49 protein-coding genes, 3 tRNA genes and 1 pseudogene (1 of these 53 running past the window's edge) are annotated in these 57,671 nt (G+C 39.4%); 31 read left to right on the top strand and 22 right to left on the bottom strand.

Annotation, left to right across the window (positions count from 1 at the left end):
• The 4 genes from EWU23_RS07675 to tgt all read left to right on the top strand — a co-directional run.
• Positions 1-523, top strand: partial view of a DMT family transporter gene (locus tag EWU23_RS07675; RefSeq protein ID WP_166230459.1) — the 3' portion only. The gene continues 362 nt to the left of window position 1, outside the view; only the last 523 of its 885 coding nucleotides appear in the window; its start codon lies off the left edge, out of view; its stop codon occupies positions 521-523.
• 77 nt (positions 524-600) lie between these two features.
• Positions 601-1,713 (top strand): Gfo/Idh/MocA family protein, encoded by a 1,113-nt coding sequence (locus EWU23_RS07670; RefSeq protein ID WP_166230457.1) that lies wholly within the window; start codon positions 601-603, stop codon positions 1,711-1,713.
• A 25-nt stretch (positions 1,714-1,738) separates the two neighbouring features.
• Positions 1,739-5,389 carry a PVC-type heme-binding CxxCH protein gene (locus EWU23_RS07665; RefSeq protein ID WP_166230455.1) on the top strand — a complete coding sequence of 1,217 codons (3,651 nt, stop codon included), beginning with the start codon at positions 1,739-1,741 and terminating at the stop codon, positions 5,387-5,389.
• 71 nt (positions 5,390-5,460) lie between these two features.
• Positions 5,461-6,594, top strand: a complete 1,134-nt coding sequence (gene tgt, locus EWU23_RS07660) for a tRNA guanosine(34) transglycosylase Tgt (protein ID WP_166230453.1) — start codon at positions 5,461-5,463, stop codon at positions 6,592-6,594.
• Here the strand turns inward: tgt and EWU23_RS07655 are convergent, their stop codons facing one another.
• Entirely contained in the window at positions 6,595-7,065 is a 471-nt protein-coding gene (locus EWU23_RS07655) for an Lrp/AsnC family transcriptional regulator (RefSeq protein ID WP_166230451.1), read from the bottom strand.
• Between the two features lie 98 nt (positions 7,066-7,163).
• Here EWU23_RS07655 and EWU23_RS07650 point away from each other — a divergent pair.
• From EWU23_RS07650 to EWU23_RS07630, 5 genes are all read left to right on the top strand, one after another.
• Positions 7,164-7,239 (top strand) — tRNA-Gly (locus tag EWU23_RS07650).
• Positions 7,240-7,279: 40 nt separating this feature from the next.
• A tRNA-Leu gene (locus EWU23_RS07645) sits at positions 7,280-7,365 on the top strand.
• Positions 7,366-7,566: 201 nt separating this feature from the next.
• Positions 7,567-8,832, top strand: coding sequence for a serine hydrolase domain-containing protein (locus EWU23_RS07640; RefSeq protein WP_166230449.1), 1,266 nt, complete (start codon positions 7,567-7,569; stop codon positions 8,830-8,832).
• A gap of 91 nt (positions 8,833-8,923) precedes the next feature.
• Positions 8,924-9,925, top strand: coding sequence for a glycosyltransferase family protein (locus EWU23_RS07635; protein ID WP_166230447.1), 1,002 nt, complete (start codon positions 8,924-8,926; stop codon positions 9,923-9,925).
• A gap of 99 nt (positions 9,926-10,024) precedes the next feature.
• On the top strand, positions 10,025-10,318 hold the full coding sequence (locus EWU23_RS07630) for a carboxypeptidase-like regulatory domain-containing protein (RefSeq protein WP_166230445.1): 294 nt from the start codon (positions 10,025-10,027) through the stop codon (positions 10,316-10,318).
• On the opposite strand, the gene EWU23_RS07625 is transcribed toward EWU23_RS07630, so the two are convergent.
• The 4 genes from EWU23_RS07625 to EWU23_RS07610 are packed head-to-tail and all read right to left on the bottom strand — an operon-like array spanning position 10,319 to position 16,588.
• Positions 10,319-12,016, bottom strand: a complete 1,698-nt coding sequence (locus EWU23_RS07625) for an OmpA family protein (protein WP_166230443.1) — start codon at positions 12,014-12,016, stop codon at positions 10,319-10,321.
• Positions 11,973-12,554: an LOG family protein gene (locus EWU23_RS07620; protein ID WP_166230441.1), complete on the bottom strand. Its 582-nt coding sequence runs from the start codon at positions 12,552-12,554 to the stop codon at positions 11,973-11,975. Before EWU23_RS07620 ends, EWU23_RS07625 begins: the two co-directional genes overlap by 44 nt.
• Before the next feature lies 1 nt (position 12,555).
• Positions 12,556-13,443, bottom strand: a complete 888-nt coding sequence (locus tag EWU23_RS07615) for a TIGR01777 family oxidoreductase (protein ID WP_166230439.1) — start codon at positions 13,441-13,443, stop codon at positions 12,556-12,558.
• A gap of 4 nt (positions 13,444-13,447) precedes the next feature.
• The gene (locus tag EWU23_RS07610; RefSeq protein WP_166230437.1) at positions 13,448-16,588 is read right to left on the bottom strand and encodes a glycoside hydrolase family 3 N-terminal domain-containing protein; all 3,141 of its coding nucleotides are present in this window, start codon (positions 16,586-16,588) and stop codon (positions 13,448-13,450) included.
• 141 nt (positions 16,589-16,729) lie between these two features.
• Between EWU23_RS07610 and tpiA the strand changes: the two genes are divergently transcribed.
• From tpiA to EWU23_RS14045, 3 genes are all read left to right on the top strand, one after another.
• Positions 16,730-17,491 (top strand): triose-phosphate isomerase, encoded by a 762-nt coding sequence (gene tpiA / locus EWU23_RS07605; RefSeq protein WP_166230435.1) that lies wholly within the window; start codon positions 16,730-16,732, stop codon positions 17,489-17,491.
• A 95-nt stretch (positions 17,492-17,586) separates the two neighbouring features.
• The gene (locus EWU23_RS14050; protein ID WP_235942174.1) at positions 17,587-18,003 is read left to right on the top strand and encodes an HAD family hydrolase; all 417 of its coding nucleotides are present in this window, start codon (positions 17,587-17,589) and stop codon (positions 18,001-18,003) included.
• 4 nt (positions 18,004-18,007) lie between these two features.
• A complete protein-coding gene (locus tag EWU23_RS14045; RefSeq protein WP_235942173.1) occupies positions 18,008-18,250 on the top strand; it encodes an HAD family hydrolase in 243 nt (80 codons plus the stop codon).
• Between the two features lie 69 nt (positions 18,251-18,319).
• Here EWU23_RS14045 and EWU23_RS07595 read toward each other — a convergent pair whose 3' ends face one another.
• From EWU23_RS07595 to EWU23_RS07550, 10 genes and pseudogenes are all read right to left on the bottom strand, one after another.
• On the bottom strand, positions 18,320-18,910 hold the full coding sequence (locus EWU23_RS07595) for a NifU family protein (protein WP_166230433.1): 591 nt from the start codon (positions 18,908-18,910) through the stop codon (positions 18,320-18,322).
• A gap of 262 nt (positions 18,911-19,172) precedes the next feature.
• Positions 19,173-19,427: pseudogene (gene rpmA, locus EWU23_RS14040) on the bottom strand (50S ribosomal protein L27); the annotation flags it as partial.
• Between the two features lie 39 nt (positions 19,428-19,466).
• Positions 19,467-19,781: a 50S ribosomal protein L21 gene (gene rplU, locus EWU23_RS07585; protein ID WP_129027216.1), complete on the bottom strand. Its 315-nt coding sequence runs from the start codon at positions 19,779-19,781 to the stop codon at positions 19,467-19,469.
• A 126-nt stretch (positions 19,782-19,907) separates the two neighbouring features.
• On the bottom strand, positions 19,908-21,074 hold the full coding sequence (locus EWU23_RS07580) for an AIR synthase related protein (RefSeq protein WP_166230429.1): 1,167 nt from the start codon (positions 21,072-21,074) through the stop codon (positions 19,908-19,910).
• Positions 21,075-21,077: 3 nt separating this feature from the next.
• Positions 21,078-22,049, bottom strand: a complete 972-nt coding sequence (gene hemB, locus EWU23_RS07575) for a porphobilinogen synthase (RefSeq protein ID WP_166230427.1) — start codon at positions 22,047-22,049, stop codon at positions 21,078-21,080.
• Positions 22,050-22,087: 38 nt separating this feature from the next.
• On the bottom strand, positions 22,088-22,438 hold the full coding sequence (locus EWU23_RS07570) for a helix-turn-helix domain-containing protein (RefSeq protein ID WP_166230425.1): 351 nt from the start codon (positions 22,436-22,438) through the stop codon (positions 22,088-22,090).
• A gap of 109 nt (positions 22,439-22,547) precedes the next feature.
• Positions 22,548-24,020, bottom strand: coding sequence for a M61 family metallopeptidase (locus EWU23_RS07565; RefSeq protein WP_205753119.1), 1,473 nt, complete (start codon positions 24,018-24,020; stop codon positions 22,548-22,550).
• Positions 23,987-24,676, bottom strand: a complete 690-nt coding sequence (recO, locus tag EWU23_RS07560) for a DNA repair protein RecO (protein ID WP_166230421.1) — start codon at positions 24,674-24,676, stop codon at positions 23,987-23,989. The genes EWU23_RS07565 and recO overlap by 34 nt, the downstream gene beginning before the upstream one ends.
• A 3-nt stretch (positions 24,677-24,679) precedes the next feature.
• Positions 24,680-25,471 carry a lysophospholipid acyltransferase family protein gene (locus EWU23_RS07555; protein ID WP_166230419.1) on the bottom strand — a complete coding sequence of 264 codons (792 nt, stop codon included), beginning with the start codon at positions 25,469-25,471 and terminating at the stop codon, positions 24,680-24,682.
• A 1-nt stretch (position 25,472) separates the two neighbouring features.
• On the bottom strand, positions 25,473-30,134 hold the full coding sequence (locus EWU23_RS07550) for a hypothetical protein (RefSeq protein WP_166230417.1): 4,662 nt from the start codon (positions 30,132-30,134) through the stop codon (positions 25,473-25,475).
• 72 nt (positions 30,135-30,206) lie between these two features.
• On the opposite strand from EWU23_RS07550, the gene EWU23_RS07545 reads away from it, so the two are divergent.
• Positions 30,207-30,719, top strand: a complete 513-nt coding sequence (locus EWU23_RS07545; protein WP_166230415.1) for a KdsC family phosphatase — start codon at positions 30,207-30,209, stop codon at positions 30,717-30,719.
• Between the two features lie 6 nt (positions 30,720-30,725).
• Positions 30,726-31,235, top strand: coding sequence for a gamma carbonic anhydrase family protein (locus EWU23_RS07540; RefSeq protein ID WP_166230413.1), 510 nt, complete (start codon positions 30,726-30,728; stop codon positions 31,233-31,235).
• A 42-nt stretch (positions 31,236-31,277) separates the two neighbouring features.
• Here the strand turns inward: EWU23_RS07540 and EWU23_RS07535 are convergent, their stop codons facing one another.
• The 3 genes from EWU23_RS07535 to EWU23_RS07525 all read right to left on the bottom strand — a co-directional run bounded on the left by EWU23_RS07535 (position 31,278) and on the right by EWU23_RS07525 (position 34,881).
• Complete coding sequence (locus EWU23_RS07535; RefSeq protein WP_166230411.1) at positions 31,278-32,780, bottom strand: GH3 auxin-responsive promoter family protein; 1,503 nt, start codon at positions 32,778-32,780, stop codon at positions 31,278-31,280.
• A 16-nt stretch (positions 32,781-32,796) separates the two neighbouring features.
• Complete coding sequence (locus EWU23_RS07530) at positions 32,797-33,441, bottom strand: tetratricopeptide repeat protein (protein ID WP_166230409.1); 645 nt, start codon at positions 33,439-33,441, stop codon at positions 32,797-32,799.
• 66 nt (positions 33,442-33,507) lie between these two features.
• Positions 33,508-34,881: a DEAD/DEAH box helicase gene (locus EWU23_RS07525; RefSeq protein ID WP_166230407.1), complete on the bottom strand. Its 1,374-nt coding sequence runs from the start codon at positions 34,879-34,881 to the stop codon at positions 33,508-33,510.
• A gap of 176 nt (positions 34,882-35,057) precedes the next feature.
• On the opposite strand from EWU23_RS07525, the gene EWU23_RS07520 reads away from it, so the two are divergent.
• From EWU23_RS07520 to EWU23_RS07510, 3 genes are read left to right on the top strand one after another with little or no spacing between them, the layout of a single operon-like run.
• Complete coding sequence (locus EWU23_RS07520) at positions 35,058-36,236, top strand: chloride channel protein (RefSeq protein WP_166230405.1); 1,179 nt, start codon at positions 35,058-35,060, stop codon at positions 36,234-36,236.
• Positions 36,233-37,432: a M14 family zinc carboxypeptidase gene (locus EWU23_RS07515; RefSeq protein WP_166230403.1), complete on the top strand. Its 1,200-nt coding sequence runs from the start codon at positions 36,233-36,235 to the stop codon at positions 37,430-37,432. The genes EWU23_RS07520 and EWU23_RS07515 overlap by 4 nt, the downstream gene beginning before the upstream one ends.
• A gap of 1 nt (position 37,433) precedes the next feature.
• Positions 37,434-38,069, top strand: coding sequence for a NeuD/PglB/VioB family sugar acetyltransferase (locus tag EWU23_RS07510; protein ID WP_166230401.1), 636 nt, complete (start codon positions 37,434-37,436; stop codon positions 38,067-38,069).
• Here the strand turns inward: EWU23_RS07510 and EWU23_RS07505 are convergent.
• Both EWU23_RS07505 and lipB read right to left on the bottom strand, forming a co-directional pair.
• A complete protein-coding gene (locus tag EWU23_RS07505) occupies positions 38,056-38,790 on the bottom strand; it encodes a ribonuclease H-like domain-containing protein (protein WP_166230398.1) in 735 nt (244 codons plus the stop codon). The genes EWU23_RS07510 and EWU23_RS07505 overlap by 14 nt on opposite strands.
• Positions 38,791-38,793: 3 nt before the next feature.
• On the bottom strand, positions 38,794-39,531 hold the full coding sequence (gene lipB / locus EWU23_RS07500; RefSeq protein WP_205753118.1) for a lipoyl(octanoyl) transferase LipB: 738 nt from the start codon (positions 39,529-39,531) through the stop codon (positions 38,794-38,796).
• Positions 39,532-39,600: 69 nt separating this feature from the next.
• Here lipB and EWU23_RS07495 point away from each other — a divergent pair, with 69 nt between their 5' ends.
• The 10 genes from EWU23_RS07495 to EWU23_RS07450 all read left to right on the top strand — a co-directional run bounded on the left by EWU23_RS07495 (position 39,601) and on the right by EWU23_RS07450 (position 51,753).
• Positions 39,601-39,954: a YraN family protein gene (locus EWU23_RS07495; RefSeq protein WP_166230396.1), complete on the top strand. Its 354-nt coding sequence runs from the start codon at positions 39,601-39,603 to the stop codon at positions 39,952-39,954.
• 23 nt (positions 39,955-39,977) lie between these two features.
• Positions 39,978-40,400, top strand: coding sequence for an rRNA maturation RNase YbeY (gene ybeY / locus EWU23_RS07490; RefSeq protein ID WP_166230394.1), 423 nt, complete (start codon positions 39,978-39,980; stop codon positions 40,398-40,400).
• A gap of 26 nt (positions 40,401-40,426) precedes the next feature.
• Entirely contained in the window at positions 40,427-42,289 is a 1,863-nt protein-coding gene (mnmG, locus tag EWU23_RS07485) for a tRNA uridine-5-carboxymethylaminomethyl(34) synthesis enzyme MnmG (RefSeq protein ID WP_166230392.1), read from the top strand.
• A 2-nt stretch (positions 42,290-42,291) separates the two neighbouring features.
• Positions 42,292-43,179 carry a class I SAM-dependent methyltransferase gene (locus EWU23_RS07480; protein ID WP_166230390.1) on the top strand — a complete coding sequence of 296 codons (888 nt, stop codon included), beginning with the start codon at positions 42,292-42,294 and terminating at the stop codon, positions 43,177-43,179.
• A complete protein-coding gene (locus EWU23_RS07475; RefSeq protein WP_166230388.1) occupies positions 43,169-44,812 on the top strand; it encodes an Ig-like domain-containing protein in 1,644 nt (547 codons plus the stop codon). The genes EWU23_RS07480 and EWU23_RS07475 overlap by 11 nt, the downstream gene beginning before the upstream one ends.
• A 273-nt stretch (positions 44,813-45,085) precedes the next feature.
• On the top strand, positions 45,086-46,600 hold the full coding sequence (locus tag EWU23_RS07470; protein ID WP_166230387.1) for a tetratricopeptide repeat protein: 1,515 nt from the start codon (positions 45,086-45,088) through the stop codon (positions 46,598-46,600).
• A 92-nt stretch (positions 46,601-46,692) separates the two neighbouring features.
• Positions 46,693-48,465 (top strand): AMP-dependent synthetase/ligase, encoded by a 1,773-nt coding sequence (locus EWU23_RS07465; protein ID WP_166230386.1) that lies wholly within the window; start codon positions 46,693-46,695, stop codon positions 48,463-48,465.
• A 130-nt stretch (positions 48,466-48,595) separates the two neighbouring features.
• A complete protein-coding gene (gene gmd / locus EWU23_RS07460; protein WP_166230385.1) occupies positions 48,596-49,675 on the top strand; it encodes a GDP-mannose 4,6-dehydratase in 1,080 nt (359 codons plus the stop codon).
• 85 nt (positions 49,676-49,760) lie between these two features.
• Positions 49,761-50,240 (top strand): UpxY family transcription antiterminator, encoded by a 480-nt coding sequence (locus EWU23_RS07455; RefSeq protein WP_166230384.1) that lies wholly within the window; start codon positions 49,761-49,763, stop codon positions 50,238-50,240.
• 64 nt (positions 50,241-50,304) lie between these two features.
• Positions 50,305-51,753, top strand: a complete 1,449-nt coding sequence (locus tag EWU23_RS07450; RefSeq protein ID WP_205753117.1) for a capsule assembly Wzi family protein — start codon at positions 50,305-50,307, stop codon at positions 51,751-51,753.
• 2 nt (positions 51,754-51,755) lie between these two features.
• Here the strand turns inward: EWU23_RS07450 and EWU23_RS07445 are convergent, their stop codons facing one another.
• The gene (locus tag EWU23_RS07445) at positions 51,756-52,991 is read right to left on the bottom strand and encodes a nucleoside recognition domain-containing protein (RefSeq protein ID WP_166230382.1); all 1,236 of its coding nucleotides are present in this window, start codon (positions 52,989-52,991) and stop codon (positions 51,756-51,758) included.
• 117 nt (positions 52,992-53,108) lie between these two features.
• On the opposite strand from EWU23_RS07445, the gene EWU23_RS07440 reads away from it, so the two are divergent.
• From EWU23_RS07440 to EWU23_RS07425, 4 genes are all read left to right on the top strand, one after another.
• Complete coding sequence (locus EWU23_RS07440; protein WP_235942171.1) at positions 53,109-53,753, top strand: M15 family metallopeptidase; 645 nt, start codon at positions 53,109-53,111, stop codon at positions 53,751-53,753.
• Positions 53,754-53,847: 94 nt separating this feature from the next.
• Positions 53,848-55,314, top strand: a complete 1,467-nt coding sequence (locus tag EWU23_RS07435; RefSeq protein ID WP_166230381.1) for a TolC family protein — start codon at positions 53,848-53,850, stop codon at positions 55,312-55,314.
• Between the two features lie 20 nt (positions 55,315-55,334).
• Positions 55,335-56,726, top strand: a complete 1,392-nt coding sequence (locus tag EWU23_RS07430; RefSeq protein ID WP_166230380.1) for an efflux RND transporter periplasmic adaptor subunit — start codon at positions 55,335-55,337, stop codon at positions 56,724-56,726.
• Positions 56,727-56,811: 85 nt separating this feature from the next.
• Positions 56,812-56,885 (top strand) — tRNA-Asn (locus tag EWU23_RS07425).
• On the opposite strand, the gene EWU23_RS07420 is transcribed toward EWU23_RS07425, so the two are convergent.
• Positions 56,851-57,671, bottom strand: an 821-nt coding sequence (locus EWU23_RS07420; protein WP_166230379.1) for a hypothetical protein, incomplete at its 5' end; no start/stop codon positions are given. The two genes, EWU23_RS07425 and EWU23_RS07420, sit on opposite strands and share 35 nt — an antisense overlap.

Raw genomic sequence — 57,671 nt, 5'->3', positions numbered from 1 at the left:
GGCCGAAGTCTTTTTGGGCGTTCTAGTCATCATAGCGCTCATCATCATTTTTTCGGTGGAACAAGCCCAAGCTCTAGGACTCATCATGGGCATCGCTTCAGGCTTCTTTGGCGCCCTTTTTTCCGTCATTAATGGGAAATATACTCACCAATATGACCCTCGACTTATTACTGTTTATGAAATGATTACAGCAGGAATCATCACTGGACTAGTCTGGATCTATGGATTTTCAAGTAATATGGAGCATTATATGCCTCTGGGTCTAGATTGGCTTTGGATCAGTATATTGGCCATTGTCTGTACGGTTTATGCTTATACAGAAACCATCCGCCTTTACCGCGTATTCTCTGTTTTCTCCATCAACCTCGTCATCACTCTAGAACCAGTATATGGAATTTTATTGGCCGTTTTTATCTTTGGAAGCAAAGAAATTATGCATTCCGGTTTTTATTGGGGAACAGCTCTTTTGGTCATGACCGTCATGATTCACCCCTTCTTAATAAAATCAGGTAAAAAAGAGTAAAAAAATTCGGATATTGCCTTTTAATCAAACGTGTGAAGCTGGAGACTTCATCCTATTTATTCATTTTACTATCTACTATGAAAAAGTTTAACATTGCCATTGTTGGCCTTGGTTTTGGCGCCGAATTTATTCCCATTTATTTAAAGCATCCTTTGGCGAATATGTATGCCATCTGCCAAAGAAACGAAGAAAAACTGAATTCGATTGGCGATGCATATGGTATTGAAACGCGATATACCGACTTCGAAAAACTACTTCAAGATCCCCAAGTAGATGTAGTGCATATCAATTCCCCAATCCATTTACATGCACAGCAAACGCTTCAAGCCCTATTAGCAGGTAAACATGTAGCTTGTACCGTACCTATGGCTACTACCGTAGAAGAATGTAAAGCGATTGTAGAGGCTAGTCGTAAAATGGGCAAAAAATACATGATGATGGAAACGGTGGTTTACTCCCGTGAGTTTCTTTACATCAAAGAATTATACGAAAAAGGCGAATTAGGAAAGATTCAATTCTTGAAAGGCTCACACCAACAAGACATGGACGGCTGGCCAGATTATTGGCCAGGTTTACCTCCTATGCACTATGCAACGCACTGCGTAGGACCTGTAGCTGGCTTACTTCGTTTAGAAGCAGAATATGTCTCTTGTTTCGGTTCAGGTACAATCCGTGAAGAGTTAATCCAACATTATAACTCTCCATTTGCTGTAGAATCAGCGCATATCAAATTCCGTAATTCAGACCTTAGTGCCGTAGTTTACCGCTCATTGTTTGATGTAGCGCGTCAGTACCGCGAAAGTTTTGAAGTATACGGTTCTAAAAAAAGCGTGGAATGGCCTCTGATTGAAGGGGAAGAATTAGTCGTACATACGGCCAAAAAACCAGAGCCTGAAATTCCTGAAAAAGTAGCTACACCCGATTTCGCACATTATTTACCTGAAGAAATTCAACGATTTACCACCAAAGGGGTTTACGACGAAAACGAAAATACCCACCTTTCCTTTACTCAAGGAGGGGGCCATGGAGGTTCTCACCCGCATTTAGTCAATGAATTTTTACAAGCACTAGCACAAGATCGTGATCCATTCCCTAATGCCCCTCAGTCAGCCAACTGGACTTCTGTAGGCATTTTAGCCCATGAATCTGCTCTTCAAGGTGGTAAAATCATCGAAATTCCTGAATTTTAATCCTTTTCCGTAGGCAAAACAACACATGAAAAAATTTACTTGTTTCCTCTTATTATTGGCTGCTTCCTTTCAGCTATTGGCGCAAAACCAAAAGCCCAGAAGATTAGAAATGCTTTTTTTAGGAGATCGTGGTCATCATAAACCACTTGACCGTTTTCCTTCTTTACAATCGGCTCTGGGGGTTAAAGGCATTAATTTGACCTATACCGAGTCCCTGAAAGACCTAAATCCAAGCTATCTAAACAAGTTTGATGGTTTGATCATTTTTGCCAATCACGATTCCATTCCAAAACCACAAGAAAAAGCATTGTTGGATTACATCGGTTCAGGTCATGGACTTGTAGCCCTACACTGTGCTTCTTTCTGTTTTCGAAACTCTCCAGAATATGTGAAAATGGTCGGTGGACAATTCTGGCGTCACAAAATGGATTCCATCCGTATTCAGAATGTTCAACCTCAACATCCCGTTTTAAAAGGTTTTCCTGGTATCAAAACCGTGGATGAAACCTATTTACACAGCCAATTGCAAGCTGATAATTACGTGATTCAATCACGGATCATTGGGCCAGAACAGGCCAAAGACAAACCTGGACAAGCCACAGAGCCTTATACTTGGGTACGTAGCTATGGAAAAGGAAATGTTTTCTATACCGCTTATGGCCATGATGAAAGAACTTGGGAAACAACGGGCTTTCAAACCTTGGTAGAACAAGGGATTTTGTATGCGGTGGGTAAAGACAAAGCCACGTTGTTAGAAAACTTGAAATTGGCCCCATTGTCTTATCGCGAAGCCAATTTACCCAATTACGAAAAAAGACAAGGACCACAGTTGCAGCAATTGCCTTTGAGCCCCGAAGAATCCGTTAAATACATTCAAATTCCGGTTGATTTTAACTTAACCGTTTTTGCCGCAGAACCAGATGTCATGCACCCCATTGCCATGGCCTGGGATGAGAAAGGTCGTTTATATGTTTTGATTACAAAAGACTATCCGAATGAACGTAAAGCTTCAGGTGGTAGTGATTATATTTTAATGTGTGAAGACACCAACAAAGACGGCAAGGCAGATAAATTTACCCGATTTGCCGAAGGTCTAAGCATCCCTACCGGCATGGTATTTGCCAATGGTGGTCTAATCGTTTCACAAGCACCCCATATCTTGTTTTTAAAAGATACGGACGGTGATGATAAAGCGGATGTGAAGCAAGAATTAATCACAGGTTTTGGAACAGGTGATACACATGCGGGACCTTCTAACCTACATTATGGTTTTGATAACTGGATTTGGGGCTCAGTGGGTTACTCTGGCTTTAAAGGAAAAGTAGGCAGCGATTCCCTGAATTTTGGAAATGCCTTTTTCCGCTTTAAACCAGATGGTTCTAAAATGGAACATGTGACTAATACCTCCAACAATACTTGGGGATTTGATTTCAACGAAGCGGGAGACGCCTTTGGATCTACTGCCAATAACTCACATGGTTGGTACATCCCTATCCCTCACAAAAATATCTGGCAAGCACCATATTCATTTAATGGAAGTAAAAGCACGGATACGCACAAAGACATGAAACCAATCACCCAAAAAGTACGTCAAGTAGACGTTTTTGGTGGGTTTACTGCTGCAGCAGGTCACAATTTCTATTCAGCAAGATCCTTTCCAAAAAAATATTGGAATAAAATCGCTTTCGTTTCGGAACCGACAGGACACGTGGTTCACCAAAACAACATGGTGAAATCAGGTAGTGATTTTAATGATGAAGAAGCATTTAATTTATTGGCAGGAGCCGATGAATGGGTTTCTCCTGTTTTTGCTCAAGTAGGACCCGATGGTGCCGTTTGGATTGCTGACTGGTATAGTTTCATCATTCAACATAATCCTGTTCCCAAAGGCTTTGCGAATGGAACTGGAAATGCCTATCAAACAGATTTACGCGATTATACCCACGGACGGATCTACCGTGTAGGTTGGAATCAAGCCCCTTCATACCAGCCTATTAGCTTGTCAACCAACGATCCATCCGCTTGCATAAAAGCCTTATCTAATTCCAATTTATTCTGGCGTTTACATGCTCAAAGATTGTTAGTAGAACGAGGTAAAAAAGACATCGTTCCTGCTTTACTTACCTTAATTGCCAACAAAAAAGTAGACGAACTGGGATTAAATGTAGGTGCCATTCATGCCCTAAGAACATTGGAAGGTTTACAGGCATTGGAACTACCTAGCGTAAAAGCAGCGCTAAGCCAAGCACTTATTCACCCAAGTGCCGCTGTTCGTAAAAATGCGGTTCAGGTTTTACCAAGAACACAAGCTTGGTCTAAAGTATTAGTTCAAAAAAATGTACTGAACGACAAGGATACTTTGGTGGCCTTACATGCGGTATTAGCCAGCATAGAAATGCCAGAAAGCGCAGAATTGAATAAAGCCATGGATGCGAAAATTGCGAAAGAACAAAACAATCGTGACCGTTGGTTACCGGAAGCCTATTCAGCTTGGACGATGGCTAAAGGAGGACAAAGAATGAAGGATTTTATTGTGACAGAAGGTAAAAGAAAACCCGTAGCAACCGCAGAGAAGGTTGGGAAGGAGTTGAATAATCCGAATATAGATGGAACAAGCAAAGGACTAGATTTAGTGGTTGCTGAGGTCCAAATCAAAGGAGGCCAATTCAAGTTAAGAGAGAACAGTTCTTTTGTTATCCGTATCAAAAACAAGGGAGATCTGGCTTTAGAAAAAGGAAAGGTTTTACCTGTATTTTTGAAGATTGAAGGGATGGGGCGCCGGATCGATATGGAATCATTCACCTTTACGGATGGAGTAGCTCCTGGAGAAACGGTTTCTGTTACTAAAAACACCAATGGTCCTTGGACAGGTAATTTTGGTTGGAGTGCCGATATGGCAGGCTCTTACAGCATGGAAATTCAAATTGACAAAACGGGAGCATTGCCAGAAAGCGTTCGTAACAACAATACCTACCGCAAGGCACTGGAAGTCAGTGGACCAAGCTCATTGAATGTCTACATGATGGAAAAAGTTTTCCGTGGAGGCGCATCTACTTGGTCAGGAGATGAATTAGTGAATGCGTTAAAGAGTATCGAGATTATTGAATCACCTGCTTTTGGTGCAGCTTTGAAAGGCGCTTCTGCTACATGGAATGCCCGTAAAGAGCCGAAATTATCTGCCGACAATTTGGCTTATTTCAAAAAAATAGGAGCTTCTATTCGTCCAAGCGATTTTGATTACTACGAACGTTTAGCTACTACTTGGAAAATAGAAGTGGCTACCAACACCGGCTCAGCCAATGTGGTTAGAAAAGTCATCAAAACGGTGAAAGAAGCGATGCAATTTGACATTCGTGAATTTAGTGTGCCAGCAGGTGCCAATGTGGAAATCATCTTTGAAAACATTGACGCCATGCAGCACAATTTTGTGATTGGCCAAATGGGAAGTCAAGAGAAAATAGGTTTAGCGGCCGACAAGATGATTACCGCAGCCGATGGAGCTCAAAAGAATTATATTCCGAATATTCCTGAAATTATTGCTTATACCGCTTTAGTAGATCCAGATGGAAGAGCTAAATTGGTTTTCAAAGCACCAAATACCAAAGGCAATTACCCTTATTTATGTACATTCCCAGGTCACTGGAGAATCATGAATGGGGTCATGAAAGTAGAATAATACAAAATCAAATAAAAGAAGCGGTGCATGTGAACTCATGTACCGCTTTATTTTTTCCCTACCTTTGTGGCATGAAATTTGAGATTCAATCCACAGATGCCCATTCCAAGGCTAGAGCCGGTAGTTTAAGTACCGACCACGGTACTATTCAAACCCCCATTTTCATGCCTGTTGGCACAGCGGGTACCGTAAAAGGTGTTCATATTTCCGAATTAACAGACCCAATAAAAGCACAAATAATCTTAGGCAATACCTATCATCTTTACCTAAGACCGGGCTTAGACGTGATAGAAGCCGCAGGAGGATTACACAAATTTAATTCTTGGAATGGCCCTATCTTAACAGATTCAGGGGGATATCAAGTTTATTCTTTGGCAGGTACAGGAAGAAAAATCGTAGAGGAAGGAGTCAAATTTAAGTCGCACATCGACGGCAGTACGCATTTTTTTAGTCCGGAATCCGTCATGGACATTCAAAGAACCATTGGAGCCGACATCATGATGGCCTTTGACGAATGTACTCCATATCCATGTACCTACGAATATGCCCGCAAATCCATGGAAATGACCCACCGCTGGCTAGATCGCTGTATCAACAGATTCGAGGCCACAGAACCAAAATATGGGCACAATCAGGCCTTGTTTCCTATCGTTCAGGGCAGTGTATATAAAGATTTACGTAAAATTTCTGCTGAATACATTGCGGAGAAGGGTGCATTTGGAAACGCCATTGGTGGCCTATCCGTAGGTGAACCAGTGGAAGATATGTATGAAATGGCGGATGAGGTAACCGATATTCTACCCAAAGACAAGCCCCGCTATTTGATGGGAGTGGGGACGCCAGCTAATATTTTAGAAGGAATCGCCTTAGGAATTGATATGTTTGACTGTGTAATGCCTACTCGTAATGCCAGAAACGGTATGATTTTTACGACACAAGGCATCATCAACATCAAAAATGAAAAGTGGAAGTCCGACTTTTCTGTGATAGATCCAGCTTTTGCTGACACGGTCCATGGCCAATACAGCAAAGCCTACGTTCGGCATTTGATTCGCTGTGAAGAGATGCTAGGTGCCATGATCGCCAGCGTTTGTAATCTGCGCTTTTACCTCTGGTTAGTAGGTGAAGCTCGCAAAGAAATCGTTCAAGGAAGTTTCACTTCTTGGAAGAATCGCATGATTCCGCAGCTGATGCAGCGGCTATAATCAAGGAATTGGTAAAACTTTTGATTCTTTGAAAGTCGATAAAATCACCATGGTAGAAGTGGCTGATACCTCTTCGATTTCGTTGATTTTTTCCAACATCAATTTCTGATAGGTGGAGATATCTTTGGAGATAATCTTCAACATAAAATCGCCTGCACCCGTCACGTGATGGCATTCAATCACCTCAGGTATTTGATTGATTTGATGAACAAATGACTCCGTCACTTGCTTCTTATGCCCCGTTAAAGTCACTGTAACAAAAGTAGTTACACCTAAACCTACTTTATCACGGTCTACTTGAGCATGGTAACTTTGGATGATTCCAAGACTCTCTAATTTCTTGACACGTTCCAAGGTGGGAGCAGGAGAAAGGCCTATTTCCTTCGACAATTGGGCGTTGGTAATTTTGGCATTTTGTTGCAAAATTTCCAGCAGTTTGTGATCGGTTTGATCTAGTTTTGTGATGTTCATGGAATGTTAGAAAAAACAAAATTATAGAATATTTAAGGGAAATTTACGTTTCCTCTTGCATAAATAAGCAAAGGTTCTTAATTTTGCCCCACGAAAATGCGAAAGTAGCTCAGCTGGTAGAGCGCGACCTTGCCAAGGTCGAGGTCGCGGGTTCGAACCCCGTCTTTCGCTCCACTTGGAAGCACCCCACGGTGCTTTTGAGTTTTACAGGGCCGCCTGGGTGGTGGAACTGGTAGACACGCAGGACTTAAAATCCTGTGAGCCGTAACGCTCGTGTGGGTTCGATTCCCATCCCAGGTACTAGCCGTAACTTGCTGAAACAATGCGAGTTACGGCTTTTTAATGAGTCGAAATTAGAGGTAATGACAAGGTTTTTAGCAGAAATGACAAAATCCACCCTCTTCTAATGACAAAACACTCATTTCCCTCACAAATTCAATCCATTATTTTTCTTCCAGAATTCCTTTTATCTTGGGTTAAATTCAAAGAACCAATTACCCCATGAAAAAAAGTTTCCTCTTCCTGCTGCTATTTTGTATCAGTTTTAGCCACTACGGCCAAGTTCTTTCTCCCATCAGTAAGCCTCATCCAAGTATTGACAATCAACGATTGGCCTATGTGGACACCGTATTGAAACAGTATGTAGATAAAAATTGGTTAACAGGTGCTGTTACCATCGTGATCAAAGATAACCAAGTCATTCATTATAAAGGTCACGGTTATGCCGACTTGGCCTCTAAAAAGCCCATGCCCGCCGATGCCATTTTCCGCATCATGAGTCAAACCAAAGGCATCACTAGCGCAGGCATCATGCAACTGTACGAAAAAGGGAAATTCAGCCTAGACCAATCCATCGGAGATTTTATCCCAGAATTCAAGAAACCAAAAGTCATCCAAGATTATAATCCTGCCGATACTAGCTTCACCTTCATAAATGCCAAAAGAGAAATTACCTTTCGTGATTTACTAACTCACAGCTCAGGTCTCGGTTATGCTGATATCGGTTCTGATCGCATGAAAGCTATTTATGCCAAAGCAGGTGTTCCATCAGGCCTTGGAACCTTTCAAGCCAATTTGCTCGAAAAAATGAAAATCTTAGGCAAATTGCCTTTGGAACATCAGCCTGGGGAAAAATTTACCTATGGCCTAAATACCGATTTATTAGGTTGCCTGATTGAAGTAATCAGTGGACAAAATCTAGAAGAATACCTTCAAAAAAACATCTTCGATCCGCTGGGAATGAAGGATACCTATTTCAATGTCCCGGCTGAAAAAGCCAGTAGACTTCCTGGTGTTTATACTGAAGATGCACAGAAAAACATCATTGCCTGGGCTCCTACTTTTCGGAATATCAACCCCAATTATCCCCTAGATAAAAAATCTTATTTCTCTGGGGGGGCAGGGCTTTCCTCTACGGCATTCGACTATGCCATATTCTTACAAATGCTACTCAATGGAGGGAAATACAATGGAAAACAGATTTTAGGAAGGAGAACTGTGGAACTCATGACTAGTCCACAATTAGACTTTATCAAAGAAGGAGCCGATAATTTTGGTCTGGGCTTTTCCATTACATCAGAAAGATCCAGTCATTTACATGGCAGAAATAAAGGCTCATTTAACTGGGGTGGTTATTATGGAACCACTTATTGGGCTGATCCCAAAGAAAATATGATCTGTTTAATTATGACCCAGCATAGCCCTAACTCACATGGGGATTATAGCAGAAAAGTAGAAAACATCATTTATAGCAGTTTGCTGCGTTAAGATTTGTCAAGCTCGAATTGTCGCCGTAGATTTGATTTGTCAACTTAGATTTGTCAACTTTTAAAAAGTTGACAAATCTTGGATTTATACCATGCAAAAAATTGTCCTTACCATTTGCTCCATTAATTATTTAGCGCAAGCTAAATCATTGGGAGACTCTCTTTTACAGCATAATCCGGACTATACCTTTTTAATAGGTTTGGTGGACCGTTTGGATCAATCCAGCATTGATAAATCCCAATTGCCTAACTATCCTTTGATTGAATTACATAGCATTGGAATCGAGGATCTGGATGAGCTTTGTGATAAATACAATATCACCGAATTAAACACGGCCGTGAAGCCATTTTTCATGGAATATGTGTACAATACCTATCCGGAAGCTGAAATGGTACATTACTTTGATCCGGATATTTTGGTTTTTCAAGCACTTAGTGACATTGAAACACCTTTAAAAAACCATAGTTTAGTTCTAACTCCACACATTCTAAGCCCATACCCAGATACCTCTCGTCCGCAAGAAACGGATTTGTTAAACACCGGTATTTTTAACTTAGGGTTCCTGGGAACCAAACGTAGTCCTAACACTCTTGAATTCCTTGGTTGGTGGAAAGAGCGCCTCCGCGATCAATGCTACATTGATTTAGCCAATGGAATGTTTGTGGATCAATTGTGGGTAAATTTTGCCCCGGTTTACTTTGACGATGTATACATTAGTCGACATTTGGGCCTAAATATGGCCTACTGGAACCTGCATGAAAGAACCTTGACTGGGGAAAATATTCCATACACTGTCAATGACGCGGTGCTCCTCATCTTTTTCCATTTCTCGGGTTATCATCCTGAAAACCCAACAGAAATTTCCAAGTACCAGAATCGGTATACTTTCCAGGAAAAGCCCGATGTAGCCACTATTTTTGACCAGTACGCCCAAATTTTAATTAAAAACGGTCATGAGATGTACAAAAAATTTCCCTGTTTTTACATCAAAACCCCTGAACTGAAACCTAGAAAACGTTTTTTACGCGTTAGAAAATACCTAAGTCTACCTTTTCAGAAGGTGGTGAACTTCATCGATAAAGTTCAAATCTAAGTAGCAAATGCTAATTAATCATTTCATAGCAATTCCCTAACAATTAGGTAATATGATTGTCTGTCCTTTGTGCATGTAACATGCCCAAAGACCCGATAAATGTTAGCCTTTTTATACTTGATTTTACTTCCATTCACGGCACCCCAAACTATTCATGGGCAAATCATGGATCAGAGAGGGAATCCTCTTCATGGAGTTAGGATTAAAATGAATCACAGCAAGGCCTTCAGCGATACCGAAGGTCACTTTACCATCAACAACGCTTCTGTATTGAGTACAATAAGCTTCTCGGCTATAGGATATACAACTACCGTCCAAGCTGTAAAAGCCCATCAAAATGAGATGAAAGTTATCATGAAAGAGCAAATCCCCGAAATCCGCCAGCAACCTTAATTACAAGATGGCAAATTCCACTCGGCGATTCAATTGTCGGCCTTCTTCTGTTGAATTATCCGCCTTAGGCTTCGTTTTACCATAGCCCTTGGTTCTTATTCGGTCCGACTTAACGCCTTGGTTCATTAGATAATTTTTAACCGCGTCAGCACGATCTTGGGATAACTTATTATTTAACTCATCGGAACCCGTATTATCTGTATGTCCCGATATTTCAATTTGCAGGGTGGCATTTTCTTGCATCACTTGAACAATGCGCTTCAACTCTGGGTCTGATTCAGCAGTTAAAGTCGCTTTACCCGTTTCAAAGAATACGTTATTAATGGTCATACTAGATCCTTTGGCAATAGGGGCCATCACTAAATCGCGCTCATCCAATTCCAAATACCGTCCTCTTAATTTACTTAAATCGATGTTGATTGAACTTGGCAAAAAGCCTTTGGCCTTCGCAGTAATTCCGTAATTAACACCATAAGGTAAAACTAGCTTATACAAACCTGTTTTGGGATCAGGTTTAGCGATACCTATGGTTTTGCCTGTTTTTAAGTCCTCATAGCTGATATTTGTCTCATCAGGCACCTTACCCGTTTGTGGGTCCAAAACTCGGCCAGAAACCAATACTACAGCTTCCGACTGCTCACTAGAAACCGACCTCGGGCTACCTTTCACATCTTGTTGAGCTAATACGGGTTTTTCTTCCACCTTAGGCTCAGCAGGCTTGGCAGGAGTGGGCATCTCTGGTTCAGCTTCTATCACAATTCGAAATATATCCTTCTTTCCCAAAGAACTTTTGGACGACAAAAAATAGGCATAATCGCCTTTGGCCGATAAGCTATAATAGGCATCGTATTCTTCCGTATTAATTGGGCCACCTAAATTGATAGGTGTCCGCCAATTAGTCCAGCTATTATCCAAGCGCTTGGACATGTATATATCCTGACTTCCTTGCCCCCCCTGTCTATCGGAAGAAAAGTAAAGTGTCCTACCATCAGCTGCCAAAAATGGGGTTGTTTCAGAATAATCCGTATTGATGGTTTTCCCTAAATTCTTGGGTTCGGTCCATTTGCCGTCATTCAAAAAGCTGACATATAAATCATCTCGATCAGAATTCTTTTTCTCTGAAAAAGCTAGCAACAGCGCCTTGCCATCCATAGTCAAGTAAGCATATTCATTCTTTCCTCGACTCAATTTTTCGTAATCCGGAATATCTAATTTCTCCGGAATGGACCATGAATTCATCGTCTTTTTCGACATAGAAAAACCCCGTGTTTCATAGACTCCTTGGACATAGGCTCCTTTCAATAAGATGGTTTGTCCATCAGGGGAAATCGATAAAATCGTATTGTATTGATCCCGATTTAAAACATCTGGCATTCTTTTGGCAGTACTCCATACATCCCCAATTCGCTCACTATACCAAATATCCTGTGAACCCGCTACCGTCTCTGAGCCTGTAGTTCCATACTTATTTGATGGGTGATTTTTCCTTCCAAAATATAAGGTCTTTCCATCTGGTGCCATGACAGGATTCAATTCAGAATAGTCGGAATTAATCGCTGAACCCAAGTTTTCAGGTAATTTTTGAGCCTGAATGTCCAGCAATCCCAATAGCAGCAAGAAAAAAATCACATATTTCATCATTCTTAAATGGGCATTAAGCTCGGTAGATCCATTTCTTTTCCATCTTCTCTGGCACATAATCCATCATCCAATCAGCCAGTTTTCCCGCATCAGATTCCACATGAAGAGCTGTTAAATTACGCTCTTTCAAAAAGCCTTCATGAATCATGTGTTGTAGCTGTTGCAACAATAGATCATAATACCCCGCGGTATTAAATATAGCGATGGGCATTTGGTGTAGATCTAACTGCTTCCAAGTTAACATTTCAAATAATTCATCAAAAGTCCCAAAACCTCCTGGCATAGCAATAACCCCATCGGCCAGTTCGGCCATCAACTGCTTTCTTTCGTGCATGGATTCTGTTACATGGCAAGTCTGAATGCCCAAGTGCTTCACTTCCCATGGTTCCATAAAAGAGGGAATAACACCGATTACTTCTCCTCCTAAACGCAGATATTCGTCGGCCATGACGCCCATTAAACCTACACTTCCCGCTCCGAAAATGATCGAACAATCATGCTTCTTCAGTTCTTGTGCTAACTTCTTAACTTCCTTTTCATACACAGGATTATTCCCCTTCGATGAACCGCAGTAAATCAATATTTTTTTTGACATATTAAGGGATTAAATCCTTTAGAGCTTCTGAAAATCGTACAAATCTAAACGAAAAACCGGCTTCTTTCTGTATGTGATGTGAAGAAACTAAATTTCCCCCCGTAACTAAAACCGCCATTTCACCCAATACCAAATGTAAGGCAAAAGCTGGAACAGCAGGTAAAAATAAAGGTCTATGCATCGCACGGGCTAATTGCTTGTTCAATTCGGATTGACGAAGCGGTTCAGGTGCTACAGCATTATAAACTCCTTTCATCGATTGTTCTTGTAATGCCCATTCGAACATGCCAATTAAATCTTTCAAATGAATCCACGACTGCCACTGTTTACCTGTTCCGATATTGGCCCCTACAAACCAACGAATCGGTTTTTGTAAAACGGGGAAAATCCCCCCTCCGTTTCCCATGACCAAACCTATTCGAAACTTGACTACGCGTATTCCTAAGTCCTCAATACTTTTCAGGCTACCTTCCCAAGCTTGCGTACAGGAAGCAATAAAATCCTGACCAAGCGCTGTGTTTTCTTCACATAATTTCTCTCCCGTGTCTGCTCCATAATAACCTATACCAGAAGCTGAAATAAGGGTATGAACCTGATGGGGATGCTGTTTTAGTGTTTGAAACAAAGTTTGTGAACTTTGCACGCGGGATTGAATTAACTCTTCCTTTCTAGCTTTTGTCCAGCGTTTTTCTGCTATACCTGCTCCTGCCAAGTGAATGATGGTATCGACACCCTCCAGCGCTTGTCTATCCATTTCTCCTTTAAAGGGATCCCAATGAAAATCCCCTCCACTTCTGGATAAAATAATAACTTCATGACCACTTGCTCTTAATTGCTTTTGCAACGCTTTCCCTATAAAACCTGTACCTCCCGTGATCAGTATTTTCATCGAATTAGTTTCCTTTCTTGATAGCTTGGTAGATCACTTCATTGATTCCAGTTCGAATATTCAAATCACTTATTTTACTATTATTTCGGGTAGGATAAACACGATTGGATAAAAAGACATAGACTAAATCATGTGCAGGATCTATCCAGGTGTAGGTCCCCGTAAACCCTGAATGTCCAAAACTTTCAGCACTAGCTGATGCCGCTGCAGAAATTCCAGGCTTCTTACGATCGGGTTTATCAAATCCAATTCCCCTCCTTGAGTTTTCATCGATAGAAAATGGATAGGAAGTCCAGGTGCGCATGGTTTCCTCCTTAATAAATTGTTGACCTCCATAATAGCCTCTTTGCAAATACATTTGCATCAATTTAGCTAGGTCATTCGCATTCCCAAATAGGCCGGCATGTCCACTTATTCCATCCAAAAGCGCTGCTCCCTCATCATGTACTTTTCCATGAATTAAGGTCTTTCTAAATAAAGAATCATATTCCGTTGGTACAATTCTGTCCATAGGGAAATGTTTATCTGCTTGATATACCAAAGTGCTCGCTCCCAAGGGTTTATAAAAATTATCAGATAAAAATTCGGTCCATTCTTTACCTGACATTTGTGGAGAAACTCGTGGTAAATAATAGTAAGAAAGATCGGAATACACATATTCTTTCTTCTCTCTCAAAGGTGAGTTTTTAATTGCAGCAAACAATTGGGTAGATAAGCTGCTATGTCCCCACAAATTATCCGTAATCTTGATCGGATATTCTTCCGAATATTGATAGGAGATGGTTTTAGGTTTCCAACGAGTTACTTCAGATTTTATATCAACGCAACTATCCCAAAGCATTTTGTATTGTTGTTTAATCAATGCTTTCACACGGTCCTCGCCTTGCGTTTTGGTTATAAACTTCTCTACAACTGTGGTTTTCAAATCTTTCTTAGCAAATCGCTCATTGAATTTCTTGCTATGAAAAATCATGTCAGTACTATCAACATATTCTTGCCAAAACGGAATCCAAGCTCTTAATCTTGCCTGATGAGTTAGTACATCGATATATTTCAAATTTGCTTTATTAGAGGCTTTTAAATCAGGAATTAAGGCTCCCATTCCCTCTCGAAGTGAAAATTTACCCTCGTCTTCCCATTTCATCAATGCAGGAATGGAGGTGGATATTTTGGTAATAGACGCTAAATCGAAAATATCTGATTTGCGTAATGGAATACTAGATTCATAGGTTTGATTTCCAAAGGCTTTATGGTAAATCACTTTGCCTTCTTTGGCAATTAAAACCACGACTCCTGGGGCTCCTTTGACTTGAATGGCTAATTTGGCTAATGAATCAACTTGTTTGTTTAGGTAAGTACCTTGTAGCCCCACTGCCTCCGGTAAAACATTGTACTGCAAACGAGCCAAAGTAGGAGTAGAAATACCCATACCACGAGCATATTTATTATTTAAAGTGACAGGAAACTTTCCTGAAGCGGCCAAACCGCCAAAAATCAACTGAGCAGCCACTTCTTGTTGGGCTATCCCATCCTGATACATCGTAATCAAGGCAGCGGCCTTTTGCAAAGAATCAAATTTAGTCAATGTAAAGGCGTTTCCTAAATGCACGACCACCGTCTTTGGGCTAACAAAACGATCCACCAAGGTTTTGATAGGAGGCTTGATACTGTAATTATTCGCTGGACGAATGGAGGTTCCATGAATTCCCAAAAGCACGACATCATATGCATTTAATTTCGCTTGGGTATTTGTAATGGTCGTATCTGCACTGGTTTCATCTACATAAAAATGATCCATTTCCATGTAGTTTTGGGCCATTTTTTGAAATTCTGTAGGGAAAGTACTTCCATAATTGGCCTTACCAATGGCCAAAGTGGCCACCTTTAATTGCTGTAGATTTCGAAGTGGAATCAGGTTGTCAGTATTCTTCATAACAGTAGCCGTTTTCTCGGCTAACTGCTTATTAAGCACTTCTGAATGGATAGGGTTTAACTCCTCAATCAGGTTTTCAATGGCTATCGGTTGGTATTGATCTAAACCAGCCCAAGCTTTGGCATTCAATATTTTTTTAACCCGAAAGTTCAAATCTTCTTCAGATAGTTCTCCCGTACTAAGGGCTTTCTTGATGGCATTGAAGGCAGAAGGAACATCCACAAAAGTCTCTAAAATATCATTCCCTGCTAAAATAGCCTTGACATTGGCTGTTCCTTCTGGAAACATTTTAGTGGCCCCTTTCATGTCCATGGCATCGGTAAATACCAAACCCTCAAATTTCAATTCATCGCGCAATAAGCCTTTCACAATGGGCTTAGAAAGCGTTGAAGCCAAACTGGCTGTCGTGTCTAAAGATGGAATATTTAAATGCCCCACCATGATTCCTTGCAAACCCTTTTGAATTAACTCACGATAAGGGAATAATTCCAAACTGTCTAATCGACTGCGACTATGGCTTAATATAGGAAGGTCATAATGGGAGTCCGTTCCTGTGTCACCATGTCCAGGAAAGTGTTTCGCAGAAGTAATAACTCCTCCTTTTTGAAGTCCTCGCATGTAAGCGAGAGCTTTTTGGGTAACTAAATCTCGGTCCTCCCCAAAGGAGCGAAAATTAATGACAGGATTATTGGGATTATTATTCACATCCACCACAGGTGCATAGTTGATATGTACGCCCATGCGCTTGCATTGCTGGGCTATTTGAAAACCCATCTTCTCGATCAAAGCATCATTCCCTTGCATAGCTCCAAGCGTCATTTGATAGGGATAGCGAACAGTTGAATCCAAACGCATATTTAAGCCCCATTCCAAGTCCATACCAATGAAAAGAGGGACTTTGGACATGGATTGTAATTTATTGACTAGTCTAGCTTGGTTAGTAGGATAGCCTGCAAAGAACACAAAGCCCCCTACATGATAATCCCTCACGATGGAATTCAGTCGGGCTGTATCATAAATGGGTCCAGTATTACCACGTGGCATTAATACTTGACCAATTTTTTGGTCTAGGCTAAGCGTTGCATATACCGAATCCACCCATTTCTGTTTGGCGTGGGGAAATAGACTAGATTGCGCCAGGGTAAGATTAGCGATACTAACTAAAAATAAGAGAAGCAGACTTGCACTAAAGGCTTTGATTTGAAGTTTCATGGAACGGTCGAATTTGAAAATACCAAGTTGTGAAAATACGGCAAAAGCCTGAATCTTTGGGGCTTTGGGATTGATTTTTCGTAGTAATTTTTCTTAAGCCAGAAAGGAATTGTAATTTTGCACACCAAAAAAGATGAACGTATGAGAAAAAAGATTGTTGCAGGAAACTGGAAAATGAATAAAACAGCTGCAGAAGCTGTGGCATTAGCTGCTGAAGTAGCAGCATTAGTAAAATCGGATGTCCCATCCAACGTACAGGTAATTATGGCACCTCCATCGCTATTTATTTCTGAAGTAAATAAAGCGACTGAAGGAATTGCTAATTTATCCGTATCAGCCCAAAATTGCCATGAAAAGGCCTCAGGTGCCTATACAGGTGAAATTTCTGCACCTATGTTGGCTTCTGCTGGTGTTCCTTATGTTATTTTAGGTCACTCGGAACGTAGACAATATTTCCAAGAAAGTAATGCTCAATTGGCAGCTAAAGTAGATGCTGCTTTAGAAAATAAATTAACTCCTATTTTTTGTTGTGGAGAGAGCCTAGAGTTGCGTGAAGGTGGTGAATTTTTAGCCCTTGTTGCCCAACAAGTAACGGAAAGTTTATTCCATTTAAGTGCTGAGGCATTTGGTCAAGTGGTGATTGCCTATGAGCCTATCTGGGCAATTGGTACTGGCTTAACAGCTTCTTCAGCTCAAGCTCAAGAAATGCATGCTTATTTACGTCAACATATTGCTGGTAAATATGGTCAAGCGGTAGCTGATGCTTGTTCAATCCTTTATGGAGGTAGTTGCAATGCACAGAATGCCGCTGAATTATTTGCTTGTTCAGATGTAGATGGTGGCCTTATCGGTGGTGCTTCTTTGAAAGCGGGTGATTTCATTACAATTGCGAAATCATTCTAAAAAAAATCTGTCTAAATTTCTTAACCTTGCCAGCGTTTGGAACGCTGGCAAGGTTAACAATAATCCTCTTATTTTCTTGTCCAACAAACTGATATATGAAAGTTATCGCCTTTGATGCGGATGATACATTGTGGGTAAATGAGCCCTATTTCAGTGAGGCAGAACAACACTTCTGCCAAATGATGGAGGATTTTCTACCCATTCACAGTACTTCTCAGGAACTTTTCAAAACAGAAATGGACAATTTGGAGACCTATGGATATGGGGTAAAAGGATTTATGTTGTCCATGATTGAAACCGCCACTCGAATTTCTAAAGGGACCATTGGCCTGGATGGAATTGAACGCATTCTGGATATTGGAAAGGATTTAATCCATAAACCCATTGAAATTTTACCGGGAGTTGAAGAGGTATTAGGAGCTTTATCTCTAAAGTATCGCTTAGTCGTGGCAACTGGATCAAGAAAGGAAATTAGCCAAATCTGGCTTAGAAAAATACTTCCACCATATTGAAATCATGTCCAACAAAAAAGAACATGATTATTTAAAATTAATCCATCATCTAGATATTCAAACGAACGAATTCCTCATGATTGGTAATTCCTTAAAATCGGATATTTTGCCCGTTTTGGCTATTGGTGGACATGGTATTCATGTCCCTTTTCATACCACCTGGGCACATGAACAAATTTCTCACCAAATCATTCATGAGAACTTCCGAGAAGTGAATGAAATGCTTGAAATTTTGGATTTTCTCTAAACGTTGCCAGCGTTTGAAACGCTGTCAACGTTAACGACAGCTTTACTTATTTCTTGTCCAAAAAACTGATTAAACTCCTTCGGCGACTACTTCCTTCACCTGAGGCACCATGCGTGTCATTAAGGCCTCAATACCGGCCTTTAAGGTCATGGTAGATGATGGACAACCCGAGCAAGATCCTTGCAATAATACTTTCACTTGGCCCGACTCCTCATCAAAGGAATAAAATGAAATCGCTCCTCCGTCAGATTCAACGGCTGGCTTCACATATTGCTCCAATACTTCTTTGATTTTGGCAATCACTTCAGACTCTTCTGCATCCGATTCAGAAATAGCACTTTCAGGTAAACTGAAAATAGGCCTTTTCTCTTCAAAATACTTTTTCAAATATTGCTTGATTCCAAAAAGTTCATCCTCCCAAAGCACATGTTCTGCTTTCGTTAAGGTGACAAAATTACTCGTGATAAACACGCGCTTCACAAAATCAAAGCCAAATAAGGCCACGGCCAAAGGTGAGTTTTTCTCCTTGGTTAATCCATCAGCAGGTTGAGTATAGTCAAACGACATGCCATCGGGCAATAATTCCACATTGAAAACAAATTTCATGGACTGTGGATTGGGCGTTGACTCGGTGTATATATGTATCTGAGATTGCAGCATAGAATTTTTATTTAACCCAACAAAGGTAGGTGCTTTTTGGTTTCAAACGCACAAAAAAACCTGATGTAAAAACACCAGGTTCTTTTGATATCAATCAGACAAATTACTCAGCTGCTGGAGCTGCTTTCTTTGCTGGTGCTTTCTTTGCTTTTGGAGCTGCCTCTACAGCGGCTTCCACTGCTACCTCAGCTTTCGGAGCTGGGGCTGCTTTCTTCGCTGGTGCTTTTGCAACCGCTGGTTTATCAGCAGCTACTGCACTAGCAGCGATAGGCAAAACGTGAACGAAAGAACGACCTTTAAATCCTTTTTTGAAGGTTACAACACCATCAGATAAAGCGAATAAAGTATGATCTTTTCCTAAGCCTACATTCAATCCTGGATTGTGAGCTGTTCCTCTTTGACGAACAATAATGTTACCTGCGATAACTGCTTGGCCTCCAAATAACTTAACGCCAAGTCGTTTACTATGCGATTCGCGACCGTTTTTGGATGATCCGGCCCCTTTTTTATGTGCCATGTTTTATTATGTTAAACGTATAAAACGTTGATTAAACAATTATTTTAAAGAAATTGACTCGATCAAAACCTTCGTCAAATCTTGACGGTGACCATTCATTTTTTGGTAACTCTTTCTGCGCTTCTTCTTGAAAACCAAGACTTTCTCGCCACGAACGTGAGCTACAATTTTTCCTGTGATTTTAGCTCCCTCTACAGTAGGGGCTCCAACGGTCACATCTCCGTCTTTGTCAACAAGTAAAACCTTGTCGAAAACCAGTGCAGCGCCTTCCTCGCCCGCCAAACGGTGGGTATAAACGGAACGGTCTTTTTCTACTTTAAATTGCTGCCCGGCAATTTCTACGATTGCGTACATTCTTTTATGTATTTAAGTGAAACAATCCCACGAGGCTAGGAATACCTTTCAAAAGCCTTTTAAATGGGGGTGCAAATATAAAAAGTTATTAGCAAACTTACAAGTAAGCCCTTGATTTAATTGTGATTAATACACAAACTCCCCAAATTCACTTCGAATACTCAGCTTCTTGCTTGGGGAAGGTTCTACTCGACCTATCACCTGAGCAGGTATACCAAAGCTTTGCGAAATCTGTATAATCTGATCAGCGTATTTTGGATTAACATAGATTTCCATCCGATGACCCATATTAAAGACCTGATACATTTCTTGATAACTCGTACCGCTCTCTTGTTGAATCATCTCAAACAAAGCAGGCACAGGAAACAACTGATCCTTAATGATATGCACTTGATCCACAAAATGCATCACTTTGGTTTGTGCACCACCCGAACAATGAACCATGCCATGTAAATGCGGGCGCAACTCTTCTAAAATCGCCTTGATTACTGGAGCATAGGTTCTAGTAGGAGATAAAATCAATTGGCCCACATTCATGGGTGTACCAGCAACCGGTTCTTCTAACCTTCTTGAACCAGAATAGACCAGATCACGGGGAACTTGAGGATCAAAACTTTCTGGATATTGACCCGCTAAATAGTGTCCCAACACATCATGGCGGGCGGAAGTCAAACCATTGCTTCCCATTCCTCCATTATACGTTTTTTCATAATGGGCCTGACCATCCGATGCTAAACCTATAATGACATCCCCTGCTTGAATATGCTCATTAGAAACCACATCCGAACGCTTTAAACGGGCAACAACCGTGCTATCGACAATAATGGTGCGTACCAAATCTCCCACATCTGCCGTTTCTCCCCCAGTACTATAAATGCCAATTCCATTATCTCGAAGCATCTGTAGCACCTCTTCCGTTCCTTGAATAATCTCAGCAATAACTTCCCCTGGAATCAAATTTTTATTTCGACCAATCGTGCTAGATAACAACATATGATCCGTTGCTCCCACACAAATTAAGTCGTCCGTATTCATGACAACCGCATCTTGCGCAATGCCTCTCCAAACAGAAATATCACCTGTTTCCTTCCAATAGAGGTATGCCAAAGAGGATTTTGTACCAGCACCATCCGCATGCATGATGTTGCAATATGCCTCGTCTCCTCCCAACATATCGGGAGAAATTTTGCAAAATGCTCTTGGGAATAATCCTTTATCTAAGGTCGATATCGCCTTGTGTACATCATCTTTTGATGCAGAAACCCCTCTTTGTAAATAACGATCTGAGGACATATATTACGCTAATTTTAATTGTGCAAACTCTTTGGCAAAATAGGTCAAAATTACCTGCGCTCCTGCGCGCTTAATGGACAACAAACTCTCCAACATGGCCTTTTCTCCATCTATCCAGCCATTTTGGGCCGCTGCTTTTACCATGGCATATTCCCCTGAAACATTGTAGGCTGCAATGGGTAAATGACTGTTTTCTTTCAACAAGGCTATAATATCCAAATAGGCTAAAGCGGGCTTCACCATTAAAAAATCAGCCCCCTCCATTTCATCCAATTCTGCTTCTATCAATGCCTCCCGACGATTCGCTGGATTCATTTGATAGGTTTTCTTATCTCCAAACTTAGGAGCAGATTCCAATGCATCACGGAATGGCCCGTAAAATGCCGAGGCATATTTAGCCGTATATGCCATGATGCCCACTTGAGAATATCCCGCCTCATCCAAAGCTTGACGCAAATAACCTACTCGTCCGTCCATCATATCCGATGGGCCAATCAACTTGCTTCCAGCCTGCGCTTGTGCAATCGCCATCTTGGCCAAAACCGGTAAGGTTTCATCATTTAAAATCTGACCGTCTTTAACGATTCCATCATGTCCATCTGAACTATATGGATCCATCGCCACATCCGTCAATAAGCTGATTTCTGGGAATCGCTTACTGATTTCATAAATGGATTCGATGTAAATATTCCCCTTTTTATAACTCTCCGTTGCCATGGAATCCTTTTTAGATTCTGGGATTTGAGGAAATAAAGCAAAGGACTGAATACCCAGTTTGACACAGGATTCAATCTCCGCTAACAATAAGTCTAAGGTAAACCGGTAAATTCCCGGCATGGAAGAGATCTCCGTTTGAGTATTTTGACCCTCCATGACAAATAGCGGAAATATCATATCCTTAACAGATAATCTATTTTCTTCCACCATGGAACGGATAACAGCACTTTGACGATTTCTACGAGGTCTTTGCAACATGATTGATCCAATTAAGTTGCAAAGTTACAGAATAAATATTAACCCCGTTGCTCCAATTTAGCACTCAACTCGGCTATTTTTCTTTGTAATTCCAGAATCAGTCGCAAGGATTCATCAAATTCCTTACGCATGACAAAACTATATCCCTCACTCGGGTTTAAATCATTCGTATTACCTATGGTTAAAGCAAGTTTTTCCAATAAAATTTCTCCTAAATCAAACTCCAATACCTCCGCAATTTGCTTCATTCGAGATAAAGAGGGATCTGTTTGCCCTCGCTCAATTTTAGAATAAGAGGACGTTGAAATATTTAATTTCATCGCCACATAGTCTTGGCTATATCCTTTATCTGATCTAATTTTTCGAATGCTTTTTGCGAAGTCTTTCATCGCAGTAAAATTCCAAAAGAATTAGAGGATTGCTGTGTGCGTCAAATGACATAAAATAAACCTATGCGACATTTGCAATCGTTTTGCGACAAATTTTGTCTTTTATCAATTACTTGATAAGCCATTGCTGACAATCTGTGTTCAATTCTTCCCCAAACTGATTCAACAACAATCCTCGATCAGAACTCTCCAATTTCAATCCCACAAAATCAAATAGCTCATTCAAAGGTCCTTCCAATGGTTCATTTCCTTCCACCCAAACCTTCCAAAAATCCGGCAATATCTCCTCATATACTTCTTCCACAACCCGATACACATCGGCTAATTCATAACCTTGCTGCTTCATTCCGTACCTTTCATTCATCAGAACCATGACGTCCCGTATCGATTTACGATGCACAAATTTCTTTCGAATCAATAAATCCAATGCTAAAGCGACAATCGCCCCTTTGTAATAAATAGAAACCCTTTTCCCAGGAGTAGCCTTTCCATAGCCATCCAACCATAAATCTATGGAGCTCTCAATCAGCGATTGTTTGGAAGCTCCATCTCGTTCAAAATGCAATTTCAAATTGCCCAAAAGAGAGGCTAGATATTCTTCCGTTTGATATACCCCAGATGCCACTAAAAACCAATCTCCCAAATAGGTTGTCACCCCCTCCACAAACCAAGCCGTAGGGAAATACACTTCCTCCACATAATTATAGGGCCATAATTCCTTGGGACGAATCGTTGCTATATTCCACACATGAAACAATTCATGTGAAGCCAATCCTATCAAATCATCATATAAATCTCGATCTGGCGGACCCAACACCATCATGGTTGAACTACGGTGTTCCACTCCATGATAAAAGGCCTCCTCTTTAATCCAATGTAAAAAACGATATTCCTTCACAGGAAAATGCCCCATCCATTCCAATTGATAGGCCGCGATTTGTCGATAGGACTCTAACAACTTGCCTTGAAAAATACTAGCTGGTCCAATTCCCTCTACCCAAAAATGACAATTCCCCTGTTTCCAATGGTGTTGGATTAGTTCTCGACTAGCCAAGAAAGTCGAATCCACCAAATCCCGATAACTCGCTGCTGCCCAAAGCCCCTTTTTACTCTCTTTCAAAGAAGTCGCCACCTTCCAGGCTTCCGGTATATCTACCTTAACTTCACACGCACACTCTTCTTGACCTTGGATAAACAATAAACAGGTAATGAAATTCACATAAAGCATCTCCTGATTCGATACGCTTCCCCCAGCATCTGCTTGCTGGGCATAGTAGGTATATCGCACTTCCACGCTTTGATTTTTCTCTCCGTGAAATTCCCACGCAGAAGTTCCCTTTTTGTTGAGCGTGATTTCCTCTCCAGATGGATCAAAAGCTCTTACTTGTGGGATATTCTTAGAAAAATGTTGAGCCTGATATCTCCCCGGTCGCCAAATAGGCAATTGTAAACTGGTCATGCCAGTTCTACTCACTTGAAATCGAAAAACAATGTTCAAAAAATACTCCTCGGTTTCAGAAGGGCTCACGTGATAAAAAGATACATGCTTCATGATGCCATCACTTCTTGTAAAACCTGCCACGAACGAATCTCACCGATGGATTCCATATGAATTTGATAATATTGCAACATAATCGCCACCAATTCCTTGCGCTGTAATTTAGTCATAGAAGCGGTTTTCCCATAGCCTGAACCAATTAATTCCTCTAAAATAGGAGATAAGCTAGCTACTTTTTCTGAACCAATCCATGGACTCATTTGACTAAAAAATTCCCCAGAATTGCTAGAACCAAAGCCCAAATAGGCACTCAATTCCCACAAAAATTGAATATGAAAATTCTCTACATGAGCTTTTGACTTATCCAAGTATTGGAAAGATTCCTCTAGAAAATCAAATAAAGGAATGTTCTCCTCTTCTTCTTTCAACACCTTTCCTAAAACCTCACTTAAAAATAGCGCAATACTGGACTTAATGATATCAAAAGGAATTTGTTGATAAGGATAATAACATTTAGCCTCTGAAATCCGATGAAGGCCTTTTCCCGGTTTATGATATACTTCCAAATCCAGCAATGTCATGGGCTGGAAAAGGGCCATTTTATGTTTGGCTTTGGCCGATCGAACGCCATTTTCTATGTAGGACGCTATGCCAAATTCTGCTGTGTAAATGGTAATCAATAAGGATGTCTCACGATACCGCATGTTGTTAATGACCAAACCCCTCGTTTTCCGTTGCATCTCCTAATCAATCTTATTTTCTTCCTCTAATGTTAAGCCTACTTCCGAAGCAATTTTGTCTAAAATGGCCTCCACGGTATCGTGTTCTTGAAATTGTATGGGTTGGCGAAACTCCACTTCCAATTGAGTATTGCGCATTTTTAACAACAATCCCTTTTTGTCAAATGCCCGCCTAAATCCATTGATCCGTACTGGAACCACAATGGGATTGGTACTTTTGATTAAATGTGCCGTACCTTTTCGCAAGGGAGCAAAGGCCCTCGTGGTTCCCTGCGGGAAGCTAATCACCCAACCAAAACCTAAACCTTTCTTGATTTTTTCAACCGCCTCTAAATCGACTTCGCGCTTGACATTTTCTCCCTTCGCTCTCCAAGATCGATTCACCAAAATGGCTCCGGCCTGGGCAAAAACCTTAGGCAAAATACCGTCATCCTTCATCGTTTCTGCTGCGGCTACGTAAAATAAATTGGAACGAGGTGCCAACAAATAAATGGGATAATTAACCGAATTTCTAAAGCCCCATTTGACCGAAAAAAAGATATGATACAAACAAATCACATCCATAAAATAAGTCTGATGATTCGATAAAAACAAAACCCCTCTCTCGGGTAAATCATCCAAATGCTCTGTCCCTTTAATTTTAGTCTTATTGTACATGACCAATCGACTATAGGTCAAAAAACCTAGAACCACCATAATGATACGCTTAAACACAATGGGGTTGCCAAATGGGTCTCTTTCTCCAAGACCTAGCGTATCCATAAATTGAAATAAGCGCGTTAATTTTGATGCCATATTAAAATCCTCCTGACTTCGTTTTCGGTTTCGTCGCAGGAGTTGTTTTAGGTGCCCCTTTTGATTTTGGTGCTTGTTTTTTAATCGGGGGCTCTTGCCTATACAAGGTTAAAAACTTCTTAACAAATGCCGCCTTCTCATCACTAGCCGCTTCCACCACTCGAATTTCTCCCTCTTTTTTATCTTTCTTTTCATTTTTAACCGCCTCTCTCACGGCTGCTAAAAACTGATTATCGGAGGAATAAACCCCTAATTCGCCGTTAAAATACGCAAAATAATACCAAAGATCTTCGGATAGTTCCCAATACCCATAAAACTCCTCTTTACTCGGTTTCTTGATTACTTCCATGTACCCTTTCAACGTACTATTCACATCCACTGGCCCTACATTGACTAATGGTATTCCTCCCAAGGAATAAAAAGCACTCAAATTAGGTGACCATGCCCATTTTACTGCAGAAAAATTGATTGACTTCGTGAACTCTAAGGAAACCTTATCCAGCGCCAAATGGTTTTGATCCATCTTCGATTTTATAGCTTCAGGAATCGCTTTCCCCAATACCTGCTCGGCTCTTTTCAAATAATCATCCCGCATTTCTGGTTCATCTGCCGATGCCGTACTTAAACCTTCTTCCAAATTATATTTCACAATGCGATCCCCCATGATTTTTAAAATCGAAGGGGCAAATGGGAATTGTAAACTTGTCCACGTTTCTAAGCGAGGAATCAGCGTATCAGTAGACATAGAAATTTTACCAAAGGAAGTAAGAAGCTTATTGCCCGTAAACAACTGAACAGCCCCCTCTGCCTCTAATCGCCTTTCTTTCACATATAGTTTCATGTCACTTTGCTTTCCCTTCACTTGATAATACTCTTTCTCTTCCAATACTTCCCCTTCGGCACTATACAATACTGGATCTAGATCATCCGACTGTGGCCCTAAAAAAGTAGGATACAATTTATTGTCGGCATTGATAAATATCCCTGCCGTCACAGGTCTGCCTGCTTCATCACGTAAACTCGGACTCAACTTTAAATTAGGCGATTCTCCTCCTTGGTTTTCGAATGGAATCCATGCCGCTTTAAAATTAGATAGCCCAATGACTGGCCGTATAAATCCCTTGAAATTCAAAAACTCTTGATTGGACTTAAAGAAAATTTCTCCTTTAAATTGTTGGTGGGCCGATAAAGCCAAAGGCACTTTTTCGCTCAAAACTGCCTCCGCTTGAATGTATTTTTCGGCTGCTTTTTTAGCTGTAGCAGCTTCCTCGACAAAGCTGAAATTCCGCATTTTAATTTTTGTACTATCCCCCGAAGCACGAGGCAATAAATAAATTGCCTCTCCTTTCCAGCCATCAGCATTTGCTTCGCTAACCTGCAATTCGCTTACTACATGTCGCTTATTATCTGGATCTAGCATGGCTCTAGCGCCCATAAATGGCTTAAACTGACCATCTTTCTGAATGGACAATAATCCTTTAGCTGGGTATACCAGAGCGGGTCCAATTTCCATTTGTTTAACTCCTCCCAATTGTAATAACTGCGCTTTCAAATCATAATCAGCTGTACTAGCTCGAATAAGCCCCTTATCAGAATGCGCTATTTTCTTTTGTAATGTAGTAGAATCTTGACTAAACATGGTGGAATCTGCCGACCACTGACTTAGTTCAAACCCTGACTTTCCTGACAACTTAAAACGCTGAGCAGCCAAATCCCAAATGGCTTCTGAGATGGTGCTTTGATAACCAATGAATGGAAATAACAAGGTGCTATTTTCATCCGATAATGCCTTGGATTTCTTCGCCCGCATGGACACTTTTTGTGTACCCATAACCGCTTCCACCGAAATGGACTGAGCATAAACGGAGGGTTTAAACAAATTCATCTGACGACCAATCTTCACATCACTTAGGTCACTTTGCCAAACATTTGTACTAAAGACAAAATTCTGAGAACTAAATACCCCATCACCATAGAAAACTTGTCCTTGACCAAATACCTTTTTCTGATGGAAACCTAAACTCCCTGCCAATTGGATTTGATTAGCATACAAGCTAATTCTGTTTTTCTGTGGATAAATCCATAAGCTGTCCACTGTTGGGTACCAATGTAAATGATGTACTCCAAAACTGGCAGAAGGGAAGGTGTTTTTACCTTGATACATACTAATTAATTTTCCATCGATCCCTTTCGCCACCAAGGAATCTGGATAAAAAGTGGATGTTTTGGTATTGGAGCTTAAGCCCCAAATCGACAAATTACCCGATGCGTGTAATCCCTCTCGGTCCATGATTAATGCCTCATTTAACGTAAACTTGGCTTGACTCTTATAAATATCTAATGGGCTTTTGATGGAATACTTAAAACCAAAAGATTGATCAGGCATTAATTCCAATTTGGTTTTTAGCACCGGCAATAATCCATCGGAAAAAAAGCTCCCATCAAAGGTGATGTCTTTCAACAATAAACTGTCCAATTCGATTCGAGGTACCTTGAAATAGTATTTTTTTCCATACAAGCCTTGCGCTCGCCAGGGTTCATCAAAATAGGTCGTAACTCCCTTGGGTATAACTAATTTAGGATAAGCCGCCACTCCTAAACGTCCTGATTTATTGTTCGGAGGACTTAATTGCAACATCCCAGACTCATACTTAAAATGCCCGCCCAATTCTCGTGTTCCCAAAGACCCATCTTTCAACCTAGGTAAAAAGGTTATGGAATCTATTTTAGGAAAATTGACGGTAAACTCGGCAAAATTAAATTGAAAATTCGGACCCCTAAATCGATAATTCCCCACTTTAATCTCTCCCTGAAAATCAAAATCTCGTCCTTTGGTAAACACAATTTGTTTATTCTGAGGAACAAAATTTGCCTTCAAAGAATCTGAAACTCGTATTTCGTCAATTCCCCGAACAATCAATCTTTGCCTGGATAGTTCCAAGCTAATATTGGCAGAGTCTTTCTCAATCATATCAGCAAAAGATGCCACATAAAAACGATCAAAATCCTTTTTTTCAAATTGAACTAAGGCATAATGACGGCCCATTTTGGTAAAAGAAACTTGATCCGTATCGTCCTGATACTGGATATAACCAGCATCTCGGTACATCATAAACCCTGACTTCAAAGAGGCATAATCACGTTTATACTTGAGAGCTATGTCCCTAAGGTAAACCTGTGTACTTTTTGTTTCTATGATTTGGTTATACAATATGCGCAAAGGGTTATAATTTAATATCCCCTGCAATGCTGTCAATCGGCTTTCTTCAAAGTAATCAAAGGATTCTACCCAAGCAGGAACTTGGTTTTTTCCTGATAATCGGAAAAAGTCTACTTTTTTTGTCTGAGGATGTAGAATCGCTAAATCGGCTGAAATCCGAACTTGATGGTAAGAATCTTCAAAAAGTAGGCGTTCCATAGGGCCCCCATCAATTTTTCGAATATGCAATAATTCTTGAAGTGGGTACCAGTTCGCACGGATACTGGGATGTTGTAAAGTATCTCTACTGCCTATATAAGCCGCAAATTGTCCTTCGGGAATGGTTACATTACCCTCGGCACTTAACCACATTAATTTTGTTTTAATCTGTCCTACTAGCTGTTTGTCAGAAAGCACTTGAAAATAGGCCGATTGACTAGTAGAAGAAATCAATCCGCGCTTATCTCCCAAAATCCATAATCTCCCATTGGCCCTCCACGACTTCTCTTGAATGGGGGATGCCATGACATCGATGGAGCGAAATTCAAATGGAAATAGGCTTGACGTTGATTTTCTCTTCAAACTCAGCTTGCCTTTTCCAGCTAAGTTCTTCTCCAATTGAATCCAATCTCCTTCTAGGCCAACTAATTGACCTTTTTTGGGCAAAATTTCGAACGATTTTATTTTCCATTTGGCATCAAGATACCCCAGTAATTCTCCAGGAATCTCCGTATCTGTTCCTTTGCCAATCTTATTGACTACGGACCATTGGAAGGTTTTAGGGGAGAAATATAAGCTATCTCTGCCTGTTTTATAGTTTAGTTCTGGGAATTTCCATAGCAGCACTGGGCCTCCCGTTTTTGTCTCTACCAGCCAGTTTTTGTCTGAAGCATTAGGAGCTGCTATTTCCGATGAACCAGGCGTATCCCAACCATCATTATCCGAGAGTTTCTGCCCTAAGGAATCAGCGGGTAATACATCGCTTGGCCAAGTAACCAATAATCTCCCTTTTACTTGAATGGACATGGAAGCCAAACCTGGAATCTGCTGGTTATACTGCCAATTTTCAACAGTCTCTGCCAAAGTCAATGCCGTCCGAAAATCCTTCTTTTCTACTAATTTCTCCCAAACCTGAATAAGGCTTTTTAATGCTTCGGCATCATCGCTAAATTGAACCGTGCAACGAATAAACAAGTAGGCTAATTGAGGGGATTTAAAGCCCATGGAGGGCATCGTTTTCACCAGTTTTTCAAACTGATTTTGTTCCGCAGCATTCAGATTGGAATAAGGCCATTTAGCCATCCACAAATCCGCTACAGCAGGAGCCTCTTTGTTCCTACTAAGAAGCATCCAGTTTTTTACCTCGGTGGAAAAGTCGCCTTTCGAATTAGAGAATTTTTGTGCCTGAGTGGATAAACTCACCCCCAACCAAACAAAAACAAAGAAAAGTAGGGTTCGAAACATATTCAGCTAACCTAGGGAAAAGCAAGTAAAAATAAGCAAAATTTTAAGATATTTGCGGTAAATAAGCCCAATATGCAAAACGTCCTTTCTCTGTTTAATCGTATAAAAGCCTTTGTTTTTGATGTCGATGGAGTCATGACAGATGGCCAAGTACATGTACTAGAAACAGGCGAGCACTTCAGGAGTTTTTATATTCGTGATGGATATGCCATTGAAAAAGCCAGACAAGCTAATTATCAAATGTGCGTCATTACAGGCGGCAGTCATCCTGGCGTTCAAAAAAGATTAGAAAACCTTAAATTTCAACACATTTATAGCAGCTTAGGCGGCACCAATAAAACGGCAACTTTTGAAAAATGGTTACTAGAAGTTGGTCTTGCTGAAGAAGAGATATTATACATGGGAGATGATGTACCTGATTTAGAAATACTTTCTAGACCTAATATTCTAAGTACTTGTCCTTTCGACGCTATTCCAGAAATTCACCAGGTAGTTAAGTATATTTCCCCCTTTAAAGGTGGACAAGGTGCTGTTCGAGATGTCATTGAAAAAGTGATGAAACTACAAGGAAAATGGCCTAATTAATATCCTATGGCAACAATATTAGCAGTTGAAGGTCACTTACCCCAATTCGGCGAACACGTTTGGTTAGCTCCCAACGCTACGGTTGTCGGAAATGTTTCCATGGGAAAACATGGTACCGTTTGGTTTAATGCCGTCATCAGAGGAGATGTCAATCGCATTCAAATCGGTGATTATAGCAATGTCCAAGACGGGGCCGTGATTCATTGTACCTATCAAAAAACGGAGACCATTATTGGAAATTATGTCTCCATCGCTCACAATGCCATCGTACATGGCTGCACCATAGAAGACCACGTTTTGGTGGGAATGGGTGCCATCATCATGGATGGAGCTTACGTGGAATCTGGATCTATTATCGCTGCTGGAGCCGTTGTTACTCAAGGAATGCGCATTCCTTCTGGAAGTATTTATGCCGGAAATCCAGCCAAATTTTTAAAACCTGTCAGCGAAGAAGCAGCAGCAGTATTCATGCGAACCGCCATGAATTATGTCAAATATGCTAGTTGGTTTGAGTAGGTCAAAGGTATATTCTGAGCTAAATTAAAACAGAAAAATCCGTTAATCCTTTTTCAATGCCAGCAATCCCTCGGCTAATATCCGATCATTGGATAAACGTGGAACCTTATTTTGTCCCCCCAATTTCCCTTTCGATTTCATGTACTGAATAAAGGAATCCTTCGCTAAAGATTGAATAAGCAAAGGCTGAAGGATATTACCTACAATCAGATCTTGATAATATATATTCTGCCGTTGCATAGCGGCATCCAACGTCTTTTGAAATAATTCCATATTCGTTGGCGCTACATCAAATTCCATCAACCACTCATGGTGTGGCATCAGGCCAGGCTTTGGATTTATGTTAGGAGCTACGGTAAATTCAACTATTTTGGTTTCAGGACAAGCTTCCATCGCTTCTTTCATAGCCAATTCCACTTCTTCTGCAATAACATGTTCTCCAAAAGCAGAAATAAAATGCTTGATTCTGCCCGTTACTACCACTCTGAAAGGATCTAATGAAACGAATTTTACGGTGTCTCCAATGGAATATGACCACAGTCCAGCATTCGTGGTCATCAATAAAGCATAGTTGACTCCTAGCTCTACTTCCGATAAACATAGTCGGGTTGGACTAGCGGAGAAATAGGTATCAATAGGAACAAATTCATAAAAGATTCCTGCATCAACCAATAAAAGTAAACCCTCTTCTCCTGTAGAATCTTGAAAGGCAATAAATCCTTCTGAAGCAGGATAAGTTTCAATAACATCCACTTTTCTACCAATGGACTGCATCAACTTGTCCCGGTAAGGTTCAAAATTGACACCACCAGTAACAAAAACTTGAAAATCAGGGAATAATTCTCCAATCTTTTTTCCTGTTTGAGCCTCTAATCGATCAAAGTACATTTGTACCCAAGGCGGAATTCCAGAAATCAAACCCATGCGGTGATCCATTGTTTCCCGAACAATCGCAGCTAATTTTTCCTCCCAATCTTCCATGCAATTTGTTTCGTAAGAAGGCAATTGATTCGTTCGTAAATAGGAAGGAACATGGTGATTTACAATACCGGAAAGACGGCCTGTTGGTACTCCATTTTTTGATTCCAATGCTGGAGAGCCCGACAAAAAAATCAATTTTTGATCCAAAAAAGCCGAATTTCCACTATAATGCACATAATGCAATAAGGCATCTCTTGCTCCTATAATATGAAAGGGCATGGACTCCGAACTAATTGGAATGTATTTGGCTCCTGATGTTGTTCCAGATGTTTTTGCAAAATATGCCGGTTTCCCTGGCCATAATATATCCTTTTTGCCCGCTACAGCTTCCTCGATATAAGGCTTAATATCTTCATACTCAAAAATGGGAACCTTAGCTTTGTAATCCATGTAGTTTTGGATTTTATCCAAGCCAAAAGCTTTTCCAAAAAGCGTTGATTTTGCTTTTTCTAAATTTGAGTTTAACCAAAAATGCTGCTTTTCAATGGCCTCGGATCGAGTCATCCGATACTTGTTGACTACCCAATGGGCAAATGGCTTAGCGAAAAAAGAACGAATACCCATAGCTCTTTTCTAATTATCATTTAAAAATACCTTTGGGATCTGGCATTTTTTCCATGAGCTGCTGCGAGAAATTTAAATCCAATTGCGTCAAATCTAAGGCCCGACATTCATGAAAATAACTCCACGCTAACTCATATTTTTCTTGCAAAAACGCCACTTGACTTTTTTTCATCCAGGCATTGGCGTTCGATGGATCTTCTTGTAATGCTTGACTTAACAAGGCATCAACCTCCTCCAAATTACCGCAATCCAAATTTTTCAAGTAACAGCTAAGCTTTACAATCGCATAATCCACACGCATGATGCTCAACTTGGGATTAATTTGTAAACCCTTCCCCAATAACTCAATAGCACCAGGAAAATCCAAACGCTGAAAAGCGACCACCCCTAGTCCCCAATATGCTTCTACACTAGTAGAGTCTAAGGCATGAACCAAATTAAAACGATAAGTAGCGGTATCTAATTTGCCTTCAGAAACATACTCCCAAGCCCTTTCTGATAAAAACTTAACCCCTTCGGCACGATTAGGAAAACTTTGATCAACGCTGCTTATGATCTGACTGACCTCTTCTTGATCCTTCTTATTTAGCGGTTTTTTCCCAAATAATGCTTGATATCGAGGTATTTTCACCAATGAATCTGCCGACAATTTCGCTAGCATGGGCATTGACATACATAATAATATTCCTATTAAATAGGTTTTTCTTCTTAGCATCATATCACAAATCTACCTTTTCTTTTTAATGGAGGATGAATTAGAACGAAATTTTGATGCACTTTTAGGTTTACCTTTGGAATTATTTCCTTTGGATGGCCCTTTCGCAGAACCTTTAATTCCTGCCTTTGCCCTAGGTTTGTGCTTCTTCTCGTGAAAAGCCCCTTTGAAATCAGGATCTTCTCTTTTACGCTGATCATCCACAGCCCGCAACATATCTTGTTGTTCTAAAAATGGAGTATCCTCTTCATAAATCCCTGAAGGTAAGTGCTCTATCTCTATTTTCTGCTGAATTATTGTTTCAATTTTTGCCCAATGGTAACGCTCTGCCAAAGTCACAAAAGTGATAGACTCCCCAATTTCAGCCGCTCTACCTGTCCTACCTATACGATGTACATAATCTTCATAAATCAGAGGAACATCAAAATTGATGACATGGGAAACTTTAGGGATATCGATACCCCTTGATGCTACATCAGTAGTAACTAAAACCCGAACCAAGCCTTCCCTAAATTGCTGCATGGCATTAATACGCGTATTTTGACCCTTATTCGAGTGAATTACCCGAACTTGATCTTCTGTCAAAACCTTTCTACTTAAAAACTTTTCTACTTGATTGGCCACCTCTTTGCTCCTACAAAAAATCATAACTCTTTCAAAATCAGGATTTTGCATAAAATATGCTAAGGCGTTGATTTTCGTTTTTAAATTGGGCGCCTCATACACATGCTGACTAACTTGACTAGCGGGAGTCGCTTGAGGTGTAATTTCTATTTTATGTGGAAACTCCAAAAATTCATGCGACAGGTTTTCTACACGTTCGGGAAATGTAGCAGAAAACAAGCCATTTTGGCGTTTCTTATAGGGAATCACTTCTAAAATTTGACGAATCTGAGGCATAAAACCCATATCCATCATTTTATCTGCTTCATCAAGGACTAAATGCTTTAATTCCTTAACTATAATCACTTCTTTTCGATACAATTCAAGGAATCGTCCTGGAGTAGAAACAATAATATCAATACCTTTTTCTATCGCTTGAATCTGCGGCTTAGGTCCCAGTCCGCCATATAGTGCTAATAATCTCAAGTCGGTATACTGCGCCAAGCTCACCATAACTTCATAAATCTGCATGACAAGTTCACGGGTTGGCGCAAGAATTAAGGCCCTTGGATTTTGTCCTTGGGCATATTTACATTGCATTAAGAGGGGTAAAACATAGGCCGCTGTTTTTCCTGTCCCTGTTTGAGCAATTCCCAATACATCATGCCCTCCCAATAACAAAGGGATAGCCTTTTCTTGAATTGGTGTAGGTTCTTGATAACCCAAGGCATCACATGCTCTTTGTAATTGTGGGTTCAATCCCAAACTTAAAAAATCAACCATTTCGTAGAAAATTATGCATACAAAGGTAGCTAAATTCATCCGATTAAGTGGAAATGCCTGAATAGCTGCCTATTGGCAGCATTCCATCTCCAATCCTTCTATTATTTCCCTAACTTTGGGCGAAATATTGCAATAGCTTGAAACCAGCAACCCGACTTTGGCTTATTAGAATTTGCATGGGATTGTCCACTTCCTTCCTGGTGGGATCCGCTTCGTCTTTGTTTTTATGGGGGTTGGAAAAGATTCAAGTTTTTCGAACAGAACATCTTGCACTTCTTTATTGTTTGCCTCTACTTGGTGCAGCTTTTCAATATGTATCTCAGGTCCCCAATTCTCCGAGTAAATTAGGAACAAATGATTTGATTGATCGAGTCAACCAAAAAAGAGAAGACGTCTCTTGGACCTTGGGACCTTTCATTTTATTCGGCACTTGGTTGAGTCAGCTCTTTGGCGCATCGGTTGGTAGGGAAGGAACGGCTGTCCAAATGGGCGGGGGCATTGCTCATCAATTTTCAAGATGGCTGGATTTGGAAGAGTTGGAAAAAAGAGATTGGTTGCAAGCTGGTATGGCAGCAGGTTTTGCTTCCGTCTTTGGAACCCCTTGGGCGGGTTGTCTTTTTGGTCTTGAAATCTCCAAAGTCGGACATATTTCTTTTCGTGCCTTTTTACCGTGTCTTTTTTCGGCTTTTGGAGCTCATTACGTGAGTCTCCACGTGTGGGGCACCAATCACACCATTTATCCCGTCATTTTTTTGCCTGAAACTAATTGGCCATTTTGGGTCAAATTAGCCTGTATTGGCCTATTTTTAGGGCTAGTCGGGCTAGCTTATTCGCGCCTAGAATCGATTATTTCTAAAACCTTCGCCCATTTACCTATTCACACCATTCTCAAAGGGATTCTCGCAGGCCTGATTTTACTTCTTATTTTTCAATTTCCACTTTTTCAGGAAAGCATAGGATTGGGGTCCTCCTTTTTACTTCGCCCATTTAATTCTGGAGAAACCGCCAACTTCGCCATCGGCAAAACCTTAGCCACCAGCTTAAGCTTAGGTTTGGGATTTAAAGGGGGAGAAGCCACTCCTTTGTTTTTAATAGGGGCACATGCAAGTAGTGCGCTGCATGAAATCATTTCATTGCCAATTCCTTTATTGGCCGCTCTGGGTTTTACTTGTTTATATACTGGCCTAGCCAAAACACCGCTGACTTCCATAGCTATGGGAGTAGAATTATTTGGGCTAGAAGCCTGGTTCTGTTTCTTTATTTGCACGCTCATTGTTATGTATATTTCTGGTAAAAATGGTATTTTCAAAAAACAAGACTGGGCAAACTGGGTTCCTAAACCTCTATATTCATGATGTTTAATTTATTACTAGATCACTACGAAAGCTTTCAAGAAAAGCGCATTTCTACTAGAAGATTTTCAGAAAATATTTGGAATGAATTGATAGAAGAATGGGCTCAAAATAATCTCATTAGCATTCGAAAAATAGGTGAAACTTTTGAAGGAAGAGCCATCCAAGAAGTCCGTTTTGGACAGGGTCCAATCCACATTGCCGCCTGGTCTCAAATGCATGGAGATGAAGCTACTGCCACTATGGCTTTAGCCGATATTTTTCTTTTTTTATCCCAAAATGAGTCAAAGTGGTCCAATTTTAAGAAAGAATTACATCAGAAAGTCAGTATTTTTATTATTCCGCAACTAAATGCAGATGGGGCCAAAAGATGGACAAGAGAGACTGCATTAGGGATAGATATGAATCGAGATGCATTAACTCAAAATAGCCCAGAGGCCAAAATTTTAGCTCGATGGTTAGATGAAATTACCCCTATTTTTTCTTTTAATCTACATGATCAAAACCGTTTATATTCTGCCGGCAAAACTCCGCATCAAACACATATTGCATTACTCGCCACGGCAGGAGATGAGCATGGTACTTGGACTGCATCTAGGCTGAGAGCGGCTAAAATCGCTAACCGGATGGCAAGACAATTAAAACCATTTTTAGGAGATAAAATAGCCAAATGGTCGGATGAATTTGAGGCGCGCGCATTTGGAGATTTTGCTCAAGGAAAAGGTTATGGCTTAGTTTTATTGGAATCGGGAGGAGCAGGCTGGGACATAGAAAAACAGGCTTTAAGAAAATACCATGCTTGTTTATTATTAGATGCCTTTCATTCCATAGCCTCAGAAACCTGGAGAACAGAAGAGACCCATCTATATCAGCATTTACCAACAAACGAAAGGCAGATCTTTGATATATTGATTAAAAATGCTCCCTTAAACCAAGATGAGCCTATTTATCGGGCTGATATTGGTTTAAACATCCAAGAAACCGCCATGGAAGATGGCTCCATCCTTTTTGCCTGGATATTGGAAGACCTGGGTGACCTAAGTCCTTGGTATGGATTGACGGAAATCGATGGGGAAGAGTTACATTTGCATGCTGAAAAAATGCTTAAAAAAGAAGGCGTATATCAACAACTAGTACTGATGAAAAATGACCAAGTGGCATTTGATCTCATTACATACACTCAAAAAATCAATTCTTAATATGACATCTTTACCTGTAATCATCATCGGCGTAAATCCATTTGCTTTAGAAGTTGCCTCTATTTTTCAAAAAAATGAGGTGGTTATCTACGGCTTTTTGGACGATGATCCTAAGAAAAAAGATACACAAGTTGGCGAAATCCCCGTGTTAGGAGGTACAGAAGATGACTCTTATTGGGGTTTGATTGGTAAAAATTGTGGGGTATTTGTGGCATTAGAAAACCCCACAGAAAGAAAGAAGATGATTGAAGCCATTATGGAGGATCGTCAGGTAAAACCTGTCAATGCCATCCATCCTTCTGCCATCATTGCTGATGTTAAAAACTTAGCCTATGGCGTCTATATCGGTGCTGGTGCCATCATTCAGCCAGAAGCAAAATTAGCTGACCATTGCATGATTGGGGCTGGGGTTATTGTTGAAACTGGCGCTCAAATAGAAGAATACGTTCAAATTGGCGCAGGATCTGTCATTGGCAAAGAGTGTAAATTAGATACCAATTGCTTTATTGGCATTCAAAGTACCATTGTAGGTAGCATTAAAATTGGCAAAGGGGCAACAGTAGGGGCGGGAAGTGTGGTTATCGAGCCCGTTCCAGCATCCAAAAGGGTCTTCGGAAATCCCGCTAAATTGATGTAATTCGATCAATATTCTGTTCTTCTACCATTTGCAAAAAATGATAGCGCAAATATAATTGGGCTAGCGTAACCACGTCTTCTACGCAATAGGCGGCAATTTTGGGCAGGTCTTTTTCATGGTAATACACCCCATGAACTTTATCTCCCGTTAAGTTCGTTTTGGAACCTGGTATTCCCAACAATTCCGCCAATAAATCCAATGAGATATAGACCTTTCGGTCACCAAATTTCCATAATTCCATGGTGTCTTGGTGCAAGACTTCCCACGGTTTCTTCCCCTGCAATTGCAAAGGTTTAGGAATTTCTAATCCATTTACCAGCATCCTTCGACACAAATAAGGGAAGTCAAACTCCTTACCATTATGAGCGACCAAGGTTAATTCTCTTGATTTATACGTGACATTGATAAACTCGATGAATTCCAAAAGCAAAGATTTTTCATCCTTATTGGCAATGGTCTTAACTTTCAAACTGAGTTCTTTCTCTTTATTTTGATATAAAAAGCCCATTCCAATCACAACTATTTTACCAAATTCAGCAAACAATGCTGCCCGATCTACGTACAAATCTTCCCAGGACAAATTTTGTGGATTACTTACATTCTTCGCCTTTTTTAGCCAAAAATGTTTCATTCGCTCAGAAAGAAGGGAAAAATCAGATTCTCCTGACACTGTTTCAATGTCAATAAATAAGGTATTTTTAAAATTCTTTTTTGGCTCCATGGTTTATGGATTTAGGGTTAGGGTTAATGTTTCACGTGAAACATGTTTTAATTTCCATTCAAATAACTGAGTTAAATGTCCCAAAACGCTGGACTTAACCTCATTTATATCCATTTCTCGGCCCAATTCTTGTTGTAAAGAGGTCACCCCTCTGGTTGCAATGCCACAAGGAACAATGTGTGAGAAATACGTTAAATCCGTGTTTACATTCAAAGCAAAGCCGTGCATACTAATCCAGCGCGAAGCTTTTACGCCCAATGCACATATTTTTCGAGCATTATCTGACTCTGGGTTAATCCAAACACCTGTTAAGCCATCTATTCTGCCAGCAATCAAACCATAATCTTGACAAGTCAATATGATCGCTTCTTCCAACATCCTTAGATACAAATGGATGTCTGTATAGAAATTCTCCAAATCCAAAATAGGATAACCCACCAGTTGACCTGGGCCATGATAGGTAATGTCGCCGCCCCGATTAATCCGATAAAAGCTAGCCCCAATACTGGCTAAGAATGGCTCCTGCATCAACAAATGGGATTCATCCCCGCTCTTACCCAAAGTATACACATGGGGATGCTCACAGAAAAGCAGAAAATTAGGGGTTTCCTCGGCTTTAGCCTCCCTACGATTGCTCAATTTAATTTGAGCAATATGATTCAACAGCATTTCCTGCAAATCCCATGTTTCTTGATATGGCGCTAATCCAATATCAACAAATTGAACTTCTTTATTCAGCATCTTAGATTATCAAGGAGTTAATGAAAAGGATTGTTTCCCTTATATACCTTGCATCACAAAGATAAGAGAATGGCAAAACATTTAAAGCTTGGCAAACGAGCAGAAGGAATAGCTGTAGACTATTTACGTCGAAATCACTACCAAATACTTGATAAAAATTACCGAACAGGAAAAGCGGAGGTAGATATCATCGCTTTAGACAACCAAACCCTAGTCTTCATCGAAGTAAAATCCCTTCAAAGAACCCGATTTGGCTATCCAGAAGAACAAATTAATACACACAAAACCACCATGCTTTCTCAGGCCGCTAACCAGTATCAAACGGAACAAAATTGGGAAAAAGAAATACGTTTCGATAGTATATCCATTACTTTTTTACCACAAGCAACCAAATTAGAACATTTCGAGGATGCTTTTTTGTAAATTAGCTCTTTGAATGAAAAACCATGATACAATTTTGCTCAGAAGAGATTGTCTTTTCACTGCCCAATAAAAACAAGCATAAAGCCTGGTTAAAAGCTGTAGCCACAGAAGAACAAAAATCCATTGGGGAAATAAGTTATATTTTTTGTTCTGATGACTATCTTTTAGATATCAACAAAACGTATTTAAACCATGATACCTTAACCGATATTGTGACGTTTGATAACTCAGAAGATTCCAAAAAACTAGAAGGAGATATCTTCATTTCTTATGATAGAATCTTAGAAAATGGCAACAAACTAGGGACGGAAAGCAGCGAATTAGAACGTGTAATGGTCCATGGTTTACTTCATTTAGCCGGGTATAAAGACAAAAAGAAAGAGGATAAAGAGTTAATGACGGCCAAAGAAGATTATTACTTGGCACAATATTTTAAAGAACAATAAATGTTTCACGTGAAACAAAATAGAAAATGCAACAACAAGCATACGATGTAATTGTAGTAGGAGCGGGGCATGCCGGTTGTGAAGCAGCACATGCTGCAGCTCAAATGGGGTCGAGCGTTTTGCTCATCACCATGAATATGCAAACCATCGCACAAATGTCTTGCAATCCTGCCATGGGCGGGGTGGCCAAAGGTCAAATTGTACGAGAAATAGATGCGCTTGGAGGAATGTCTGGTCTGATTTCAGACAAAACAATGATTCAGTTTCGCATGCTGAACCGCTCAAAAGGTCCAGCCATGTGGTCCCCAAGGTGCCAGTCGGACCGAATGCGATTTGCAGAAGAATGGAGAATGGTATTGGAACAAAACCCTCTAGTAGATTTTTGGCAAGATTCAGTACAACAATTACTCATCAAAAAAAATGAAGTCTACGGTGTCATAACTCGCATGGGAATTGAGTTCAAAGCCCGCACTGTAGTACTCACCAATGGCACCTTTTTAAATGGTTTAATCCACATTGGAGAGAAGCATTTTGGAGGAGGAAGGATGGCCGAACCTATGGTTCAAGGACTAACCGAACAATTAGTTCAAGTAGGCTTTGAATCCGGCAGAATGAAGACAGGTACCCCCCCAAGAGTAGATGGAAGAAGCCTTGATTATTCCGCTATGGAAGAACAAAAGGGCGATGAAAATCCTAGTAGTTTTTCCTACTTGACAGAAAGCCCAATACAAGAACAACGATCTTGCTGGATTACTCATACCAATACCAAAGTACACGAAGTACTAAGAAAAGGCTTTGATAAATCCCCCATGTTTGCGGGTAGAATTAAAGGCCTTGGGCCAAGATATTGCCCTTCCGTGGAAGATAAAATTAACCGCTTTGCCGATAAAGACAGCCATCAAATATTTGTAGAACCAGAAGGCTGGAATACCGTAGAAATTTATGTGAATGGATTCTCTACATCACTACCAGAAGAAATACAGTTTGAGGCCATCCGGCTTATACCGGGCTTTGAAAAAGCAAAACTTTTCAGACCAGGCTATGCCATTGAATACGATTACTTTCCTCCAACTCAATTACTAGCAACCTTAGAAACAAAGCTAGTTCAAGGACTATTTTTTGCTGGTCAAATAAATGGAACTACAGGCTATGAAGAAGCCGCTTGTCAGGGTCTCATGGCTGGAATCAATGCCCACCAAAAAGCACAACAAATGGACCCCTTCACTCTATCCAGATCAGATGCCTACATCGGAGTATTGATCGATGACCTAATCAATAAAGGGACAGATGAGCCATACCGAATGTTTACTTCAAGGGCTGAATTTAGAACGCTTTTGAGACAAGATAATGCCGATGAAAGGTTAACAGCTAAGGGTTATGAATTAGGGCTAGCAACAAAAAAACGGATGGATAAATTCCAACAAAAACAACGTGATGTAACCCAGCTTCTTGACCATATTAAAACAAGCAAAGTAAAGCCAGATGAGATGAATGCTTGGCTAGAAAACCAGGGTAGCTCAAGCCTCCGGGAAGGAACACCCATTGTCAATTTGCTGAAACGTTCCGACTTAAGTTTCTCCGCTTTATTAAAACATCCATTGATTCAGCACCTTCAAGATGTCTATTCCCAAGAGGTCATTGAACAAGCAGAAATCATTGTTAAGTACGAAAGCTATATAGAGAAAGAAAGACTGATGGTCGATAAAATGAAAACGATGGAAGATCTTCAAATTCCAGAAACATTTGACTACGACAAAATTAAAACGCTGTCAACAGAATCTAGAATTAAACTAAAATCCATCCGACCACAAACCATTGGTCAGGCTAGCAGAATATCAGGAGTTTCTGCATCCGATGTATCCATTCTACTTTTATTCATGGGTCGCTAATTATGGAAGAATTAAAAGAATGTCCGGCTTGCTCAAACAAAGCATTTAATCTCATTCTGAGTGCCAAAGATTATACCGTATCGCATCAAACATTCCAAATTGTGGAATGTCAAAGCTGCCATTTACGCTTCACGAATCCAAGACCCAAAGCAGATGAAGCGGGTCCCTATTACAAATCCGAAAATTATATTTCCCATAGTAATACAGAAAAAGGGTTCATTAACAAACTGTACCAGCGGGTAAGAAATATCACCCTTCGACAAAAAACCTACTGGATAGAGCCTGAAAAAAAGGGAACCAAAAACATCTTAGATATTGGCTGTGGAACAGGTCATTTTCTGCAAGCTTGTCAAAGTAGAGGATGGAATATTCATGGCATGGAGCTGGACCCAAATACAGCTCAAAAGGCCGCCCAATTAACTGGCAAAACAATATATCCCCACCTAAGCAGTATTCCCTCGTCAGAAACATTTCAAGTCATTAGTCTTTGGCATGTATTGGAACATGTATATGAATTACATGAATACTTCGCCTTCTTTAAAAAGAACTTATCACCTACGGGTAAATTGTTATTGGCTTTACCCAATAACAACAGCTATGATGCTCACTACTTTCAAGAATATTGGGCAGCATATGATGTCCCAAGGCATATCTATCATTTTACTCCGGAAACCATACAAGCCATTGCTAAGCAATATGGATTCTCGCTAAAAGAAAAAAAAGGATTGGTATTTGATAGCTTTTACATTTCGCTAATGAGTCATGAATACCAAAGTGGTTCTAAAAAAGTCATTTTGTCCTTTATCATTGGTCTGCTTTCTAATATCAAAGCCTGGCTAGGAAAAGGCAATTATTCTAGTAATTTATATATCTTCGAACATGCTCAGTAGGCTTAAAAATGTAGCTCTTTTTACTCTTCTGTCTGGATTGTTTATCATCCTGATTCTACAAAGTTGTGCCCAAATGGCTAACCCTCCAGGAGGCAAAAAAGATACACTAGCACCCAAAATCAGTGAATCCATTCCCTTAAATAAAAGCCGAAATTTTAAAGGGAAAAAAATAGAACTTACTTTCAACGAATATGTAGGTATCCGAAATTTAAGCCAAGAACTATTAATTACTCCATCGGTAGGAACTTATCAAACAAAAATTAGACCTCAAGGGCTTAGTATTTTATTGGATAGTACCCTGAAGGATAATACAACCTATACATTTAATTTTAGGAATGCCATTGAAGATGCATCAGAAAGAAATGTAGGTAAAAATATCAAATTAGTATTTAGTACATCCAATGATATTGACTCCCTTCAAATCAAAGGAAATGTAAAGCAATTGCTGACGCAAAAACATCCCGAAAATATATTAGTCGCCCTATATCCATGGAACGATTCCCTGTCCATTCATACAACGAAACCCTACTATTTCGTTAAAACAGACACATCAGGAAACTACCTATTAGAAAACTTGGCTAAAGGAAAATATTATATGGCGGCTTTTAACGACATCAATAATAATTTGCTCTATAACTCGAATAAAGAATCGGTGGATTTTATTTCCGACAAGTATATTGATTTAAGTAAAAATCAAGAACAACATTTTGCTATTAGTTTACAAAATCAAGATTCATTGAAACTAAGTAAAACAACAGCTTCTGCCAAAACAGTTTTGTATGAATTCAACAGGGGAATTAAATCGCTTGTTTTACAAAATACTCCTAAGGCACAATTATATTTTCAACAGGAAGACAACAAAAACCTTCGATTCTATGTATTGAACCAAAATAGCACAGACACCATCTTTGTTCAAGCTACCATGACGGATTCTTTGGATAGAAAGTATCAAATACCCCTTAAAATAAAATTTAGAGAATTAGCTAAAAAAGAAAAAATTCAAAAGCTAGATCTAAACTTTGAAGTAAGACCGGGACCAGGAAAATTACTTTCTCCTTCTGATTCCCTACAAATAAAATTTACAAAACCCGTTCAGCAATGGGCATCCACAGGAATTCTATTTAAAACAGAAGAAGGAGAAATCCACAGTTTACCTGATCAAGCTTTTCAATGGAATCAATTCCAAAATAGTTTAACCATTAAAAATGCCTATTTACCCAGCAGAACTAAATTCGAATTGAGCATCAATAAAAATGCATTTGTTGGAGTAGAGGCTGATTCTAGTCAAGCATACATGCAAAAGATGGAATGGCAAGACGTAGAAAATTATGGTAGTATAGATGGCCAAATAACCAGCCAAAGGCCTACAAATCACTTTATCGTAGAATTGATAAAAGCCGATACATTTGAGCCTTACATGACCGTTAAAACAAGCAAACGCTTTGAATTTATCCACGTGGAACCTGGGCTGTATCAAATACGCGTTATTGCTGACCTAAATAATAATGGTTACTGGGATATTGGTAATTTTAAACTGAGGAAAAAGTCAGAACCCGTATATTTCTTTGAAGGTAAAATCAAATTAAAAGCCAATTTTCAAATTTCTGATTTGTTGATAAATACCCAAAAATAATGTGGATAACATGTTCATAAGCATTCCAAAGAGTGAACAATCCATGTGGAAATTGTGGAAAGATATTTTGGGAGAAAAGATATGGACAATTTTTCAAAACTATCCACAGTATATTTGAAACTTATCTACAAATAATACTTAACTATGAAATATTTAAACTATTTATTATCAGATAGTTATAAAACAAAAATACGCTTATCCACTTATCCACATTGAATAACAATAAGAAACAAAAAAGAGATTTATATAAATTTTATTTTTTTTAAATAAGTCATGTGGAAAACATTTTCTAAATCTTATTTATTTCTCGTATTCCTTCTGATAGGTTATGGACTTCCTATTCAGGCTAATGCTTTCATTAAAAGTCCCGATTCTTTATTTGTAGACAGATTACATCAAATTGTAAAAATTAAAAAAGAGAAAAAAAGGACTAAGCAGTTAGATGAATTATTCATAAAAAACATTAATAATGGTTCTTTTTTAACATTTTATTCATTTAATGAAGTACTTAAAGAAAATTTAGCACCGCTATGGATTAAGTATTGTGGACAAATTGTGGATAAGTTAATCAACACCCAGGGCTTAGAAGTGACTAAAGATTGGTTGATTGGTTTAAAAGACCAGGGAATAGCCAATCGGGAAGTAGAGCAAATGCTAGTTTCTTTGATTCAGGCTACACCTGAACAAGCCAATCCGGTCGAACTCATCATTCATTGGTATGCATTGAATCAACAATGGGAGAAGGTTTGGATGCAAAGAAAGGCATTGGATATTCGATTTAAATCGGGAGGAAAGGAAGTGAATGATTTTGGAATAGCCAGTTTTCAGCGTCAACAATGGCCTTTGGTCAATCAGATATTTGATTATTTGATTAAAACATATCCTCGTTCTTCGCAACGAATAAATTGGAAGCAATTATTACTAGCTTCTCAAGAGCAAAGCATTCAAAATAAGATGGTGATTGAGAAAACGGAGTTTTCTAATTTGATTCAATCCTATCGTGAATTAAGAAAAGATCGAGGAAACAATGCTGGTACTGCAGAGACGTATTTATCAGAAGCCAGGATATTTATGTATCAATTAAATCAATTGGATTCAGCCGAAAAAGTATATCAGAAAGGGATCGAGTTATCAGAGTTTAATATCAACTTACAAGCACAGATGAAATTGGAGTTGGGAGATGTGTATTTGTATGCTGGTAGAAAATACGATGCTTTAATTCAATACGCTCAAGTGGAGAAATTGGTAAAGGACTCACCGATAGCCTATGAAGCTAAATTAAAGACAGGTAAACTTTATTATTATACAGGCGACTTTGAATTAGCGAAAGCCAATTTTGATGTATTGAAACAAAGTACACAAAAGGAAATCGCCAATGATGCCTTGCATTTGAGTTGGGTTATAGAAGATAATACAGGAATAGATACCTTAGAAACTGCATTAAAATCATTTGCAACTATTCAGTGGCTCTATGAACAAAAGAAAGTACAAGATGCTGATCTGGCATTGGATCAATTGTTCAAAAGCCAAAAAGGCCAGAGTTTAGAAGATGATATCTTGTATTTAATGGCACAAAAGGCTTTAGAAAAAAAGCAGATAGAACAAGCGAAAGTTCTCTTTAAAGATATTTATGATCGTTTTGACCAAGATATTTATGGCGATGATGCTCTATATCAGTATTTGCAATTAACGGATTATAAGGATAAGGATTTAGGCTTACAATTCGTTACTAAATATCCGAGTAGTATTTATTTACAAGAAATAAGAAGAAGTTTAACTATTCCCTAGCTATATAAATTCAATCCTAAAAAATAAGCCAATTCTCACATTTTGTTTTTAGATTTAGCTAACTTTGATTTGTTTGTACTAGACCGATTTATATGAAACATGCTTCATTAACACGTGTATTTGATTTATTAGACGTATATAAAACTTTCCATAAGTCAGATTTATTTAATAAGAAAGAAGATGGTTACTGGAAAAATTATTCTAATACGGATACCTTAGAAACGATAGAACAGTTGGCATTAGGTTTGCTAAATTTAGGTATCAAACCAGGGGATAAAATAGCCATCATTTCTACCAACAGACCCGAATGGAATTTCGTTGACTTTGCTGTTCAAGTGCTTGGAGCCGTAACTGTTCCTTTATATCCCACCATTACGGTAGAGGATTATGCTTTCATTTTTGAAGACTCAGGAGTTGAATTTATATTTGCAGAAAATGAAGAGCTCTATTTAAAAACCAAAGAAGCAGTCAAAGGAAATGCAAGGATTAAATCCATTTATACCTTTGAGCCTATTGCTGGTGCTAACTTATGGACGGAAGTAAAGGAATTAGGGCAAGGTAAAGATGCCAGCGTATTAGAGCCCATCAAAGCATCGGTTCAAGCTCATGACTTGCTTACCTTAATATACACTTCGGGAACAACAGGTAGACCTAAGGGTGTCATGTTGACCCATCATAACATTATCAGTAATGTGAAGGCCTTGGATCGAGGAGATTTTTTTCAAATCAATTCTCGAGATAAGGTATTGAGTTTTCTACCTATGTGCCATATTTATGAGCGGACCAATATTTATCTATATGTTTTTTATGGTGTTTCCATCTATTATGCTGAAAATTTAGATACAGTAGCCGAAAATATCAAAGAGGTCAAACCAGCTATGTTTGCCACCGTTCCACGGCTTTTAGAAAAAGTATATGATAAAGTATTGGCTAAAGGAAATGAGTTAACGGGTATTAAGAGGAAGTTGTTTTTTGCGGCCATTGACTTTGGATTGAAATATGATCCCATGGAAAAATTGGGATTTTGGGATAGCATCAAATTGGCCATATTTAGGAAATTGATATTCAGTAAATGGCAGGAAGCATTGGGAGGAAACATCCGAGCGATTACTTCTGGGTCTGCAGCACTTCAGCCACGCTTATCCCGCATTTTTTGGGCGGCCAATATTCCCATTGCGGAAGGCTATGGTTTAACAGAGACGTCACCTGTGATATCGGTATCGAAAATATGTCCTCCTGATTTTAAAGTAGGTTGTGTGGGAACTTTATTAGATTGTGTCCAATTAAAAATAGCAGAAGACGGAGAAATATGTGTAAAAGGAGATTCTGTTATGCCGGGATATTATAATAACCCTATAGCTACAGCTGAGGCAATTGACCCGGAGGGCTGGTTTCATACGGGAGATATAGGAGAATTAGTGGAGGGGAAATATTTAAAAATCACCGATCGCAAAAAAGAGATTTTTAAAACCTCAGGAGGTAAATATGTTGCCCCACAATTGGTTGAAAATAAATTAAAAGAATCAACATTTATCGAACAATGTATGGTGGTGGGAGAAGGACAAAAATTTCCATCGGCGCTCATTATTCCCGAATTTAATGTGCTTCAAGTTTGGTGTAAACAACAGGATATTGTGCTTAGTACCCCAGAAGAGATGATAGCACACCCCAAAGTAATTGAAAAAATAAATGAGGAGGTCTTAATGACCATGGCATCAGTGGCACGTTATGAGCAAGTTAAGAAATTTGTCTTATTACCAAGATTATTTACAATTTCAGATGGAGAATTAACCCCAACCTTGAAATTAAAGCGCAAGGTGATTGTATCTAGATATGAAAAATTGATTCTCGGACTTTATGATTAGAATCGGTTTTTCACTGATTCCCATAAATAAATAATCCACTGCACTCGGAAAATTTAGTAATTTTATGCGTTAAAGGTTTTTAGAAAGGAACTGGGTGTCCTTTCTTTTTTAATTATTGAATCAAAATTTTATGTCTCAAGCGCAAAAAGTGGCTTTAATTACGGGCATCACAGGACAGGATGGCGCATATTTAGCTGAACTTTTATTAGGTAAGGGTTATCGTGTTCATGGAATAAAGCGTAGAAGCTCCTTGATTAATACACAAAGGATAGATCACCTTTACCAGGATCCCCATGTGGACTCCTCTAATTTTCATTTACATTATGGAGATTTGAGCGATTCAACTAATATCATTCGAATCATTCAAGAAGTACAGCCAGATGAGATTTATAATTTAGGGGCTATGTCGCATGTTAAGGTCTCATTTGATGAACCTGAATATACGGCTCAAGTAGATGGTATTGGAACTTTGCGCATATTGGAGGCCGTTCGCTTATTGGGGTTGACACGAAAAACAAAGATATATCAGGCATCTACATCTGAACTTTACGGTTTAGTTCAAGAGGTTCCACAATCAGAAAAAACACCGTTTTATCCTCGTTCACCTTATGCCGTTGCTAAAATTTACGGTTACTGGATTACGGTGAATTATCGGGAAGCTTATCAAATGTTTGCGGTGAATGGCATCTTGTTTAACCATGAATCACCTTTACGTGGTGAAACTTTTGTAACGCGTAAGATTACACGTGGGGTTTCTCAAATAGCCCTAGGTCAGCAAGACAAAATCTATTTAGGAAATTTAGACGCCAAACGAGATTGGGGTCATGCCAAAGATTATGTAGAAGCCATGTGGTTGATTTTGCAACAAGAACAACCCGAAGATTTTGTGATAGCAACTGGAATTACGACGACAGTTCGGGATTTTGTCATTATGGCTTTTAATGAAGTGGGAATTGAATTGGAGTTTAAAGGAACGGGTATAGAAGAAGTGGCTTTGGTAAAAGCTTGCCATAATCCATTATACCAAGTTGAAATGGCTAAAGAGGTGGTAGCTGTTGATCCTCGGTATTTTAGACCTACCGAAGTGGAGCTATTAATAGGGGATCCGACTAAAGCCCAAACTAAATTAGGCTGGAAATTGAAATATGATTTACCCGCTTTAGTAAAGGATATGATGAGTTCGGATATTCAATTATTTTCTTCTAAATAGCTTGAAACTGAAGGAATATTAAATAGAGTATTAAGCGGAAAAGAGCTTAAATTTTGGATTTGGAGACTTGGTATTGTAGAAAAATATGGCTTGGTATGCTTTGTATACAAAATCACGTGTAGAAAAAAAAGTAGCTTTGCGACTTACAGAACAAGGCATTAGGTGCTATTGTCCATTGACGAAAAAGCGAAAGCAGTGGTCAGATCGGAAAAAATGGGTGGAAGAGCCCTTATTTAAATCGTATGTATTTGTCGATATAGATTTAGCCTTACAAAGTAGTCAAGTACGTCAAGTGAATGGAGTGGTTAATTTTGTGTATTGGTTACATAAACCTGCCGTCATTCAAGATGCAGAAATAGTATCTATTCAGCATTTTTTATCAGAACATTCCGAAGTGGAAGCCCTGGGAAATTTAGTCAATATTGGGGATTTTGTCACGCTAGATTCAGGAGCATTAGCAGGTCAAAAAGCCGAGGTCCTAGGTTTTAAAAACAAGCATGAAATTCGCCTTAGAATAGAAAGTCTTGGTTTTGAGCTTGTCGCTTACATAAATCAAAGCCTGTAATTTCAAATTTTCAACTATCTTTGAATTGATGAGTCAAATGAGCCATATGAATCAATTAAAACAAATGATTGTAAGGAAAATAATTGTGATCATTTGTTTATTCGTTTGTTCAAATGCACTTTGGGCTCAACGAGAAATCAACTCTGATTTTTCTCTAGGCATGGGTGGTACACTAGGTGGAGTATACAACCCCCTTTGGTTACGAGCTAATCAATATGGCCTTGTCCCCGCTTCTGGATCGTATGGTTTTGCTGCCATTTCTCACCGTGTAGATTATCGTTCAAAGAAACAGGCTGACTGGGCTTATGGTTTTTCTTCACAAGTGAATTTAGGAGAAAATAAAGCCGATGTTTTCTTCCCTGAAATGTATGTGAAGGGAAAATTGGGGATTTTTGAATTGGTAGCTGGCCGACAAAAGCAATTATTTGGTTTAGTTGATTCTACGCTGAGTTCGGGATCTTATATTTGGTCAGGGAATGCCTTACCTATACCCAAGGTAGAATTGCAAGTAAAAGAATACTGGTCTCCAGGGTTTTTGAAAGGAGTTTTGGCTTTCAAAGGAAACTATTCACATGGCTGGTTTGAAAATTCAAGAGAAGATGTTAAAGATTTTTATTTGCACCAAAAATCCTTTTATGGCCGATTTGGAAAGCCCGATTGGAGAGTAAAATTTTATGCAGGTTTTAATCATCAAGTTCAGTGGGGGGGGAAACTAAAATATGCAGACCCTTATAATGTAGCTGCAAAAAATGGTGTAATAGCATCTGATTTTACTACTTATGTTTCTGTTGTAACTGGTCGTTCAAATGCCGTTAAAGGAGATACCGCTACCTATGGCTACAATGATGGCTTTAACCGTTCAGGAAACCATTTAGGTACGGTAGATATTGGAATGGAAGTGGAGCTAAATCAAGCGAAAGTCTTCTTTTACCGTCAAAGTATTTATGAAGATGGGTCCTTGTATTATGGAAATAATATCACTGATGGATTACATGGTTTATCCATTACTCGTAAAACGGATCAAGGGTTAATAAAATTGGTGTTAGAATATTTGAATACAACTTCACAAGGAGGAAATATATTCAACGATAATAGCAAGATTAGGGGCTTTGATGATTATTTGAATAATGGAGTATATCAAAATGGTTGGACGTATTTTGGAAAAGGAATAGGATCGCCATTATTGACATTAGATTCGGAATCAGATTTGAATCCAACAAATCGAATACATTACGATAATAACCGTGTGGAGGCATTTTATGCTGCAGGGGAATTTGCATTTGGGGACCATAAAATTCAAATTAGAGCCAGTTTATCTAATGCGATTGGCTGGTTTGGGAATGAATATATTCCCGTAAAAAAACAGTATTCAGGTGGTATCTTATGGCATAAGCCTATTCATATTTCTGGATTTTCTGAAGCATTATTAAAAGCCAATCTAGGAATAGAAAAAGGGAATTTAACTCAACCTACCCTAGGAGGGAATATTGCTATTAGCTTTCCTTTGGATTAATTCTATCCAAAGAATAAATAACTGACAAAAATCGCGGTAATGATTCCGGCTAAATCAGCCGTCAGCCCTGCCCAAAGGGTGTACCGTATATTTTTAACTTGAACAGAGCCAAAATATAGGGCAATCACATACAAAATCGTTTCGGCAGAACCTTGGAATACACAAGCAAGTCTTCCCACAAATGAATCCGCCCCAAAGGTTTTCATCGTATCAATCATCATGGCTCTAGAACCACTGCCACTTACCGGGTGTAATAAGGCTGTGGGCATGGCATCAATAAATCGAGTATCTAAACCCGATTGATTTACCATCCATTTCATACCTTCTACAATAAAATCCAAGGTGCCAGAATTACGCAAACAGCTAATAGCCACTAACATACCCACTAAATAGGGTATAATTTTTACGGATGTTTCAAATCCGCCTTTGGCTCCTTCCACAAAAGTGGAAAATATGTCAATTTTCTTCCAAAAGGCCACGACAATAAAACTGAGGATTAAAGAGAATAATAATCCATTGCTGAAAATTTTGGATTGAATTTCGATTTGTTCTTTATTTAATGAACTGAAATAGGCCAAAATTCCGCCAAAGAAAAGGGTTAGTCCCACAAGCCAACTGAATAGAACGGGCTCTAATAAATTGATTTTTTGTTTAACAGCAACAAACATCAGGCCCACTAAAGTGGCAGCATATGTGGCCATTAAACAGGGAATAAAGACATCAGAAGCATCTTGGGCTCCGTAGATGGCTCTTTGTGCCATGATGCTCAGTGGAATTAATACGGGTCCGGCGCTATGTAGGGTCAGAAACATGATTTGCGCATTCGATGCGGTTTCTTTCGTTGGATTGATATCTTGTAAACCCTGCATTGCTTTCAGTCCAAATGGCGTAGCGGCATTGTCTAAGCCTAGCAAATTGGCGGAAAAATTCATGATCATCTGTCCATGAACGGGATGATCAGCAGGTATTTCTGGAAATAAGCGAGTAAAAAATGGTCGAATTCGTTTGGCTAGAAACTGAATGGCTCCGGCTTTTTCTCCAATTTGTAAAATTCCCATGAAAAAAGTCATGACTCCAGCCAGAGGAAGGGCTATTTTCATGACAGCCATTTCAGCAGAATCAAACATCCCGTCTACAAGTATTTTAAATATTTCGGCATTTCCAAAAAATAAGAATTGAATAAGTGCCACCACAAAGGCTACTCCAAAAAACAGAAACCAAATCCAATTTAATGCCATAAAGAAAGGTTTGCAGAAAGCGAGCCCTGCCTAATTAAAATTTGGCTAAATTTAGGGAATTTCTTGATTTTTATGACCTATTCTTTTTCCCTCCCCTCGGTATTTATCCTTAGTTTGATGCTACACTCGCTCTTGGCACAGCAAAAGCCTTGTTTGTATGAAGATAAAATGCGAAGTCAGGGATTGGTGGAAGTGCAATCGGAGATAAAACAAGTATTGCTCCAATTGAAATATGCTACTGTGGATAATTTCATGCACCAAAATGTATACGGTTGTTTAACTAAGGCCTTCTTGCAAAAAGAAACTGTCAAAAAACTAGCTCGTGCGCAAACCTTATTAGAAATGGAAAAGCCAGGCTACCATTTGTTGATATATGATGCAGCAAGACCCTTATCCAAACAATGGGACCTGTGGAATGCTTTAAGTCAATATCCCCCACAAATTCGCAGAAACTATGTGGCTTCTCCGCAAGAACATTCCATACACAATTATGGAAGTGCTGTGGATTTAACCATAGCGGATGAGCAGGGTAAGGCATTGGATATGGGAACACCATTTGATTACTTTGGGAAAAAGGCCTATCCGAAGGCGGAAAAGGAATTGGTAGAAAAAGGAATACTAAGCAAGGAAGTATACCTGAATCGATTATTACTTCGAAAAGTGATGCAACAAGCTGGTTTTATTCCGATCGAATATGAATGGTGGCATTTCAATGCATTTTCCCGTGCAGAAGCAAAGAAAAGATTTCAAGTAGTTCAATAAGTGGGATTTATCCTTTTGGCTTGCCGTTTATCCAAAATGTACCCATCTCCCCATCTAAAAATAGTAACATTGTGTTAAATACTTTTCATTAGCTATGTATCGGAAATCATTCCCAACAATTGTATACCTTTTTGCCTTGCTTTTTACCCTTGCTTTTGTATCTCAGGGACAAACAGCGATTCAAGGAAATGGTACTTTAGTGAAGCTTAAGTTAAATCAAGCTGTCGAGATTGCATTACAACACAATTTGAATGTTAAATCATATCAAATAAGTATGCAAAATGCAGAGCTTCTGTTTCAACAAGCGAAATACAACCAATTGCCTTCTTTATCAGGAAACATCAATCAGTCGGCGAGTTTTGGACGTAGTATTAACCCATATACCAATGGGTATGATTCAAGAAATATCAATTATAATAACTTGGGTTTGAATGCAAATGTACTGTTATTCAATGGGGGACAACTTAAGAATAATATTTTACAAACGGAATTTACCTTAAAAGCTACGCAGGAAGATTTACAATCCATACGTGAAAATATATCCTTGCAAGTGGTGCTTTCCTATTTGTCTATTTTAAATGCAGAAGACCAATTGTCCATCGCTAAAACGCAAACGGAAATTACGAAATTACAAATTGAAAGAACACAAAAATTGGTTAATGCTGGTTCTGTGGCTATTTCTAATTTGCTGGATTTAAAGGCACAGCTAGCCAATGAGGAATCCAATGTCGTGAGTTTTCAAAGTTCATTGGATATCAATAAATTGACCTTATTGCAACTATTGAATGATTCAGCCATTAGTCAATTTGAATTGGAGCGTATTCAAGTTCCTGTACCTAATTCATCTGCATATGAGCTAAGTATTGCGAATATTTATGCCAAAGCGGTGGAGGCGCAACCGTTGGTTCGTGCAGCAGATTTCCGAGTTCAGGGAGCTGCTAAAAGTGTGGATGTGGCAAAAGCCTTTCGTTTACCAACCTTGAGTTTAAGCGGTAGTTGGTCGGCGAATCAATCCAATGCCTTGAAATCGGTACAGGTTTTAGGAACCCAAGAGGTTACTTTAGGCAATGTGAATGTGGGTGGGGTTAATTATCCACTGACAACGACTCAACCTAAATACGGGGAAGGTTCTACTGTAGGATATTTTGATCAAATAAATAACACGCAAAACAAGGTTGTTTCCTTGAATTTGAGCATTCCTATTTTTACTAAATATCAGAATCGAACCCGTGTTTCTCAAGCGAATTTGCAGAAAGTAAATGCCGAGATAGAAGCGAATAAAGCACGTTTGACATTACGTCAAAATATTGAGCAAGCGTATGTTAATATGCTGAATGCAGCGAAGAAATATGAAGCGGGAGTTACTCAAGTATCAGCATTAGAAGAGTCCTTTAGAGCTTCTGAAAGTAAGTTTAGTGCAGGTACGATCGATTTCGTAAGTTATAATTTACAAAAAACAAACTTGGATAAAGCGAAGCTTTCTCTAATACAATCGAAATATGATTTTGTGTTTAGAACAAAGATTTTGGATTATTATCAAGGTAAAAATTTAACATTTTAATTTTCAATAATTTTAAAGAGATGGCAAAGAACAATAGCAAGCGGACTTGGTTGTTTATCGGAGGTGGAGTAGTCGTGATATTTTTAGGTTTATTTATTGCTAAACAGCAAGGATGGATTGGTAAAGTAGAACCGACTGTGGTAGAATTTGGCAAAGCCCAAAGGGAATCCATTGTGGAAAAAGTATCAGCTTCTGGAAAAATTCAGCCCGAAGTAGAAGTTAAAGTTTCTCCGGATGTTTCTGGGGAGATTGTAGCCTTAAATATAGCTGAAGGAGATTCTGTGGTAGCTGGACAAGTTTTATTGAAAATTCGCCCAGATAATTATGTATCCTTATTAGCTCGTGCAGAGGCCCAGTTGAATGCCATGAGAGCAAGTATGGAACAGAGTAAGGCTGTTTTGGCACAGAGTGAAGCCCGTTTGAGTAAATCGAAGATCGACTATGACCGTAATTTAAAATTACACAACGACAAGGTCATCTCGGATGCTGATTTTGATCAGTTCCAATCGGCCTACATGGTAGCTAAACAAGATCTAGAGTCGGCAAAAGCCAATGTGAAGGCAGCGAGTTTTAACGTGAAGAGTTCGGAAGCGGCATTGAAAGAAGCTACGACGAATTTAACCAAGACAACTATTTATGCTCCACAGAGTGGTATTATTTCCAAGTTGAATGTAGAATTAGGAGAGCGTGTGGTAGGAACATCTCAAATGGCAGGTACAGAAATGTTGCGTATAGCTAATTTGAATAACATGGAAGTGCGAGTAAATGTCAATGAAAATGACATTACCCGAGTTAGTTTAGGAGATACAGTAATCATTGATGTGGATGCTTTTACGTCTTCAGAGCGCAAGTTTAAAGGGGTGGTATATGAAATAGCTAGTTCAGCGAATCAATCAGGTACAGCTACTTCTGTGACGACGGATGCGGTGACGGAATTTGAGGTGAAGATACGTGTATTGAGAGAGTCATATCGAGATTTGATTAAAGGCAAATTATCTTATCCATTAAAGCCAGGGATGACGGCTTCCGTGGAAATTTTGACGAACCGCAAGGATAATATCTTAACTGTTCCATTATCAGCAGTAACCACACGCGAATTAGGAGGAGAAGTAGCTCAGAAAGACGGCAAAGATGCCCCGGGAGGAGATGCAGAGCCAGCGAAGGAAGAATCTGCTCAGCAGACCAAGAAGCGCAAGGAGAAGATAAAAGAAGTAGTCTTTATTAGTGAGAAAGGAAAAGCGAAAATGGTGGAAGTGAAAACGGGTATTTCTGATTTTGATAATATTGAGATTATTTCTGGATTGAAAGAAGGACAAGAGATTATTTCAGGTCCATATGCTACGGTAGCTAAGAATTTGAAAGAGGGAGAATTAGTGAAAAAGAAGGATGCCAAGGCTGAGGAAAAGAAATAATGTAAGATTTTAAGAAAAAAATAGGTGTCATTATTGCATATATGCATAATGACACCTATTTTTGCAGTCCCAAAAGGATACAAATTCCTTCTTAGCTCAGTTGGTTAGAGCACATGACTGTTAATCATGGGGTCCCTGGTTCGAGCCCAGGAGAGGGAGCTAGATTAAAAAGGAGGTCATTTTCGACCTCTTTTTTTGTTTTACCACTCTCCAAAACCCCCTTTACGTTCAATAGGACCTGAATTGGTGTCGTGTACTTAACGGCTGCAACTTTTTTATTTTCCAGTACGAACTTTTCTGAAAAGATGCAGCCAAGTATCTTTCTTTTCGTCTCTCCATTCGACCTCTGATAGAAAGAAACAAGGTTTTCAAGTAATGGGACCTCTTTTTTGATGTATTTCTTGTAGGTACTACCATGTTCTTGTAGGTGTTCGACCTTGTGTTTGATTTGAGCCAATTCACGGTCATTGATGTCCTTCATTCTATGATATTCAGATGGTTCAAGTTTACCATCCATCAACATGTTTTGGATGTTTTGATTTCTCTGTTCTAACTTCTCAATATCCACCTGATTTTTCGTCATTTCTTTGACCTTGTCACCACTTTCTCTATCGAAGATACTCTCCAACACCTTTCGGTATAATTTAACCGTTTCTGCGGAGATTTGGATTGATTTTAAAAGGTCTTCAACCTGTTGGTGTACTTTATCAACGGGATGTCTTTCAGCTCCTTTACAAAGGGTACAGAAGTAGTAGTGGTATAGGTTTCCTTTACGACCTTTTGAAGGAGCAGCAGTTAATGAACGATGTGGATGAATGTGACATTTCATGAATGGTTTTAAAGGGTATAAGTCAGTCTTATCACTCTCAAAATCCCAGTTCTTTCTACGACCATCTAACACCGCATTGGCACGATGAAATAAATCCTCACTAACTAAAGGTGGGT

Origin of the sequence: Aquirufa beregesia (assembly GCF_011090385.1) — a bacterium.
Taxonomy (GTDB): Bacteria; Bacteroidota; Bacteroidia; order Cytophagales; family Spirosomataceae; genus Aquirufa; species Aquirufa beregesia.
The sequence above is the reverse complement of the archived record's forward strand: the minus strand, read 5'-3'. Positions and strand labels throughout refer to the sequence as shown.

Bases quoted from the DNA above. Each gene is read 5' to 3' on its own strand.
- EWU23_RS07670 (WP_166230457.1), top strand. From the start codon at position 601: ATGAAAAAGTTTAACATTGCCATTGTTGGCCTTGGTTTTGGCGCCGAA.
- EWU23_RS07665 (WP_166230455.1), top strand. From the start codon at position 1,739: ATGAAAAAATTTACTTGTTTCCTCTTATTATTGGCTGCTTCCTTTCAG.
- tgt (WP_166230453.1), top strand. From the start codon at position 5,461: ATGAAATTTGAGATTCAATCCACAGATGCCCATTCCAAGGCTAGAGCC.
- EWU23_RS07655 (WP_166230451.1), bottom strand. From the start codon at position 7,065: ATGAACATCACAAAACTAGATCAAACCGATCACAAACTGCTGGAAATT.
- EWU23_RS07640 (WP_166230449.1), top strand. From the start codon at position 7,567: ATGAAAAAAAGTTTCCTCTTCCTGCTGCTATTTTGTATCAGTTTTAGC.
- EWU23_RS07635 (WP_166230447.1), top strand. From the start codon at position 8,924: ATGCAAAAAATTGTCCTTACCATTTGCTCCATTAATTATTTAGCGCAA.
- EWU23_RS07630 (WP_166230445.1), top strand. From the start codon at position 10,025: ATGTTAGCCTTTTTATACTTGATTTTACTTCCATTCACGGCACCCCAA.
- EWU23_RS07625 (WP_166230443.1), bottom strand. From the start codon at position 12,016: ATGTGCCAGAGAAGATGGAAAAGAAATGGATCTACCGAGCTTAATGCC.
- EWU23_RS07620 (WP_166230441.1), bottom strand. From the start codon at position 12,554: ATGTCAAAAAAAATATTGATTTACTGCGGTTCATCGAAGGGGAATAAT.
- EWU23_RS07615 (WP_166230439.1), bottom strand. From the start codon at position 13,443: ATGAAAATACTGATCACGGGAGGTACAGGTTTTATAGGGAAAGCGTTG.
- EWU23_RS07610 (WP_166230437.1), bottom strand. From the start codon at position 16,588: ATGAAACTTCAAATCAAAGCCTTTAGTGCAAGTCTGCTTCTCTTATTT.
- tpiA (WP_166230435.1), top strand. From the start codon at position 16,730: ATGAGAAAAAAGATTGTTGCAGGAAACTGGAAAATGAATAAAACAGCT.
- EWU23_RS14050 (WP_235942174.1), top strand. From the start codon at position 17,587: ATGAAAGTTATCGCCTTTGATGCGGATGATACATTGTGGGTAAATGAG.
- EWU23_RS14045 (WP_235942173.1), top strand. From the start codon at position 18,008: ATGTCCAACAAAAAAGAACATGATTATTTAAAATTAATCCATCATCTA.
- EWU23_RS07595 (WP_166230433.1), bottom strand. From the start codon at position 18,910: ATGCTGCAATCTCAGATACATATATACACCGAGTCAACGCCCAATCCA.
- rplU (WP_129027216.1), bottom strand. From the start codon at position 19,781: ATGTACGCAATCGTAGAAATTGCCGGGCAGCAATTTAAAGTAGAAAAA.
- EWU23_RS07580 (WP_166230429.1), bottom strand. From the start codon at position 21,074: ATGTCCTCAGATCGTTATTTACAAAGAGGGGTTTCTGCATCAAAAGAT.
- hemB (WP_166230427.1), bottom strand. From the start codon at position 22,049: ATGTTGCAAAGACCTCGTAGAAATCGTCAAAGTGCTGTTATCCGTTCC.
- EWU23_RS07570 (WP_166230425.1), bottom strand. From the start codon at position 22,438: ATGAAAGACTTCGCAAAAAGCATTCGAAAAATTAGATCAGATAAAGGA.
- recO (WP_166230421.1), bottom strand. From the start codon at position 24,676: ATGCAACGGAAAACGAGGGGTTTGGTCATTAACAACATGCGGTATCGT.
- EWU23_RS07555 (WP_166230419.1), bottom strand. From the start codon at position 25,471: ATGGCATCAAAATTAACGCGCTTATTTCAATTTATGGATACGCTAGGT.
- EWU23_RS07550 (WP_166230417.1), bottom strand. From the start codon at position 30,134: ATGTTTCGAACCCTACTTTTCTTTGTTTTTGTTTGGTTGGGGGTGAGT.
- EWU23_RS07545 (WP_166230415.1), top strand. From the start codon at position 30,207: ATGCAAAACGTCCTTTCTCTGTTTAATCGTATAAAAGCCTTTGTTTTT.
- EWU23_RS07540 (WP_166230413.1), top strand. From the start codon at position 30,726: ATGGCAACAATATTAGCAGTTGAAGGTCACTTACCCCAATTCGGCGAA.
- EWU23_RS07535 (WP_166230411.1), bottom strand. From the start codon at position 32,780: ATGGGTATTCGTTCTTTTTTCGCTAAGCCATTTGCCCATTGGGTAGTC.
- EWU23_RS07530 (WP_166230409.1), bottom strand. From the start codon at position 33,441: ATGCTAGCGAAATTGTCGGCAGATTCATTGGTGAAAATACCTCGATAT.
- EWU23_RS07525 (WP_166230407.1), bottom strand. From the start codon at position 34,881: ATGGTTGATTTTTTAAGTTTGGGATTGAACCCACAATTACAAAGAGCA.
- EWU23_RS07520 (WP_166230405.1), top strand. From the start codon at position 35,058: ATGGGATTGTCCACTTCCTTCCTGGTGGGATCCGCTTCGTCTTTGTTT.
- EWU23_RS07515 (WP_166230403.1), top strand. From the start codon at position 36,233: ATGATGTTTAATTTATTACTAGATCACTACGAAAGCTTTCAAGAAAAG.
- EWU23_RS07510 (WP_166230401.1), top strand. From the start codon at position 37,434: ATGACATCTTTACCTGTAATCATCATCGGCGTAAATCCATTTGCTTTA.
- EWU23_RS07505 (WP_166230398.1), bottom strand. From the start codon at position 38,790: ATGGAGCCAAAAAAGAATTTTAAAAATACCTTATTTATTGACATTGAA.
- lipB (WP_205753118.1), bottom strand. From the start codon at position 39,531: ATGCTGAATAAAGAAGTTCAATTTGTTGATATTGGATTAGCGCCATAT.
- EWU23_RS07495 (WP_166230396.1), top strand. From the start codon at position 39,601: ATGGCAAAACATTTAAAGCTTGGCAAACGAGCAGAAGGAATAGCTGTA.
- ybeY (WP_166230394.1), top strand. From the start codon at position 39,978: ATGATACAATTTTGCTCAGAAGAGATTGTCTTTTCACTGCCCAATAAA.
- mnmG (WP_166230392.1), top strand. From the start codon at position 40,427: ATGCAACAACAAGCATACGATGTAATTGTAGTAGGAGCGGGGCATGCC.
- EWU23_RS07480 (WP_166230390.1), top strand. From the start codon at position 42,292: ATGGAAGAATTAAAAGAATGTCCGGCTTGCTCAAACAAAGCATTTAAT.
- EWU23_RS07475 (WP_166230388.1), top strand. From the start codon at position 43,169: ATGCTCAGTAGGCTTAAAAATGTAGCTCTTTTTACTCTTCTGTCTGGA.
- EWU23_RS07470 (WP_166230387.1), top strand. From the start codon at position 45,086: ATGTGGAAAACATTTTCTAAATCTTATTTATTTCTCGTATTCCTTCTG.
- EWU23_RS07465 (WP_166230386.1), top strand. From the start codon at position 46,693: ATGAAACATGCTTCATTAACACGTGTATTTGATTTATTAGACGTATAT.
- gmd (WP_166230385.1), top strand. From the start codon at position 48,596: ATGTCTCAAGCGCAAAAAGTGGCTTTAATTACGGGCATCACAGGACAG.
- EWU23_RS07455 (WP_166230384.1), top strand. From the start codon at position 49,761: ATGGCTTGGTATGCTTTGTATACAAAATCACGTGTAGAAAAAAAAGTA.
- EWU23_RS07450 (WP_205753117.1), top strand. From the start codon at position 50,305: ATGATTGTAAGGAAAATAATTGTGATCATTTGTTTATTCGTTTGTTCA.
- EWU23_RS07445 (WP_166230382.1), bottom strand. From the start codon at position 52,991: ATGGCATTAAATTGGATTTGGTTTCTGTTTTTTGGAGTAGCCTTTGTG.
- EWU23_RS07440 (WP_235942171.1), top strand. From the start codon at position 53,109: ATGCTACACTCGCTCTTGGCACAGCAAAAGCCTTGTTTGTATGAAGAT.
- EWU23_RS07435 (WP_166230381.1), top strand. From the start codon at position 53,848: ATGTATCGGAAATCATTCCCAACAATTGTATACCTTTTTGCCTTGCTT.
- EWU23_RS07430 (WP_166230380.1), top strand. From the start codon at position 55,335: ATGGCAAAGAACAATAGCAAGCGGACTTGGTTGTTTATCGGAGGTGGA.